48 protein-coding genes (1 of these 48 running past the window's edge) are annotated in these 57,671 nt (G+C 68.3%); 14 read left to right on the plus strand and 34 right to left on the minus strand.

All coding sequences use genetic code 11. The features are described from left to right. Together ID574_RS63085 and ID574_RS42095 are read right to left on the minus strand one after the other, a co-directional pair. Positions 1 to 104: transposase (locus ID574_RS63085; protein WP_188194642.1), on the minus strand; the 104-nt coding region annotated here is incomplete at its 3' end. A 155-nt stretch (positions 105 to 259) separates the two neighbouring features. Next, on the minus strand, positions 260 to 673 hold the full coding sequence (locus ID574_RS42095) for a hypothetical protein (protein WP_188194643.1): 414 nt from the start codon (positions 671 to 673) through the stop codon (positions 260 to 262). A gap of 139 nt (positions 674 to 812) precedes the next feature. Between ID574_RS42095 and ID574_RS42100 the strand changes: the two genes are divergently transcribed. The 5 genes from ID574_RS42100 (at position 813) to ID574_RS42120 (ending at position 4,802) form a co-directional block, all read left to right on the plus strand. Further along, a complete protein-coding gene (locus ID574_RS42100) occupies positions 813 to 1,979 on the plus strand; it encodes an NsdA family TPR-like regulatory protein (RefSeq protein ID WP_223167638.1) in 1,167 nt (388 codons plus the stop codon). 727 nt (positions 1,980 to 2,706) lie between these two features. Beyond that, positions 2,707 to 2,991, plus strand: coding sequence for a hypothetical protein (locus ID574_RS42105; protein ID WP_188194907.1), 285 nt, complete (start codon positions 2,707 to 2,709; stop codon positions 2,989 to 2,991). A gap of 168 nt (positions 2,992 to 3,159) precedes the next feature. Next, positions 3,160 to 3,384 (plus strand): ArsR/SmtB family transcription factor, encoded by a 225-nt coding sequence (locus ID574_RS63090; protein WP_442939392.1) that lies wholly within the window; start codon positions 3,160 to 3,162, stop codon positions 3,382 to 3,384. 177 nt (positions 3,385 to 3,561) lie between these two features. Next, complete coding sequence (locus ID574_RS42115) at positions 3,562 to 4,206, plus strand: SRPBCC domain-containing protein (RefSeq protein ID WP_188194645.1); 645 nt, start codon at positions 3,562 to 3,564, stop codon at positions 4,204 to 4,206. Between the two features lie 104 nt (positions 4,207 to 4,310). Further along, complete coding sequence (locus ID574_RS42120) at positions 4,311 to 4,802, plus strand: SRPBCC family protein (protein ID WP_188194646.1); 492 nt, start codon at positions 4,311 to 4,313, stop codon at positions 4,800 to 4,802. 410 nt (positions 4,803 to 5,212) lie between these two features. Here the strand turns inward: ID574_RS42120 and ID574_RS42125 are convergent, their stop codons facing one another. The 3 genes from ID574_RS42125 to ID574_RS63095 form a co-directional block, all read right to left on the minus strand. Next, complete coding sequence (locus ID574_RS42125) at positions 5,213 to 5,377, minus strand: hypothetical protein (protein WP_188194647.1); 165 nt, start codon at positions 5,375 to 5,377, stop codon at positions 5,213 to 5,215. Between the two features lie 676 nt (positions 5,378 to 6,053). After that, a complete protein-coding gene (locus tag ID574_RS42130) occupies positions 6,054 to 6,881 on the minus strand; it encodes a hypothetical protein (RefSeq protein ID WP_188194648.1) in 828 nt (275 codons plus the stop codon). A 453-nt stretch (positions 6,882 to 7,334) separates the two neighbouring features. Next, positions 7,335 to 7,967, minus strand: a complete 633-nt coding sequence (locus ID574_RS63095) for a tyrosine-type recombinase/integrase (RefSeq protein WP_442939393.1) — start codon at positions 7,965 to 7,967, stop codon at positions 7,335 to 7,337. Between ID574_RS63095 and ID574_RS42140 the strand changes: the two genes are divergently transcribed. Beyond that, on the plus strand, positions 7,894 to 8,877 hold the full coding sequence (locus ID574_RS42140) for a tetratricopeptide repeat protein (RefSeq protein WP_223167640.1): 984 nt from the start codon (positions 7,894 to 7,896) through the stop codon (positions 8,875 to 8,877). The two genes, ID574_RS63095 and ID574_RS42140, sit on opposite strands and share 74 nt — an antisense overlap. A gap of 235 nt (positions 8,878 to 9,112) precedes the next feature. On the opposite strand, the gene ID574_RS42145 is transcribed toward ID574_RS42140, so the two are convergent. The 11 genes from ID574_RS42145 to ID574_RS42195 form a co-directional block, all read right to left on the minus strand. Next, positions 9,113 to 11,860: a heparinase II/III family protein gene (locus tag ID574_RS42145; RefSeq protein WP_188194650.1), complete on the minus strand. Its 2,748-nt coding sequence runs from the start codon at positions 11,858 to 11,860 to the stop codon at positions 9,113 to 9,115. 531 nt (positions 11,861 to 12,391) lie between these two features. Further along, on the minus strand, positions 12,392 to 14,041 hold the full coding sequence (locus ID574_RS42150) for an ABC transporter ATP-binding protein (protein ID WP_188194651.1): 1,650 nt from the start codon (positions 14,039 to 14,041) through the stop codon (positions 12,392 to 12,394). 59 nt (positions 14,042 to 14,100) lie between these two features. Beyond that, on the minus strand, positions 14,101 to 15,987 hold the full coding sequence (locus ID574_RS42155) for a TOMM precursor leader peptide-binding protein (RefSeq protein ID WP_188194652.1): 1,887 nt from the start codon (positions 15,985 to 15,987) through the stop codon (positions 14,101 to 14,103). A 32-nt stretch (positions 15,988 to 16,019) separates the two neighbouring features. Continuing rightward, positions 16,020 to 17,729 (minus strand): YcaO-like family protein, encoded by a 1,710-nt coding sequence (locus tag ID574_RS42160; RefSeq protein ID WP_188194653.1) that lies wholly within the window; start codon positions 17,727 to 17,729, stop codon positions 16,020 to 16,022. Further along, positions 17,726 to 19,021: a SagB/ThcOx family dehydrogenase gene (locus ID574_RS42165; protein WP_188194654.1), complete on the minus strand. Its 1,296-nt coding sequence runs from the start codon at positions 19,019 to 19,021 to the stop codon at positions 17,726 to 17,728. The genes ID574_RS42160 and ID574_RS42165 overlap by 4 nt, the downstream gene beginning before the upstream one ends. A gap of 38 nt (positions 19,022 to 19,059) precedes the next feature. Next, positions 19,060 to 19,929, minus strand: coding sequence for a thiopeptide-type bacteriocin biosynthesis protein (locus tag ID574_RS42170; RefSeq protein ID WP_188194655.1), 870 nt, complete (start codon positions 19,927 to 19,929; stop codon positions 19,060 to 19,062). A 1-nt stretch (position 19,930) separates the two neighbouring features. Next, entirely contained in the window at positions 19,931 to 22,483 is a 2,553-nt protein-coding gene (locus tag ID574_RS42175; RefSeq protein ID WP_188194656.1) for a lantibiotic dehydratase, read from the minus strand. A gap of 68 nt (positions 22,484 to 22,551) precedes the next feature. Further along, entirely contained in the window at positions 22,552 to 22,785 is a 234-nt protein-coding gene (locus ID574_RS42180) for a thiomuracin/GE37468 family thiazolyl RiPP peptide (protein ID WP_188194657.1), read from the minus strand. 81 nt (positions 22,786 to 22,866) lie between these two features. Next, the gene (locus ID574_RS42185) at positions 22,867 to 23,751 is read right to left on the minus strand and encodes a hypothetical protein (RefSeq protein WP_188194658.1); all 885 of its coding nucleotides are present in this window, start codon (positions 23,749 to 23,751) and stop codon (positions 22,867 to 22,869) included. Further along, positions 23,748 to 24,368, minus strand: coding sequence for a hypothetical protein (locus tag ID574_RS42190; protein ID WP_188194659.1), 621 nt, complete (start codon positions 24,366 to 24,368; stop codon positions 23,748 to 23,750). Before ID574_RS42190 ends, ID574_RS42185 begins: the two co-directional genes overlap by 4 nt. An 8-nt stretch (positions 24,369 to 24,376) precedes the next feature. Next, positions 24,377 to 25,672 (minus strand): YcaO-like family protein, encoded by a 1,296-nt coding sequence (locus ID574_RS42195; protein WP_188194660.1) that lies wholly within the window; start codon positions 25,670 to 25,672, stop codon positions 24,377 to 24,379. Between the two features lie 198 nt (positions 25,673 to 25,870). Between ID574_RS42195 and ID574_RS60680 the strand changes: the two genes are divergently transcribed. Then, positions 25,871 to 26,326, plus strand: coding sequence for a magnesium chelatase subunit ChlI family protein (locus ID574_RS60680; protein WP_223167680.1), 456 nt, complete (start codon positions 25,871 to 25,873; stop codon positions 26,324 to 26,326). 480 nt (positions 26,327 to 26,806) lie between these two features. Here ID574_RS60680 and ID574_RS42205 read toward each other — a convergent pair whose 3' ends face one another. The 9 genes from ID574_RS42205 to ID574_RS42245 all read right to left on the minus strand — a co-directional run bounded on the left by ID574_RS42205 (position 26,807) and on the right by ID574_RS42245 (position 39,832). Further along, positions 26,807 to 28,312: an RICIN domain-containing protein gene (locus ID574_RS42205; RefSeq protein ID WP_188194661.1), complete on the minus strand. Its 1,506-nt coding sequence runs from the start codon at positions 28,310 to 28,312 to the stop codon at positions 26,807 to 26,809. Between the two features lie 212 nt (positions 28,313 to 28,524). After that, a complete protein-coding gene (locus tag ID574_RS42210) occupies positions 28,525 to 29,925 on the minus strand; it encodes a family 43 glycosylhydrolase (RefSeq protein WP_188194662.1) in 1,401 nt (466 codons plus the stop codon). Between the two features lie 179 nt (positions 29,926 to 30,104). After that, the gene (locus tag ID574_RS42215; RefSeq protein ID WP_188194663.1) at positions 30,105 to 31,628 is read right to left on the minus strand and encodes an RICIN domain-containing protein; all 1,524 of its coding nucleotides are present in this window, start codon (positions 31,626 to 31,628) and stop codon (positions 30,105 to 30,107) included. 93 nt (positions 31,629 to 31,721) lie between these two features. Further along, on the minus strand, positions 31,722 to 33,035 hold the full coding sequence (locus ID574_RS42220) for an RICIN domain-containing protein (protein ID WP_188194664.1): 1,314 nt from the start codon (positions 33,033 to 33,035) through the stop codon (positions 31,722 to 31,724). 203 nt (positions 33,036 to 33,238) lie between these two features. Next, positions 33,239 to 35,374: a family 43 glycosylhydrolase gene (locus tag ID574_RS42225; protein WP_223167641.1), complete on the minus strand. Its 2,136-nt coding sequence runs from the start codon at positions 35,372 to 35,374 to the stop codon at positions 33,239 to 33,241. 35 nt (positions 35,375 to 35,409) lie between these two features. Beyond that, a complete protein-coding gene (locus ID574_RS60685) occupies positions 35,410 to 35,610 on the minus strand; it encodes a hypothetical protein (protein WP_223167642.1) in 201 nt (66 codons plus the stop codon). A gap of 184 nt (positions 35,611 to 35,794) precedes the next feature. Beyond that, a complete protein-coding gene (locus ID574_RS42235; protein WP_188194665.1) occupies positions 35,795 to 38,035 on the minus strand; it encodes a rhamnogalacturonan lyase family protein in 2,241 nt (746 codons plus the stop codon). A gap of 31 nt (positions 38,036 to 38,066) precedes the next feature. After that, complete coding sequence (locus ID574_RS42240) at positions 38,067 to 38,621, minus strand: discoidin domain-containing protein (RefSeq protein ID WP_188194666.1); 555 nt, start codon at positions 38,619 to 38,621, stop codon at positions 38,067 to 38,069. A 116-nt stretch (positions 38,622 to 38,737) separates the two neighbouring features. Then, positions 38,738 to 39,832: a glycoside hydrolase family 53 protein gene (locus ID574_RS42245; RefSeq protein WP_188194667.1), complete on the minus strand. Its 1,095-nt coding sequence runs from the start codon at positions 39,830 to 39,832 to the stop codon at positions 38,738 to 38,740. A gap of 1,050 nt (positions 39,833 to 40,882) precedes the next feature. Here ID574_RS42245 and ID574_RS42250 point away from each other — a divergent pair. Together ID574_RS42250 and ID574_RS42255 are read left to right on the plus strand one after the other, a co-directional pair. Beyond that, positions 40,883 to 41,248 (plus strand): rhamnogalacturonan endolyase family protein, encoded by a 366-nt coding sequence (locus tag ID574_RS42250; RefSeq protein ID WP_188194668.1) that lies wholly within the window; start codon positions 40,883 to 40,885, stop codon positions 41,246 to 41,248. A 304-nt stretch (positions 41,249 to 41,552) separates the two neighbouring features. After that, positions 41,553 to 43,451 (plus strand): glycosyl hydrolase 53 family protein, encoded by a 1,899-nt coding sequence (locus tag ID574_RS42255; protein ID WP_188194669.1) that lies wholly within the window; start codon positions 41,553 to 41,555, stop codon positions 43,449 to 43,451. Positions 43,452 to 43,453: 2 nt separating this feature from the next. Here ID574_RS42255 and ID574_RS42260 read toward each other — a convergent pair whose 3' ends face one another. The 3 genes from ID574_RS42260 to ID574_RS42270 form a co-directional block, all read right to left on the minus strand. Continuing rightward, a complete protein-coding gene (locus ID574_RS42260; RefSeq protein ID WP_188194670.1) occupies positions 43,454 to 43,735 on the minus strand; it encodes a hypothetical protein in 282 nt (93 codons plus the stop codon). Positions 43,736 to 44,140: 405 nt separating this feature from the next. Then, positions 44,141 to 44,341: a hypothetical protein gene (locus tag ID574_RS42265; RefSeq protein WP_188194908.1), complete on the minus strand. Its 201-nt coding sequence runs from the start codon at positions 44,339 to 44,341 to the stop codon at positions 44,141 to 44,143. Next, positions 44,311 to 44,808, minus strand: a complete 498-nt coding sequence (locus ID574_RS42270; RefSeq protein WP_188194671.1) for a DUF418 domain-containing protein — start codon at positions 44,806 to 44,808, stop codon at positions 44,311 to 44,313. The genes ID574_RS42265 and ID574_RS42270 overlap by 31 nt, the downstream gene beginning before the upstream one ends. A gap of 210 nt (positions 44,809 to 45,018) precedes the next feature. On the opposite strand from ID574_RS42270, the gene ID574_RS42275 reads away from it, so the two are divergent. Then, a complete protein-coding gene (locus ID574_RS42275; protein WP_188194672.1) occupies positions 45,019 to 45,477 on the plus strand; it encodes a hypothetical protein in 459 nt (152 codons plus the stop codon). A 136-nt stretch (positions 45,478 to 45,613) separates the two neighbouring features. Here ID574_RS42275 and ID574_RS42280 read toward each other — a convergent pair whose 3' ends face one another. Next, positions 45,614 to 46,504 carry a diacylglycerol/lipid kinase family protein gene (locus tag ID574_RS42280; protein ID WP_188194673.1) on the minus strand — a complete coding sequence of 297 codons (891 nt, stop codon included), beginning with the start codon at positions 46,502 to 46,504 and terminating at the stop codon, positions 45,614 to 45,616. 74 nt (positions 46,505 to 46,578) lie between these two features. On the opposite strand from ID574_RS42280, the gene ID574_RS42285 reads away from it, so the two are divergent. Both ID574_RS42285 and ID574_RS42290 read left to right on the plus strand, forming a co-directional pair. Next, positions 46,579 to 47,322 (plus strand): phosphatase PAP2 family protein, encoded by a 744-nt coding sequence (locus ID574_RS42285; RefSeq protein WP_188194674.1) that lies wholly within the window; start codon positions 46,579 to 46,581, stop codon positions 47,320 to 47,322. Positions 47,323 to 47,359: 37 nt separating this feature from the next. Beyond that, positions 47,360 to 47,983 (plus strand): phosphatase PAP2 family protein, encoded by a 624-nt coding sequence (locus ID574_RS42290; protein ID WP_188194675.1) that lies wholly within the window; start codon positions 47,360 to 47,362, stop codon positions 47,981 to 47,983. Here ID574_RS42290 and ID574_RS42295 read toward each other — a convergent pair. The 3 genes from ID574_RS42295 to ID574_RS42305 form a co-directional block, all read right to left on the minus strand. Continuing rightward, on the minus strand, positions 47,960 to 49,516 hold the full coding sequence (locus ID574_RS42295) for a phospholipase D family protein (RefSeq protein ID WP_188194676.1): 1,557 nt from the start codon (positions 49,514 to 49,516) through the stop codon (positions 47,960 to 47,962). The genes ID574_RS42290 and ID574_RS42295 overlap by 24 nt on opposite strands. Beyond that, positions 49,513 to 50,310: a DUF1206 domain-containing protein gene (locus ID574_RS42300; protein ID WP_188194677.1), complete on the minus strand. Its 798-nt coding sequence runs from the start codon at positions 50,308 to 50,310 to the stop codon at positions 49,513 to 49,515. Before ID574_RS42300 ends, ID574_RS42295 begins: the two co-directional genes overlap by 4 nt. Positions 50,311 to 51,116: 806 nt before the next feature. After that, complete coding sequence (locus ID574_RS42305; protein ID WP_188194678.1) at positions 51,117 to 54,851, minus strand: nSTAND1 domain-containing NTPase; 3,735 nt, start codon at positions 54,849 to 54,851, stop codon at positions 51,117 to 51,119. A gap of 52 nt (positions 54,852 to 54,903) precedes the next feature. Between ID574_RS42305 and ID574_RS42310 the strand changes: the two genes are divergently transcribed. Beyond that, positions 54,904 to 55,662 carry an AfsR/SARP family transcriptional regulator gene (locus ID574_RS42310; RefSeq protein ID WP_188194679.1) on the plus strand — a complete coding sequence of 253 codons (759 nt, stop codon included), beginning with the start codon at positions 54,904 to 54,906 and terminating at the stop codon, positions 55,660 to 55,662. Between the two features lie 430 nt (positions 55,663 to 56,092). On the opposite strand, the gene ID574_RS42315 is transcribed toward ID574_RS42310, so the two are convergent. Beyond that, positions 56,093 to 56,401: a hypothetical protein gene (locus ID574_RS42315; RefSeq protein ID WP_188194680.1), complete on the minus strand. Its 309-nt coding sequence runs from the start codon at positions 56,399 to 56,401 to the stop codon at positions 56,093 to 56,095. Between the two features lie 268 nt (positions 56,402 to 56,669). Here ID574_RS42315 and ID574_RS42320 point away from each other — a divergent pair, with 268 nt between their 5' ends. Continuing rightward, complete coding sequence (locus ID574_RS42320) at positions 56,670 to 56,882, plus strand: phospholipase A2 family protein (protein WP_188194681.1); 213 nt, start codon at positions 56,670 to 56,672, stop codon at positions 56,880 to 56,882. 116 nt (positions 56,883 to 56,998) lie between these two features. On the opposite strand, the gene ID574_RS42325 is transcribed toward ID574_RS42320, so the two are convergent. After that, positions 56,999 to 57,671, minus strand: partial view of an AfsR/SARP family transcriptional regulator gene (locus ID574_RS42325; RefSeq protein WP_188194682.1) — the final stretch only. Its footprint extends 2,126 nt past the window's final position; only the last 673 of its 2,799 coding nucleotides appear in the window; the start codon falls outside the window, past its right edge; the stop codon is at positions 56,999 to 57,001.

Here is a 57,671-nt window from a genome sequence, read left to right on the forward strand (position 1 = left end):
CCGAGTTCCTTGGCCACATGCGCCACCGGCCGCGGGCCGTCCAGCACCATGCGGACCGCTTCGTCCTTGAACTCCTGGCTGAATCGTCGGTTACGCCCCGCCACAGCCTTCCCTTCCGGTTCTCCCTGAACCTTAGTTGGGGACCTGTCCGGAAGATCCGGGGCACCTCAGAGCCAAGAGGCGAAAGCCCGTGTCCTGGCCGGACTATGGAGCATGTCCACGATCTTGACGCGACTGCCGGTGGTGCTCCCAGCCGTTGTCATGGGAGGTTTCCTGCTGGTGAAGCGCTGGCGGCGGATGCCATGTCGCTGATCGTCGGGGAGAGCGGGTGACTGGCACGTAGATCGGCATACCGGAAGGCGACGCGACGGGCGGCTCGCCCAGGTTCGATGGCCGGATGCCAGGCGTAGACAGCGCGCTTGCGCTCGGGGTCCCAGCCGGTCCGCCACCAGAACCGGTAGCCGTCGCACCACACCACCGGCCCCACCCAGACCGACACCAACGCGAGCCCGTAACCGTCGTGAACGTCTGCGGCGATGCCCTCCTGCGCGAGAGCCTGTCGCAGCAACTCGGCGTGAAGCCGTTGCGTGGTGTCCTCTGCTGGATCGGTGCGCGTCGAAACTCGTGAAGGATTCATCACGTCAAGCAAAGCGGCCCCGCTCTTGCCGGGCACGATGACAATAGGAGACAGCCGAGGACACGGCGTATCCGCGAATATCCGGAGGTGAACGATGGGCACCCCAGGAACACCGCCCCCGTGGGCCGTACGGCTCCGGGCCGAGCGCAAGGCCAAGGTCGGCACCGTCGCGGACATGGCCAGACGGCTCAAGGCAGTGGCAGACGGCCCGCTGCCCACCGCGGGAGATCTGACACGGATGATCCGAGGGTGGGAGCGAGGCGACCACTACCCCAGCGAGCGCTACCGCCTCCTGTACGCTCGCGCGCTGAAGGCGACAGAGGCCGATCTGTTCGACCTGGATGAGCGGCCCAATGTTCCTGTTCCCGCCTTGCCTCTGGAGAGCGTCGCCCCTGACCTGGATCTCTATGAGCGCATTACCCGTACGCTTCAAGATCCTCGCCGTGTTGACCAGGGCACCGTGGACTGGCTCGCCACCTGCCTGGCCGAACATCGCAAGGTCGAGGACACCATCGGCTCGCGTCCCCTCTTGGGCATCGTTCGACAGCAACTCGGCATCGTGGTCGAGCTGGCGCAGAGTGCGCGAGGCAGCATCGCTGACACCGTGGTGGATCTGGCCGCGCAGTACGCCCAGTTCGTCGCGTGGATGTCACTCGACATCGACGACCAGGCCGCCGCACTTGCCTGGTACGACCGAGCCCACGACTGGGCGCTGGAGATCGGCGACGTCAACATGGCCACCACCACGCTCAGCATGAAGGCCCACCAGGCGTGGAGCGCTGGCAACGCCCGCAGGACCGTCCGACTAGCTGAAGCCGCGCGCTGGCACGACGGACGGGTGACTCCCGGAGTGCGCGGCATGGCCACCCAGATGGCCGCGCGAGGGCACGCTTTGGCAGGGGAGGCCCGTCCGGCCCGCACGCTTCTGGACGAGGCCGAAGCCCTCATCCGTCGAGCCGCCGAGCACGCCGACGACGAACCGGCGTGGATGTACTTCTATGACGAGACGTGGTTCCGACTCCAGCGCGGCATGACGGAGCTGCATCTTTCGAACTGGCCCAAGGCCGTCGACTTGCTGACGGCCGGGCTGGCGAGCCTACCTGCCTCCTACAAGCGCGACCGCGCGTGGTACGGATCATGCCTGGCCAAGGCACACGCGGAGACGGGGGACGCGCGGGCATCCCTCGATGTAGGGCTCCCGATCGTGGGAGATGCGGTCAAGCTGAACCGCCATGCCCACAAGGAACTCGTCAACGTGCAGACACTCCTTCGAGAACGCCGCTCGCCGCACGCGGAGACTCTGGCGGAGGCACTCACGGCCGCGCGCCAAACGGCAGGCTGAGCAGCCAGAACGTCCTTTCCGCTGAGTGACCAACTGAGTGACAACGACGATGGATCGAGCCGTACGCCGGTGGACGGGAGCGGACTGTTAGCCCAGGTCGGGGCGGGAATCGTCTATGATCCCGCCCCTCCGTGATGTGCCTGGGGGTCAAGGGGTCGCAGGTTCAAATCCTGTCGTCCCGACTTGCTTCGCAGCAGGTCAAAGGCCGTGTCCGAGATAATCGGGCGCGGCCTGTTTGACTTTGGGGGCCAAGATCGCCTCGTGCCTCTCCTCGACCGCTGGTCAAGCGAGGATTGCCGCCACTCTGATGTGGCGAGCTGTACGGCCCTGGGGTGGGGCTGGCCCTCGACGCGCTGCAGACCTGTCGTCTCCAGGCCGCGCGGCAGGTGGCGTCTTCGCAGGAGATGGAGCGTCCCTGCGCCGTCTGATTCGACGCACGGCTGTCTCGTTCTCCTGGCTGAACGGGGCTGGTTGCTGTGGACCCACGACGTCATCCCCGCCATCCGGCTGCTGACGTGTACGGCACAGCGCCACCTGTCGCCCGGTCCTCACCAACGGTCCCGGGGGTTCTGGAACGATTTCCTGACGGGGCAGGGCGCGGGCCCGCCCTGCCCGGGCCGCTACTCCACACCTCGAACGCCGATCCCTGGGAATCAGCGGGGCTACCATGGGGACGCGTAGGGCCAAGTCATCGCCGACGACCTGCCACCGCCGCGAGATCACGGTCATGTTCCGCGAGCTGCTCACCCGCCTGCCCCAGATCAGCGGTGGCAAGCCCGACCGGCTGCACTCCAGCTTCATCAACGGCTCAAGCACATGGAATGCACCTTCCGATCAGCTCGCCTCACGCAACGCACGCACCACGGTGAGCGACTCCTCGTCGCCCAGCTCGATGAAGACCGCCTCGGCCCTGGCCAGAGCGGAGGCGGACTCCTCTGCTCTGCCCGCCAGCCTCAGCGGCGGGCAGCTCGGCCAATATTGGCAGCTGCGGCTGACAGAACCTGCGGAATGAGTCAGGTTGTTCTTATCGGGGTGAACGGGACCAGCATCTGGCGCCTGGCGCCGACATGGGGGCAGCCTGTAGCAGGAGGACGTGATGCGCGTCGGCTTGTGTGAACGCCAGCGCGGCGCTAAGAATCAGCGATGGATTATATAAGCGAAGACCGGTATAGTCGCTGTCGTGCACGCCTTCGACATACTCGGTGACCCCGTGCGCCGACGCATTCTGGAGCTGCTCGCCGACGGTGAGCAGACCTCCGGGGCAATCACGGAGATCATCCGGGCGGAGTTCGCCATCTCCCAGCCGGCTGTCTCCCAGCATCTGCGCTGCTGCGTGACAGCGGGTTCGCGTCGGTGCGGGCTGAGGGTACGCGCCGGTTCTACGCCGTCGAGCCCGAGCCGCTGAGCGAGGTCGACGCGTGGCTGGACCGGTTTCGCCGGTTCTGGGAACAGCGCCTCGACGCCCTGGGAACCGAGCTGGCCCGGGGTAGGCGTGCACGCCACCTGGCCGTGGGGAACCCATCCGAGCTGCGGGGTCCGGCGCCGACGGGCAAGACCGATGCACCACCGAAGGAGACATGACATGAAAGATGTTCTTGACGAGCTGGCTGCCGTGCGCCGGGCGATGGGCACTGGCAGCGTGCCCGCCGGCGAGGCGTACACCATCGAGCTGCGGCGTCGATACGACGCGGAGATTGATGACGTCTGGGACGCCATCACCAACCCCGAGCGGCTGCAGCGCTGGTTCAAGCCGGTCACCGGGGACCTTCGGCTTGGCGGACAGTTCGCTTTGGACGGTGGAGAGCACGGCGAGATCCTCCGGTGCGAGCCGCCGCGTCTGCTGAAGGTGTCTTGGCTCTACGGGCCGGACGCCGACGCTTGGCCCGGCACCAGCGAGGTGGAGGTGCGCCTGGCCGCGGGCCCGGCCGGCGACACCGAGTTCGAGCTGATCCACGCAGCGGTCGTCGGGGAGCCCTTGTTCCCTATCTACGGCCCCGGCGCCGGAGGCGTCGGCTGGGACCTGGCTCTCCTCGCCCTGGGACGGCTCCTGGTCGGCGGCGTGATCACCGGTCACGAGGAGTTCGAGAAGTCGCCCGAAGGGCGCGAGTTCGGCCGCCGTAGCGCCGCAGCCTGGGGTCAGGCTCACCTGGCCGCCGGTGGCGAACCGGAGCACGTCGCGGCCGCAGTCGAGGCCACCACCAAGTTCTACGTACCCGACCCGACCTGACACTCCTGCTGCGGTGGACTGACCGGCTTCCTCGGCGCCCACGACGCGTAAGACAAGCAGGACTGCAGCAAGTTTTCCCACACCACAAGAAAGAGCGATACCCCATGAAGTACACCGTCTCGACCGAGATCGCTCTGCCGCGGGAGACAGTGGTCCAGCTCCTAGCCGACCCGGCACACCTGCCGAAGTGGCTGCGGGGCCTGGTGCTGCACGAGCCGCTGAACGGGAAGCACGGGCAGCTCGGCACCAAGTCGCGCGTCGTGATGCAGATGGGGAAGCGGAAGATCGAGTGCACCGAGACCATCACCCGCCGGGAACCGGCAGACCTGCACGAGATCCCGAAAGGCAGCGTCGTTCACTTCGACCGCGAGATCGTCAGCAAGGGCACGTGGAGCGCCGTGCGCGAGCGGCTGACCGAAGCCGGTCCGGAGACGACACTCTGGGAAAGCGAGAGCGAATACCGGTTCAGCAGCGTGATGATGCGGCTGGTGGCACTTCTGATGCCCGGCGCCTTCCGCAAGCAGTCGGAACAGCACATGCAGGACTTCAAGCGTTTCGCCGAGCAAGGCAAGGACGTCCGAGAAGAGACGGACTGATCTGCCGTCACGTTCGGCGATGGCCATGTAGGCGGGTTCTGTGCGGTGGACGATGAGGACATGATCTTCGAGGAAGAGGCTATCGAGACGTCGACTTGGCGGGGACGGTTGCGGCGTATCGGGCCCAGTGGCCGCCTTCCTGGGTCCAGGCGGTGGCGGTCTCGGGGCTGATTCCCAAGAGCTCCGTGAGAACCACAGTGGGCAGTTGTGTGGAGAGTCCCATCAGGGCGGAAGCCCGGCCCGGACGTGAGTAGATGCCCAGCCGTTTCAACCGTGTTCCGAGACGGTGGCTGCTGAGTGGCTGACCCGCGAAGGCGCCGGGGAAGAGCCAGGGGGAGTCCGCCGAGGTGCCGATCGTGGTGTGACCGCGTCGTCGGGCGACGAGCCGCCGGGCGAGCTTGTCAACGGGATCAGGCAGTAGCAGGGGGGGTGTCGCCCAGCATCAGCGACGTCTGCGGACCATCCGTGATCACTGCTGTGGCCGGCAGTTGCGAGACTGTCGTGAGGGGCTGGGCATAGATCAGGACGAGGAGCCCGGCGAACCGGTCCTCGATCGCGAGGTCGTCGTCGTGCATCAGGCGACGGCTGACCGCCCAGCGTTCGTCTTCGAATCCACTGTTCCAGGGCCGCGAACCGTTCGTCGCGTGCGGGCAGGACACCGGCGGTGACCAGGGCGGCCCGCAGGAAGGCCACGGACTTGTTCGGCAGGAGCGCGTCCAGGCCCTCGTGGGTGGGCGGGCAGGTGCCATCCGCGAGCGCGTCGAGGATCGTGCGGGCACTGGGCCGTTCCAGCCGGCTCAGTCCGGCCTTTGCCCCGCCGGCGACGAGGACGTCGTGGACCGGCTGGAGGCCGGGGCGCATGGCACCGTCGCGGGAGAGCGCTTGGCGGGCCTGCTGGTCATGGACACAAGAGTGGCAGCGGCCGTAGCTGTGCAGACACTCGACCGTCCCGCAGAGCCGGCAGGGGTTGAAGGAGATCGGGTTCTTCTGCCAGCAGGTCTCGCAGAGGTGACCGTCCTCGGTCCGGGCCGCGGCGTGCTTGTTCTTGCCTCAGCCCAGGCAGGTCCGGCGGGCGCGTGAGCAGGTGTCGCAGCGGGGCATCCCGGTCGCGGCCCGGTAGCAGCGTCGCGGCCCTTTGCCGCAGAACGAGCAGATCCGCAGGGTCGGCCGGAAGCAAGCGCGACAGAGGGGACCGTCCTTGGTCCGTCGCCCGATGGGACGGACCGGTCGCAGAGAACGCAGCTGGGCCCCTCAGCACACTGGCTTTTGATATCGGGAGAGGCGTAGTTCGAAGCCGGTGTCTCGGCCGGAGGCCGTGAGGGCGATGCCGCCGCTGGTCGTGGCGCTCCAGAGCCAGGGCTGTACGTGGCGCAGTGGGGACTGTTCCGGGCTGGTGCAGATGGCGTGCCGCAGTGCCAGGCGAAGACGTTGTAGTTGGTCCAGGTCCGTCGCCGGATGATCCACGGCTCGCTGCAGGCCGTCACGCCCGGTGGCCTCGGCCAGGGCCATCGCCGTTTCTTCGACCGCCGGAGGTTCATCTCTTCTTGCAGCGACCCGCTGCGCCCGCCAGTGGGACCAGTTCGATCCGATGCTGTCCAGCGCCGCCAGCAACATCGTGAGGATATGCCGTTCCTCGTCCGTACCCTCGCCCCAGACCTCGTCCAACAGCGGGAGGATCTGTGTCCAGGTGACGTGTGCGAATTTGGTGCCATCCCGGCCGGCCGGCGGCGTGAAGGTGAGCGGTGGCGTCAGATAGGTGAGGTCCACGGCAAGGCCGGGATGATGATGGCCGGCGAGCGCGTAGTACCCGGCGAGTTGGTCTGGCCGGTGACTCGCACTCTCGGTCTTCAGTTCGATCATCCAGAGCCGTTCGTTCCACAGCAGTGCGTAGTCGGGTGCCCCGCCCTGCTCGTCGTCGTGCCGTGGGGGCAACTCGAACTCGTCCACGAACAGCGGCTGTCCGCTCCATTCACTGCGGCCGAACGATAGCTCATCCAGCGACCGCAGGAACCGAGCGCCTTGGGGTGACGGCGGGGTGCGGCTGTTCCATGGGGGATAGGGGCCGCCCACGATCAGCATGGTCAGGAGGCGCTGGCAGTATTCCTCCCTGCCCAGTCGTAGGCGTCCTAGCAAGTGGAGGGGATTTTCCATCGTCACACTCATCACGGTTCCAGGCGGATGCCCGCTCTGCACGAGTTCGTCGGCGGTGATGACGGTTCGTGATGGCGGACTTGAATTTGCGACAGTGTGGAACGCGGTCGCCGATGCCCAACGCCATCGTGTTCCGGTAGGAGCAGGTGCCTCGCTGGAGATGTGGTTCGGTTCCCGGCGACGCGGGCGTTGACTGCGTTTCGCCTCAATTGGGGACTCGGACATGTAGTGACGGCTCCATGGCCTGAGCGCTGATTGGCTGGGGACCACTTGGGGACCACACGCAGTGCGCAGGTCCGGACGACGTGCCGGTGGGATCACCCAACGCGCGTGCAGAAGCGCGTTTGACGTGCGGAAACGCCTGAGGCCATGTCCTGGCGGTCAAGGGGTCGCAGGTTCAAATCCTGTCGTCCCGACGGTGGGACGAGGCCGGTCGCCTTGGGTGAAAGCCCAGGTAGACCGGCCTTTCTGTCTTTTCTGACGATCATGCTGATCATCTAGACCGCCTTCAGTTTGGGACCAGCCCGTGGTGAGGTGGGCGCTCAGGGCGGTGCTCGCCGCCACGAGGGAGTCGTGGTCCGGGTGGAGATAGCGCTGGGTGGTGGTCAGTGAACCGTGGCCGGCGATCCTCCGGAGCACGTGGATGGGGACGCCGGCGTCGGCCATCCAGGTGAGCCCGGTGTGGCGAAGATCGTGCCGACGGAGGTGCTCGTAGCCGAGCCTCGCCACGACCTCGTCCCAGTGCGTCGCATTCCGCAGGACCGCCGTGGTGATGCGGCCGCCCCGCGGACCCGTGAACAGCCGGGCGGATGGATCAATTCCTGCGGCGTTGAGACGCCGCAGGACCAGCTTTCGAACCTCTGCGATGATCGGGACCTTTCTGGCTCCTTGCCCTTGGTGCCTTTGTCTGCGAGACCTCCGGGGGCCCGGCCGCCACCGCATGCACGATCTGCTCCGCCTCCACGCCCGCGAGCAGGCGGAGCAGATCGACCAGGCGGTGCAAACCGGGGCCATGCGCCGCGCGCTCCTCCACTGTGTGGCCGCCGCGGATGCCGCGTGCGTGCTGATCGACTCGAGCCTGCACTCGCTCCGGGAGTCGATGGACCTTCCGGAGGTAGCTGTAGCGACGCTGAGGGAGGCCAACGACTGGCTCTCCGCGGAGCGCGACAACCTGCTGCAGCCGGCCTGGCAGGCCGTGAACTCGCAACACCCCGAGGTCGCGCTGGAGCTCGCCGTGCGCCGCGGAGACCTGCCCGGCCAGGCACGGCTCCTCACCGACCTGGGCTACATCCTCGCGGAGCAGGGCCGCCATACCGAGTCCGTTGAGCACCTGGAGCGCGCGCTGAACTGCTGGGACAAGGCCGACCTGCCGCTGAAGAAGGCGGGGACGTACAACGACCTCGGCATCACCTACACGATGATGGGCCGCTACGACGAAGCCCTGTCGGCGCTGGCCGCCGGCCAGTCCATCTCCCAGCAGACCGGTCTCCGGGAGAAGGAGGCCGTCGTGATCAACAACCGTGTGCATGTCTACTACCGGCAGGGCCGCTTCGAGGAGGCGATCGAGGAGGCCCGCATAGCGCTGGACATGTGCCCCGACCCCACCGGCCCGGGTGCGGCGACGTCCCACGACACGCTCGCCGACGCCTACCGGGCCGCAGGCCGGCTCGCCGAGGCGGAAAACGCCTACCGGACGGCCATCGAGCTTCAGGGCGAGGCCGAATTCGACTTCGGTACGGCGCTGTCGCACTGGTGGCTCGGCCGCACCCTGCATGACCTAGGGCGGCGGACCGAGGCTCGGCTGCACTGGCGGCGGTCACCGGACCTGCTGTTGGAGGCCGGGCTCAGCACCCCTGAGGAAGCTGGGCAGTTGCTTGAGGACGAGGATCCCGCTCCGCCCTTCGCGGTCAAGAACCACATCTAACGCCACTGGCCAAGTGGTTGCTGCTCAAGCCCCTTATTCGCGACGCCGGTCGACGGGGCGATCGTGCAGACGTTGCCGCAGACCGTGGCCCTGGCCGCGCTGCGTGTGCCACCTTCCGCGCCCCTGCCGGCGCCTCCCGGGATCGCGGAGCAGGGCGGTGGGTTGGCCGAGGCCGGCGCGCCGGCGGACGCCTACCGCAGGTCGGGCAGCTCGACGAACCGGGCCGGAGTCTGCTTCAGGCGGCCGCGTAGATGAGCGCGCCCGCGCGTTCGAAGGGAACGACCGCGCCGTTGAGGACCACCTTGGCGGCATCCGGCGCCGCGATCGCGATGGCCTTGGCCGGGTCGGTGCTGGCGGTCAGCCCGCTGCCGTCGATGCGTACGGTGCCGTCCCAGTCGAAGGTCACGGCCAGGTCCTTGACCGCGGCCGGCGCCTTGACCAGGGTCGTGCCGGCACGTTCGACCGACGAGCCGTCGACCATCACGATCGATCCGGCGTCGGCGTAGAGCAGCTTGCCGTCGAAGATGTAGGACCCGAACGCGCGCGGCGCCTTCGTGGTCCAGGATTTGTAGTAGACCCCCGCGCCGCCGTTCAGGCTCAGGGCCGTCGCCGCGTACGACGGGATGGTGCCAACGGGGAGCCGTTCCACCGTCACGGACGTCTTGGCCGCGCCCTTGGACGGCAGCAGGAGGGTGTCGAAGGTCGTCCGGCCGGTGGCCGTCTTGACGTAGGAGGCGTACTTCGCGTTCTCCACCGAGTAGAAGCGCGGCGCATAGTAGCCGTCGCGCAGGTCGGAGTCGACCTCGGCCGGGTCGGCGGGGACGATCGTGAGGTTCGGGCCCGTGGCGAAGGCGGTGGTCGTGGCCTCCGTCCCGGTGCGGATCGAGGGATCGGCGTCCGCGGCGAAGTGCCAGTTCTGCTCGTAGCGGTGCGTGGCGGTGTCCACCGGCTTGAGCCGGTCGGAGACCACCCATAGGCCCGAGTGCAGCGACAGAACGGATCGTTCGTGGACGGCGCCGGCGGAGCTCTCGGTGTTCGCACCGATCAGGTCGAAGGCGGGGTTGGTGATCAGATGCGAGATCCCGCCGGCCGCGGCCGAGGTCTGCGGCTGCTCGTCGATCTCGATCGTGTTGTGCGCCTCGGTGGTAAGCCGCAGCCACTTCGCGCGGGCGTCCGTGCTGTAGGTGAAGGTTCCCATGTCGGGCAGGAGCGGCCGGCCGTACGCGTAAGCGGTGATCGCCAGCTCGTCAGGGTGGCTGTGGTTGCCGCGGTCGGCGTTGATCCGGAGGTGGGAGTCGTCGGTGGTCCAGCCGGAGCGGGAGACCGCGACCCGGGTGTCCGGGTAGAGCGCAGAAGTGTGCGCCGGCTTCTCGCCCGACTTGCCGGAGGTGCCGACGTAGAGGAGTTCGGGGTCGTTGAGCAGCTCGCCCAGGCTCCTGAGGGTGCTGCGCAGGTCTTGGGAGTCGCTGTCGCCGTAGGCCGGGCCGTACCCGTTGGGATAGCTCTGGTCCATGAGGAAGCGGCCCAACTGCCGCAGCTTGGCGGTGGCGGTGAACGTGATGCCGTTGCGCCGCATGAAGGCGACGACGTCCACGTACTGTCTGAGGTAGCCCCGCAGGTAGGCGTCCGTGGACTCCTTGTAGCCGCCGTCGGCGTAGGTGGAGTCGTTGAGCTGCGCCGAGAGGAAGTCGGCGGCGTTGGTCCGCCACGCGGGCGCGACGCGGAACTCCGGGAAGTAGACGGAGGCGTGCAGCAGCGTGATCTTCTGCGACTGCATCTTGTTCGGCGTGGCGTTGACGTTCTGCTGCAGGTGCAGGCCGGCCCGGTTCATCGTCTTGAGGATCGCGGTGTTGGCCTCGGGGGTCAGCGACGGGCTCTTGCGCAGGATCTCGTAGACCGCGATCCAGTTGTGCAGGCGCCGCGCGGCGTGCAGGTTGCCCGGGTAGGAACCGGCGCCCTGGTCGGCGTCGTAGGCGTCGGCGTCCTTGATGAAGTCGGTCATAAGGCCGATGAGCGTGCGGGCGTACTGCTCGTTGCCGGTCTTCTGGTACTCCAGGGCCAGCGGGCCGGCGAAGTAGAAGCGGGGAAGTTGGTAGAGATACTCGTTGTCGGCACCGGCGGGGAGCTTCCAGTCGAAGCCGCCGGGGTCGCCCTCCCAGGAGAACGTGTTCTGCACGGTGTTGGACCAGGTGCGGGTGGCCTCGTCGAAGGTCTCGGCGTTGCCGTACAGCATGATGTCCTTCGCGGTGTCGGCCGTACCGGTCAGCGTCAGCTCCGCTTTCTTCACGCCCGTGACGCCGCCGAGGTCGAACCGCAGGTACGCCTTGCGTGTCTCGCCGGTGAACGGCCCCATGCCCTGGTCGCTGACCTGCATGTAGTACTTGGTGCCGTACACGTTGCCCGGGTGGGCCGCCCAGATGTAGGTGTCATGCGTGGGGTGAAGGGTCTTCATCGAGCCGTCGGCCAGGGTCAGGCGGAGGGTGGGCTTGCCCGACCCCTTGCTCCTGCTGTTGATGAGGGCGATGACCGCGTCCTTGTAGCGGCTCATCAGGAAGAATCCGGGCTTGCCGCTGTTGATGCTGCTGGTGACGTCGGCCGTGACCGTCTTTTCCCCCGGGCCGAAGGTCAGCGTCTTGATGTAGACCTCGCCCGATCCCAGCGTCCAGATGTGGCTGGGGGTCAGCTCGAGTGCGCCCGGCCAGGTCGTGTGCGAGAAGCCGCCCGCCTCGATGGCCGGGCGCGCGCGGTAGTAATCCAGCAGTCGCTGCTTGGCCAGCACGTAGTCGCCCGCCTTCACCGCGCTCTCCACGGGCTTCAGGCCCGCGTGCGCGTAGTTCAGTCGCGGCCCCACCGTCCAGGCACTGGTGCTCCACCTGCCGAAGAAGCCCGCGTCGGACAATGCGGCCGCGGCGGCCGGAGAGGCCGGCACCAGGAACGCGGCGACCAGAATCAGGACGGCGAGCCGCCGCAACGAGGGAGACATGCACGCCAAGGTAGGGGTGCGCGGTATGTCCGCGGTATGTCGGGCGCAGGAGGCGAGGTGATACGCCCCAGGCGGGGCGGCAGGTGCCAGGTGAAGATCGCCTCCACGCTCACGGCGTCGAGCGTCCGCTCCGATCCCACGTTCACATCTCGCCGCCTTCGCTGAGCACCGTACTACTCTCCTGAGCACGGCGGAGCACCGGAACTTGCCTGACATCCATCCGCTTGGCACATCTCACCCGGGACATGCAGAACTGCCCCGGCAGAGTTCAGGAAGCGATCACTTCTCATGCGGGGAGCGATCGAGGCAGTGTCCCCTCCGCCGCAGGCGCCGCTTATACGTGAATCAGGTCAGGTCCGCGCGGGCTACAGCCGGGCTCCTGAATGGATGCCTCCACCGCCTCTCTTGCGAGGACGGGGCTCGAACCTCCTCTCACCGACGGCTGGCCTCCAAGTCGGTCACGACTCGCTGCCGGTAGCCGTACAAGTGGATGAGCTGTACAGATGACATTGTCGGCAGGAGCAGTAGAGCTCAGGTGCCCCGACCTTGATCCTGTTCGGCGGCCGGAAGAACGACATCCGAAGTACGGCGACCATGGCTCTCAAGGATGCGTCCATGCGCCATCTCCACGACGCGATCCGTGTTTCGCACGCGCGGAAGCCGATGCGCGATGATCACCAGCGTTCTCCCCTGGCAGTACGTCCGGAGGGCGTCGTAGACCTCGTCCGAAGTGACGCCGTCGAGTGCGCTGGTGACCTCGTCGACCACGAGCACCTGCCATTTGGCAAGCAGCGCCCTGGCCACGGCCAGGCGCTGACGCTCGCCACCTGACAGCTGATGCCCTTCCTGGCCGATGGGGGTGTCGATGCCGTGCGGCAGCTTGGCCACCAGATCGTCCAGTCGGACAGCGGCGATGACCCGGAGGATGTCCTCCTCGGTCACGTCGTCGCGGGCGTACATCAGGTTCTCGCGGATCGACGCGTCGAAGAGGGTGGTGTGCTGTGGGACGATCGTGGCCACGTCCCGCAGCTTCGCGCCATCCGCGCCGTCGACATGGACGACTCCCTCGGCCGGGCGCAGAAGGCCGGCTACGATCAACCCCAGGGTGGTCTTGCCCGACCCCGTGCGTCCGCGCACGATGGTCACCGATCCCGAGGGCAACTCCAAGTCGATCCCGTTGAGGATGGTCCGCTTCCCCGCACCGTAGTGATGGCCCACGCCACGCAGGGTCACGCTGACTCCGGCGCTCGACGTCGGGGCCGGCCCGCCGTCGGCCGCCCAGGGGGCCGGCAGGTCAAGGTATTCGATGACCCGCTCGAACTTGGCCAGCGCGACGTGGAGGCCGCTGGACAGCTGCAGTAGCGACTGGATGGGAGTGGACAGCTGCATTTGCAGCATCACGATGACGATCACCGTCCCGATGCTGAGCCCGGAGACCGCCGTGCCGGACAGCCAGAACACCAGGGGCGGGACGCAGGCGAACGACGCTCCGATGATCACGTGGGCGACGGCGCCCACAACCCGCTGCCGAACGGTGACCTCGCGCAGTTGCCGGCACACGTCGATGAACCGTTCGAGCTGCCAGCCCGTCCGGTGCAGCGTCCTGCCCAGAATGACCCCGCCCAGGCTGAGGTCCTCGGCGGCGAAGCGCAGCACCGAGGTGAGGTGCAGTTGCCGCTCCCGGGCCAGGTCCTTGCGCTTCTTGGCGAAGCGGTGATTGAGCAGGGCCAGCAGGTACGCCATGGCGAAGGAGAGCAGCGCCAGTGGCCAGCTGAGCACCAGCATCGCGATGCCCGCGGCCGCCAGCGCGGTCGAGGCGGCCAGCGCCTGCTGCACGGTGTTGGTGACGAACCTGTCGACTCCGTCGATGTCGCTGACCAGCCGCATCTGGACCTCGGAGGTGTTTTCCTCGGTGTAGAAGTCCAGCTCCTGCGCTTGGACGCGACCGTAGACGGCGGCGCGTAGCGTGGCCGTCACCTGCTGGCCGATGCTGTTGGTGAGCGCCACGTTGCCGACGGCCAGCGCGCTGTTCACGATTCCGAGCACGATCATGAGCCCGCACAGCAGCGTCAGCAGCGTGATGTCACCCTGGAGCAACCCTCGATCGACGACCATGCGGGTCAGCAGCGGGTTGACCACCCCGATGGGCACGGAGATCACCACGATGAGCAGAGAAACCATGAGGCGCCACCGATGTGGTCGAAACCACGTGAGCATGCGCCGGACCACCGCGCCAGCCATCATGGGAAGGGGTGCGGGTCGAGGTTGAGCTCACCGGGCGTCAGATCCCGGTAACCGAGCAGCCGGGGCACGGTCAGCAGCCGCGGCAGCCCGTCCACCCGGCGGTTGTCGTGCCCGAAGGTCATCGACAGCGTGCCGGGAATAAGCACCTTCACGCAGGACAACCCACCTGCCCGGTGCTCGGAGCCGCTCTGATCGATCACGATCACATCGAGCCCGGTATCCAGGTAGCGCCCGACCGTTTCGGTGAGCACGCCGGTCAGATCCGTACCGGCGAAGGCCCCTGGGATTCCCATGTCAGCCGGCTTGCGGACATCAGAGCCTTCGGTCAGGAAGCTGAGCCGCCGTGCCGCGGCCGGGTGTGCGTAGAGCAGGGAATGGTCTTCCATCTCCTTGACGAGGCGAGGATCAGCCACCATTCGCTCTGCCCGGTCGGCTTCCCTGGCGTATCGAGTGGCCATGGGAGCGATGTCGGGTGCGAGTTCTCCCAGGGCGTTGGCGATGGCCCGTTCGGGATCGGGGCTGGATCCGGCCGCGCAGATCACAGCGGGTCTGCCATCGTCACGAGGGTTCACAGCCATGGCCCACACGCAGGGAATCCGCTGCTCGACGCTGATGTCGAAGAGCATCACGTCATACCCGGTCTCCGCCTCCAGCGCCGCGTGCCACAGGGGCAACCGGCGATCGGCGGCCGCGCGCACCTCGATGCGCGGAGCGGGCAGCCGGCAATACCAGGTCAGGAGGAAGGCATCGCGCTCAGCCACCTCGAGGATGCCGTGCAAGATCGCCTCTTCCAGGGAGCCGCCGAGCGCGCATCCGTTGGAGATCTCGTGAACCAGCCCGTGACCATGCTGGTAGTAGGCGCAGCTCTCCGGCACCAGGATCGGCTCTTGCCGGGCGAAGGAGTACCCCCAGACCCAGGCGTAGGGCGTGTTCACGTCGAACGGCCGGTAGCGGAAATCCGGTAGCCGGTACCGTTCCGGAGGGTAGAGGCCGAGAGTACGCGGATCGAGTGCGCGATCGGCGACCTCGCTGAAGGGGGCGTTCACGGTCGTCCTGCGAGCGCCCGGGGCTCCGCCATACCGTTCGATCCCCTCCAGCACGGCGATGAGCCGGCTGGCCGTGCGGGTGTCCGCCCGCCCGTAGCCGACTACGTCGCCCCCACCTCGCGCGCCCACCGTCGCCGACGTGACGCACAGCCCGGCCGCCGTCCACTCGGAGAGCGTGCCGATCAACCCGCACTCCGGGTCGACGTACAGCTTTTCCAGGTCTGCGAAGATCTCTCGCGTCCGGAAGCTTCCCTCGCGATACATCGGCCGGGGCTCCAGGATCAGGTCAGCCGACTCGGCCGTGTCAGGGGGCGCGTCGCCGCAGGTGCCACAGAATGCGTCAGGCAGGAAGGCGTGCAAGCTGACGTCGAGCCTTTCCAGGTTCATGAGGAAGAAGGCCTGGTGCGTGTGGGGCGAGCCGCCGTCGAACAGCAGCGCCGCCTCGGCTGCGACGATCTCCCCCACCAGGGCGGCGCCCAGCCGCGTGAGCCACGTAGACGGGCGCTCACGCAGGACCTCGCGATGTCGCTGCCAAATGGCCCGGTGCCCGTCCTGGTCAGGGCGGATGCGGCGGCGGCGCCGCTCGGCGCAGGACACGCATCCCGCCCGGCCCGGACTCTCCATCGGACCGATCACCACCCGATCCAGCTCCGCGCGGACGCGCAGCCAGGGCATCGCCAGAGCGGTGGCAACCGCCCGCACCTCTCGGGTGCGCGCGGTGTTCCAGCTGTCGTCGGACGCGATGAGCAGGCAAGGATCCCCGGATACCTGTGACGCCGTTTCGTAAGATCTGACGAGCCAGCCCTCCGCGAGTTCTTCGGCGATCGCGTCGCGCACCATTCCACGACCGATCAGCGCCACCTCACGCATCACACCACCACCCGGGCCAGATAAGGCATGATCTCGGCCACCGCCGGATCATGATCAAGAGGTACGGCTGTAGCCACCCGGCCTCGGGCGCGCAGCCGTGACGCCACCGTTGTCACGTCGACCGCCGAGGCCGAGAACTGTCGCCATGAGCCGCGCAGCCGATCGGGCAGAGGGTCTGCCGGGCCGTAGCCGGATTGCAGGCGCAGCAGCGCGGCCCTCAGCCCCTCCTCCAGGGCCTCGGCCGGGTCCAGGGCGGCAAAGTAGCCGATCGTGTCCGCGCCGGAGCAGCAGGCGAGGACTGTGACCCCGAGTGGACCGGTGAGGTCGTACACCTCGGGTAACTCATCGAGCCGGGCGAGGATCTCCCGGCTTCTCGTGTCGCGCAATGCGACGGTTGTGAGGTCGACCCGGGGATACGGCTCGGAGCGCGACGGTATCTCGGCCAGGGTTATCCGCAGACATTGATCGGCCAGGCCTCGGCCGACGGCATGCTCCCAGTCATGACCGGTGGCGAGACCGGCGCCCTCCGCCGTGAACACGTCGGCTACCGGCACCAGGCGAGCCGTCTCACGGTCGTCGATCTCGTACCCCCAGACACGACCGTGCTCGGACGGATCGACACGCGGATCCGTCAGCGGGCGCCCGTCGGCCCCCGCCAGCCGCCGTGGGTCCACCATGCGGGCCCCGTAGGCGGCCAGCGCTTTACGTGCGGCATCGCAGCGTGCCGCGTTGTAGTCGAATCCGGTACCGATCGTGAACCTCCCATCCGGCAGTACGGCGCGGCAGAGGTTCAGCGGGCTCTGCGGACCCGGGGCCTCGGTGAGGGTGAACAGACCCACGTACTCGTCGTGACAGGGCGCGATCCTGTGCAGGAAGGACTCGCCGTCGAGCGGCTCACCTGCCCGCAGATCGCGCACCCGCTGGAGGAACTCCTCCCGTGAGCGGACGGACGCCGTTGCGGCGAAGGGATGGGGCAGGCACGAGTGCCACGTGCTAGTCCATGAGCCGTGCTCCATCCGAACCATGCGGCCACGCTCGGCGGGCGGCATGGCACCCGTCAGCGCGCGGATGGTGGCCTGGACCAGGCGCGCGGTGGCTCCCGTCGGCGGTGTGCCGACATGCGCCCCCGTGGTGCCCATGCGGCGCCGGGCGTCGTCCCACATCGCGGTCCCGGGCGGAAGGAGCCACGTGGCATCGTCGGTACGCACCATCAAGGCGAGCGGGATGCCGAGATGGGCGCACGCGCGCTCCAGCGGCAGTGCCGTCGGCCCGTCGCCGGCGTAGAGCACCACGCCGGTTTCGTCGGGCAGGTCGATGGTGTGTTTCCGCGGGAGCAGGTCCAGCCGCATCACCGTGATGTTGCGCAACTCGGAGGCCCGCGCCGCCCGTACCAAGGGCGTCAGCATCGGCTCGACACCCGCGATAACCGTGACGCGGTCGTCAGGGATGTCCTGCTGTTGCGGCACCAACTGGACGGCGTCGCATTCCACCAGGAGCTCGATGACCCGCTTCACCGATCTGGCAGGACCGGGGGGCAAGCTGGCGGTTAGTTCCTCGAGCGTGTGCTCTCCGCCGAGAAACGGGGTGAGCCGATCGAGCCACTCCGCGATCGCGGTCCCGTCGATCCTGGCCAGCCCGCGATGCGTGAGGATGCGAACGCCGTCGTCTGTCGCGGCTATGTAGACGTCGTCGCGCAGCCGCAGCCTCATCGTCCCGTCTCCGGGGGGAGGGAGCCGAGCGAGAACTCGCCCACCGTGCCTTCTTCCAGCGGGTCCAAGCCGGTGGCCTCGGCGAACGCGGCGTGGTCACCGCCGCCCAGCGCGCAGGGTGCCAGCCCCATCGCGGTGGCCACCAGGTACATCGTCTGGAATAGGACACCGACATGCTTCATGATCAGGGAATAGGCCATCGACCGGTATTGCCACATGACACGCCCAAACCGCGCCGTGATCAAGAGGAGCACCTGCGGCTCGGAAGCGGCCGCCGACATCGCACCGGCGCGCAGGAGCCGCCGCACCTGGAGAGTGGTCTCGGTGATCCGTTCCAGCCGATGGTGCTGGGAATCGTAGTGATACAACCCCGGCTGGAGCCCGGATACCTTCCTGACCACCGTGTAGATCTCGAGTTCGTGCATGGCCCCTCCGGAGGGGAAGGGCCGGTTCACGTGATCGACACCGTTGACACGGTGGATGCCCCGGTCTCGCGCGCATCGGTAGAGGAAGTCGCCGAGTTGGGCGACGCTCAACGGATTGGCGTCGTCGTGCCTGCGGACCGACCGCCGATCCTCCAGCACGGCGGTCAGGCTGGGGTCATTGTCACGCGCGCGGCCCAGATCGGGCGGGGCAAAGGAGACGACCTCGCCGCCGAGGGGCGCGCGGCGCGCCGCCGGCGCATCGAACGTGCCGGCCGCCCAGTCGCTCTTGCCGTGCGGGGTCCCGGGCCACCGGGTGCGGCTGCGGTGATGAAACCACAGCTCGTGCGGCTGCCATTGGCATGTCGACAACTGAGCGTCCTCCTCGTCGGGCTGGGAGACCGCCAGGCCGGCGCCCCACAGATCGCGGCGGAGCCTGCGCAGGGCAGGAACGTCGTCGTCGGCCAGCCGCGAAGGCCCCAGCCAGGCCAGGGCCTGGGAGGTATGGAGCCGCACGCGGCACCATGAGCGTGGGGATTCCAGGACTACCTCGGTTCCGTCTCTGCGCGCGATCGCGAATCGCGACAGCGCCAGGTCCGGAGGCATCTCATCGGTGCGGGGGACCTCGGGCCCTTCCGGCTCCACGGTGTAGAGGTCCCGGCCGTCGCAGGTCACGGTGACGTGCAGCCATCCGCCCGCCCGCAACAGATCCAGGTGGGCCTCGAAATCCCGCAGCTCTTTCACGGGAATGGCTTCCCGTCCCAGCCGGTGCAGCAGGGCCTGCTGCTCGACGCTCAAGCGGCCCATGGACATGCTGTGGGGCCAGCTGAGCAGATAATAGGACGCGTCAGGAGCGGCGATCCCGGCCACGTCCGGCCTGAACCGGACGGTCTCCTCGATCTGCGACGTCATTGCGGCTGTCCTTCTTCGTGCAGTTCCAGGACGGTTTGTGAAGCCAAGGCGGAGGCATACCGCTCGGAGAGCGGATCGATTCCCAGGCGGTTCGCCGCGAGGTGGGCGCACGTGACCATCACCGTGGGCAGCCGGTGAGGATCTTCCTCCAGTGCCTTCCGCAGCCTTCCCGTCGTCTGCGACCAGCCCGCCAGGCCGTCGTCACGTTCCATCCGATCCGCGTGGTCGACGAGGGCGCGCATGCGTCGGCCCAGAGGAAGCAGGACATCGCGTTGAACCGCGAAGTGCTCGGCATATTCCGCGTCCGGCTGCGCCATCTCGGCTGTTCCGCTGAGCCGTAACCACACGATGAGGTACATCGCGACACCGATGGTGATCCGCTGTTTGGCGGTGGCCCCTTTCGAGAGCATGGACAGGACGATCCTGCTGGAATCCACGAAATGCTCTTCGACCGCCCGCATCGCCACTCGCCCGTACCGCCGATACTCTCTGCGGTACGGGATGAACGACACGGAGTTGTTCGGTGCCAGTTCTCGAGTGAAATCCGGCATCCCCTCACCGTGGGCCAGCAGCGCGGCTGACTTCTCGTATTCTTCCTGGCGCATTCCGTGGGCGGACGGACAGGCGCGGAAGAACGCGCGGCACCTCTCCTCGATGACGCGGCGGACCCGGTCATGGTCGCGGGGCTCGGCGCGCACCCGCAGGCGCACGTGTGGGCCCGCGTCCCAGTAGCGGAGAAAGAAGAAGTCCGGGTCGGGCCCGCCGTCCGCCAGTTCCTCCACGATCAGCTGAATCAGGTAGACGATGACGGGATCCTGATCGCCGTGGTAGAAGATGTGCGCGCTCACCCACTGGTCGTCACTCACGTCAATGGGTCCATGCCGAGACATCTATCACCATCTCCATGACGTGGCCTCCGCCATAGTTCTCCTGCGACGCCATCGGGTCGGGTAACGCCTCCTCGAACACGACCGCGTCGTGCGGGCGTCGCAGAAATTCGGTGAAGGCCTGCAGCAGGAACGGGTTCGCGAAATCCATGTAGAGCGGCTTGTGCTCGCTCCGCCGAGCGAGGGAACGCCTCTTGGAGAGCCCTTTCACGAAGCAGGTCTCCGGAATTCCCGCCTCCTGCCGCCATCCGGCGAGCCGTACGAGGTAGCAGGACTCCCGCTCGCCCGACCGCGGCGCGGGGACACTCGACGGAGCCAGCTGCCAGCTCGCCCGGCGGACCACCACGCGCCCCACCCGCGCCCGCGGGACCATCCACATCTCCGGCAGCCGCGCCCAGTGCCCTCTGGGCGCGATTCTCGCGATCGGCAAGGGGGGTTCCTCCCCGAACGCCCTGACGAGCAGCTGCGCCGCCCGCGGCAGTGTCCACGGGGCGCTCATGCCGAGGTGCAGCGGCCATACTTCCCGGTCGAGGCTGCCGGATCGCAACCGCAGCAGCCCGCGGGCGTGATCTCGCTCCACCCACAGGTCACGGAGCTCGATCCGGCCGACACCTGGCCGTGCGTCCCCATGCCACGGATAGACGATCTCGTACGGCTCGCAGGGCTCCCGGACGTTCAACGACGTCCCCAGTGACCCGCCGAGAGCAGCGAACACCGGGTAACCGCCAGGGAGTTCCGCCCGCGGGCCCGTGCGGTCGCCCAGCAGGTGGTCGACGCGGCGGAGGCCCTTCCTGTATCCGGTGAAGACCTCGTTCACCACGAAACACGGCCCTGTCTCGCCCGCCAGCGGCTGCCCGTACATCCCCAGTGAATACAGATCGTCCACCCACCGGGGGAACGCGGCGACCGCGTCGGTCAGCTCCCCGGGATCGATGTTGACCACCCCGCCGGGCTCGGCGTCGCGCCAGAGTAAGCGGGCCGCGTCATCGCGGAGGGTGTGCAGCTCGTTGACGCGAGCGAACACACTCTCACGCCGGCCCCTGGCTGAATGCCAGAGTCGGCCGATCTCCTTCCCCGCAGGGGAGCCACCGGCGACCTCCTTCATGACCTCGTGGTAGAAGTCCATGAAGGAGATCCGGCCGTCCGCGCCGGGGTGCCCACTCCACCAGGCGTCCAGAGCGTTCTTCAGTTCCTGGCCGGGGCTGAACAGCGTGAGCCATCGGCGGATGACCTGCAGGTCGGCCAGCACCGGCTGCCACGCACGCTTGCCGCACTCGGCCAGGGTCCAGTCGGTCACGGCCGTGTCGAAGGTGACCTGGTCGTCGTCCAGCGCGACCGGCTTTTCGAGGACGTTGGCGAGGTTCGCCAGCCCACGGCGTACCGTACCCAGCCGCCGCCGATGCCGCTCGAGCTCCTCGATCGGTACGGCGGCGCACACGGCCTCGCTGACCGCCTGAAGGAGCGAGCTCTCTTCCGCGAACTCCTCGCCGAACGACCCCAGCCAACGTGCCACCTCGCCCGGCGTGGTGATCTGCCCGCCGGGCTGCGGCGCGAGCTGCAGTAGATCGATCTTGACGAGGTGATCGACGAGTGCGCCGGCCTGGGACGGCTGAGCGTTTCCCACCGCTGCCAAGCGTGTAGCGAGGTCACCAAAGGTGGTCGCGGGCCCGTTGAGAAGCAGCTCCAGACAGGCGTGGATCGCCGGTGTGCCATCGATTGTGATCATCGGCTCCTGCGGGGGCTGCCCCAGAAAGCGCAGCCTGTCACCGATGGCGACCACGCTGGGGTTGACGCGAACGATCATGCCGTGTCGTGTGCGTTCGCTGCTCACCAGCGCGGCGTGCAGGTCAGACCGCGCGACATGACCGAGATCCAGCACACCTCGCGCGCTACGCAGCCCCTGGACACACTGGCGGACCGCGACATCGTCCTCGGTCCACGCGCCACGCCCCGTCACCATGAAGGCGCTGAAGGGGCTGGTCTTGGCCGCTGCCCGGGTCACATACCTGGTCAGGGCCGACGCCAGCCGCCGGGTGCCGCGGCTCGGGTCCGCCAGCCATTTGTCAAGGTCCGCGGACAGATCGGGGCTGGCGTGCAGCAGCGCTCGCCGGAAGGCGGGGGCCGCGGCGATATCCCGGAGCCGGGTCATCCTGGCCGCAGTCTGTGATCTGATCAGATCATCGAGGACCTGGGCACCCCCTCGCCACTGCTCGTGCGTCACTATCCACCGGTTCATCCGATCAGCGAGCTCGTGGCCGAGCAACTGCCGCGTTCTTGGGCTCCACTCGCGCGGGGTGGGCTTGCGGAGCTGGTAGAGGGCACGGCGCAGTCCGACAAGGAGGGGTCTCGAGTGCTCCTCGGTCAGGGCACCGATCACCTTGTACAGTTCCTCGCTCAGTGCCTCGCCTTCGGCTCTAAGCCACCGCCATGACTCAAGCCGGTCCTCCACCACCCGGCCGACCTCAGGGAACCGCAGTTCACGCAGGACCTCCGACGGCATTCCGGCCAGGCGGATCAACGGAGGGACGTCCACTTTCACCTCGCTAGACAAAGCCACGGGCCGTGTGTGCGGGCCGTCCTCTGGACGGCCCGCACACACGCTTACTCGTCTTCGTCTTCGTCGAGATCGGGGGCAAGCGGCGCGGGGTGGTCGGTGCACGAGCTACAGCCGGTCGTGCCGGAACAGGGGTAGCAACGGGTGGAAAGGCAGGACGCCACCACGTCCAAGCCGCGGCCTAGGGTGAGGGTCTGCACCTCCAACCCACTGATGGTGAGGTCGAACACGTCCATCGGAAGATCCTGGACATCGAAGTCGAGAGTCTGGTCGGTCGGCATCGGAACCCCTTTCGGTGTGCGAATGCACCATCGAGTAGGGCCGATGCTAGGCAGGGGCGGTATGCGCCCGGTATGTCGCCGCTATGCGGCAGTTCCACAGCGGTCGCAGTCGGCTCGCCGTACGACGGCGTCCTGGCGCAACGACCACGCGCGCAGGCCGAAGGTGGCGACCGTGTCCGCCGCGAGTGGCGTCCCCACCCTGGCGCGCTGATGGAAGACCTCGCCCGCGACGATCGCCCAGGCCAACTCGGCCAGAGCGGCATCGGGTGGACCCTCCGCAGGGGTGCCCACGGCGGCGTGGAAGCAGGCCAGGCAGGGCGTGAAGCGACGGTCGAAGCACGGCCCGAGCTGGAGCACATCTCCCGCAAGCCGCGCTCGCAGCCATATCGCACCGCGGTCGAAGCAGGCCGCGTCGAGCTGTTCGAGCACGTCGGCGTCCGCCTCGCCCGCTGACGCGACGACGACGAACTCACCGGCCGCCGGCACATGGTCGGGTGCAAGCAGCGTGACGCGGTCGCCCGACGCCGCCAGCAGTTCGGCGACCCGCTCGGCGGGTGCTCCTGTGTCCGCTATCAGGACGGGCGAGGCGTGCAGCGCCTGGAAGGCAGCCTCCACGTTGGGCCAGGTCATGGTGGTGCCCAGCATCCTCCCCACGGCCTGCGCGACGCCCGGCGGTACGCCGGCGGGCAGCGCCGGATCACCGTCACCTTCCTGCAGGTGGCCGGTGGTGTGGAGGAGGCGAAGGGTGGCAGCGATGGCCTCAGCCATGTGATGGCCCAGTTCGCCGGCGAGATCCTCCCGCGTCCGGGTGCCGTCCAGCAGGGGCAGGAGCCGGGGCAGGAACGTCCGCGCCGCCGGCCCACCGAAGACCTTCTGCTCCGCCGTACCTTCGACGAGGAGTCCGCGCTCATAGGGCAGCACACTCAGACCGGGGTGAAGCTTCGGCTTGCGCGGCAGCTCTGTCATTCGGCATTCATTCCTTCCACGACGCTCATCAGACGAGCGACGCTGCGTTGCCGGGGCGCCTGCGCGTCGGCCGGTGCGCACACGCCGCAGCCGTGCACGGGCACGAGCCTGCTCACCGCCGGTGTGTTCGACAGTAGGTCCACATGACGGACACGCACGCTGTCCGCCAGGTCGGCTTGCCTGGCGAGCCCGGCCGCCAATGCGGGCCAGTGCGCCGGGAACCCGCGCTCGGCGGCCTCCGGATCGCGTCGGAAGTGCTCCTCCAGCGCGTCTTGGGCGAGCAGGTCGACCGCGTGCTGCCGAATCCTGTGGCGATAGCAGGAGGAGCATCCTCGAGATCCGGCACGGGACACCGGGCCGACGCGAAGCCGCGGATGTTCCAGCACGATGGGAAGGAAATCGACGCTCTGGCTGTGCGCCACTTCCGAAAGTCGCAGCTCCACGTGAGGCGCGGGCACCGAGGTGGCCAGCAGCAGAGTCGTGACCTCCGGAGGGATGGAGATTCCGCCACCGGCGACCGGCATGTGGATGACGTGGGTAGCGGGCGACAGCGAGCGGGCGACAGCGACACCGAACGCGCCAACGGCGATGATGAGATCGGGCGAGTGCATGGTCATCCTCAGGATCACGCGAACGGCTGGGGCCAGGGATTGAGGTCAGGCTCGGCGTGAGCTGTGTATCCCATGGCGGTGGGCGCCTCGTACAGCCGCGGCGTCCCCCGGAATTGCGCGGTGCCCACGAAGGACAGCGGCATCAGTGCGGGGACGATGACGCGGACGACCCACATTCCCGCGGCACGCGCCTCCTCGCAGGTCAGATCGACTGCGTACGCCTCCATCCCGAGCGCCTGCAGCCGTTGCAGCAACCACCGCAGGGCCGGTCGGCCATGTGCGACCTCGGGGGCGGCAAGCTCGGACAGCCTGCGCCGGTGGGGCGAGTTCAGCAGGAAGTCGAAGGCGTGCGCCCGTTCGGGGGACGCCATGTACAGGGCGCCGTCGAAGACGTCGTGAAAGGTCTTGGGGTCGGTTCGCTCGGGCTTGCGGTGCCGCAGGGCGATGCGGCACGCCACCGCATCGCGAAGGACCTTCTCGACCGCCGCACGCGGGTCGAGGTCTGTGGCGCACGTCACCAGGGTCCGCGTCGTCGGATGGTGCGGCGCGACCTCCACTGCGTACACGGTGGGCACGCCAAGGTCGGTCGTCGCGTCGAACAGGTGGGTGACGCACTGTTCGGAGCCGGGGAGTTGCTCCGGCACGTCGTCAACCTCCAGCCGGGGCAGCGGCAGCCGCTGCAACCAGGTCAAGGCGATCGCGTCCCGTTCGATCACCTCGCACAGCGCCTTGGCGAGCGCGGTGTGCACGTCGGTGTGGGCCGCGCAACCGGTGGAAATCGGCGCGGTCAGCCGCTCTGCTCGAGAGGCGAGGCGAAGATACAGGTAGACGTAGGGGACCGGGATCCACGTAGGCTTTGCGGTCATCAAGGAAAGGCCCAAGACCCAGCGCATGGGGGCATGCTTGTCCGGCTGGACCAGGGTGCAGGCGGGATCGGCTGCCTCGGCGTCGGAGATCCTTGGCACCTGATCGAGATCGAGCGCCTCCTCCCCCAACTCGGCAGCGGTCGCCCGGATGAACTGGTCCTCGCTGTAGACGGAACTGGAGTAGCGCTCAAGCGCTTCGGCGATGGCCAGCCAGCGCGCCTCCCTCTCATCGGAGGAGACGCCGACACCGTCGATGGACCCGGTCGTGGAGTGTCCGCGCCTGGCCCTGGCCACCGACGGGAGCACCTGGGTGAGGTCACCGACCGTGGCCATGTAGACGGGGAGATGCGGGTCTTCCTCAGGGGCCCGCAGCCGGATGGTCGAACCGACGAGTCCGCCGAGTGGCGACACCATCGCCTCGAGTCGATCAGCCACCATATCCATCAGGTCACCGTAATGCACCCCGTAACAGAAGGCTCCTCAGCGGCTTCGCCACCCGGCCAGCTCATCACGATGCACGGGCCCCAGCTGACGATGGTGTCAGCCGCAGCGTGCATGACCATGGCCTGAACCCGAGATCAGGCCCGGCTCCCACGACTGCCCAGATGCCGGCCACCAGCACCACCGACAAGGTGGTCGTCCATCGAATCCACGCATCAGCAGAAGAGGACGAGAGAAACCGCGCTCTCATTCGGCCTTGGGGAACATCTGCGCACCTGCTATCGCCTCCAGCCCGACGCCCTCGACCCGCTGGAAAACCAGCTCCGCGCCGGAGCGATCACTCCCAGCACCTTGACGTGCCTCATACGCCTGTCCTGGACGCTGGCCGACCTGCGCGCCGCCGCGCGCCCCAGCAGGGACGACACGCAGCGCGCCCTGCATCTCTGGGAAATCTTCATGTCCCGCGAGAGCCTGACCTGGCTGAACCGGAACACCCTGATCGGCTTTACCACCAAGCGCGGCACCGCCTGGCACTCCCGCGCCAGACACCAGGGCGACGAGCCCAACCACTACCCCGGCCCCATCCCTGTCTCCGACGTCAAGCGCCGCCTGTTCGGCTGGGAGCCCGTGAGGGCACCCTTGAGGCGACGTACGTGACCGGTGAGGGCGTCACCCGGTTGACCGATCCCACCCGCAAGACGATCATCCCCGGCCGGCCTGCTCAAGGGCGGCGCGGTGGCATGGGTTCAGATCGAGCTGCCCGACACCTGCACCGTCCCGGAGGGGCGCCGTCGTGGGACCCGGAGGTTGCGGGTGGCCGGGACCGGGGCGAGCAACACCATCTCGGCATAATCACAGTCCGTTGAGGAACTCCATGATCTGGTCGCTGGGTTGGTAGCGGCCCGGGGTTGCGTTGATCGGGGTGGTGCGGGCCAGGGCCGTCCCTTGAGCGCGAGGTCGGCGTGGACGTAGACCTTGGTGGTAGCGACGCTTTCGTGGCCGAGCCTGCCGCTGGTATTGCCGACCGCTTGCTCGTTTCCCGATCCGTCCGGCTCCCCGGCACCGAGCACACAGCACGAGCTCGGCACCGGGGTGTGAGGGCTGTACCGCGGATCCGCGGTCACGTCGAGACGACCGTTAGACGGCCGTGCGCGACCACTGCTGGTTGGTGCCGGTGTTGCACGGATACTGCTTGAGGATCACGCCGTCCGCGGTCGATGCGGCCGGTACGTCCACGCATTTGCCGCTGTGTCGTGCCCGGAGCTGGAAGTAGCTGCCGTTGGCGACCATCTGGAACTGCTGGTTGGTGCCGGTGCCACAGGTGTACTGGATGAGCTCGGCACCGTCGGCGGTTGAAGCGCTCACCACATCGAGGCACTTTCCGCTGTGGCGGCTGATGATGCGCCAGTAGCCGCTGCCGGCGTCCTGGAACTGCCACTGCTGCCACGCGTTGCCGCCGTACGTGTACTGGCCGACGCGCGCACCGTTGTCGGTGTTCGGTTGTTGGACGTCCATGGCCTTGCCGCTGTGGCGCACGTTGATCCTGTAGGTGGTGTCGCCGCCGCCGATGGTGTCGCCCCAGGCATACCGGATCCGGTCAGCGCCGGAGGTGTTGCGGACGGTCAAGTTGAGATCGGTGCCGCTGCCGCTCAGGGCGTACATCGAGTACCAGTCGTAGCCGATGTCGCCCGGCTTGCCGCCGAGGGCGGGCCAGTAGGTGCCGCCCATTTGGTTGTCACGCATGACCTGGGCCATGGCGCGGATGTGGCGCACGAAGTTGTCGGTGCTGTTCGCGTCGCCGTAGTTGAGGCCGGTGGACATCGGCGCGCCGAACTCGGTGGCGACCGCGCGGGAGGCGCAGTTGCCCAGACGCGTCTGAATGTGGCTTCGGAAGGCGTCGTAGGTCATCGCGCTGTAGAAGAAGGCGTAGTGGTGGAAGGACAGCAGCGTCGAGTTGAAGCGGCTGTCGTTGCAGATGTCCCGCAGGTCCTGGCTGTAGCCGGTGCCGCCGATGAGCACCCGGCCGGGCACTGCCGAGGTGTGATAGCTGAGCCAGTTCGCCGCGACGTTGCGCCATTCCGCCGATGTGTAGCCGTGCGGCTCGTTCATCGGTTCGAAGTAGACGTTGCTGTTCGAGCCGTACGTGTTGGTCACGCTGGACCACATCGTGTTCCATGCGGCGAGGTTCGTGATCCTGCCGCCGGAGGCGGCGCCGTCCTCCCAATAGGCGAGGATGACCTTGAATCCACGGGCGGTGGCGGCGTCGATGGCGCCGCGGTAGGCGTTCCACCAGGTCGTGTTGGCCACGGTGTGCGTGTTGATAGGCAGCCGGACGGTGTTGACCCCCATGGTGGCGGCCATGTCGTCGTAGAGGGCGTTGGCCTTGGCGCGTACTGTCGCGTTGCTGTCGGACTGGCTCAGGCCGTGCAGGACGAGCGTGCCGGTGCTGAAGTTGTCACCCAGCACGGCCCAGTTCATGCCTCGGAATTGGCGGGTGGCGGCATCGGCCGGCGGCGCGGAGACGACGAGGCTTGTCACTGCGGTGAGCGCGGTCACCACGAGGGTGATCAGTAACCGGCGCGACGACCGGGTGCTCCGCGACGGTCCTGATGAGTGGCCATCAGACGCCGTGATCAGTGTCATGAAATGTCCAATCACTAGAGCTAAATTCCTGGGTCTAACCTCACTTGCAGACATCATGGTGATGACGCACCTCCGGGCCGCGCGCATCGTGCTGCTCCAACAGCAGGACCGGCGGCTGTGGGACATTGCTACGTACGTAGGGACGGCGGCGGTGACTGAGGCCGGCCGTGTTCGCCGAAGCCTTCGACGCCGTGCTGGTCGATGCCGCAGGCTCAGAGGGTCGGCACGATCGGACGGATCGTTCCGTCTGCGGCGAACTCCATTCGGTCGACGGCCACCTCCCTGTTGGTCCCGTTCCCCGCTGGCACGGCGAACCGGTGGTAGGCGATGTACCACGTGTCGGTGCCGGGCATGCGGACGACCGAATGGTGCCCGGTGCCCTTGATTCCGGCCTCCAGCCGCTTCTGCAGCACCACGCCGCGCTTGGACCACGGTCCCAGCGGGCTCGACCCGGTCGCATACGCCACTCGATAGTCCTCGCTGCGGGTGTCGTTCTCCGACCACATGAGGTAGTAGATCCCGCCGCGTTTGAACACGAAAGGCGCTTCGTTGTAGCCCGGTGGGGTGATCGTCCGTACTTGCGCTGGGTTGAAGGAGGTCATGTCGCCGTTCAGCGGCACGACGCGGGCGACGCCCTGCCCCCAGTAGAGGTATGAGCGGCCGTCGTCGTCGGTGAAGACCATCGGATCGATCGCCTGGCCGGAGTACTGGCCGGCGGCGATGAGCGGCCGTCCGAGCGCGTCCCGGAACGGGCCCGTCGGCGAGTCGGAGACCGCGACGCCTAGCTGCTTGGCGGTGTTTCCGGTGGCGGCGCCGCCGCTGAAGTACAGGTAGTAGCGGCCATTGGTGGCCGCGACCGCCGGGGCCCAGGCCGAGTCGTCTGCCCAGGACACGTCCGGGCCGTGATCCAGGACAACGCCGTGGTCCGTCCAGGTCACCAGGTCGGCGGAGGAAAACGCCTTGTAGTACGTCCCGCGCCAGCTCGCGTAGCCGTCGGTCGTCGCGTACAGGTAGTAGCGGCCGTTGATCGCGGTGATGTGCGGGTCGGCGAACAGGCCGGGGATCACTGGGTTCCGGTTCGTCTTGGGTGCCCACGGCGCGGCGATCCGGAACGAGCTGTCCGCGCGGAAGGTCGCGGTGTCCTGGTAGGGGTCCAGCCAGAGCTCGAAGTCGCGGTGCCTGATCCGCCGGTTCGGATGGTTGTAGGAGGTCAGCGACGTCGATGCGGCGACGGAACCGTCGACGGCGCAGAACGTGGCGTCAGCCCGGAACGTCGCGTCGCCGGTGTTGGCGTCCACACGCAGCCGCCAGTCGCGGTGCCGCAGAAATCGGCCGTCCTTGGTCTGGAATGAGTAGCAGGAGGGCATGGCCAGGCCGTTGACGATGGTGAAGGTCGCGTCGAGCTTGGTTTGGGTCGCGGCGGCCGAGGTGACCGGGTCGATACGGCCGAGCGCGGCGGCGTGCCGGACGTACCGGCCGGGGTAGTTGACCGACTCCAAGGACCGGGCGCCGGTCGGCAGCGTCGCGGCGAGCGCCGGAGCGGCCGTGGTCACTAGGTCAAAGCAGGCCAGAACGAGCGCGGCCGTGGCGGCCGTCCATCTGCTCACCGTCATGCGTGCCTCTTTCCGAGCGCCATCGACGTCAGCGCTATCAGTCTTGGGTGGAGAGTCGATTAATCATCCGGCCAGGTCAGGCGCCGTCATAGGGATCGGCGACCGTGCCGCCGCGCGGGTCGAGCCGTTGACGGGTGATCACACGGGCGGGGCGCTCGGCGTGTCGAGCGGCTGAGTGCTCAGCCCCACCGTTGCAGTAGCCGGTCGTACTCGGCCTGGGTGATCGGCAGGACGGTGCCGTGGCGCGGCCGGCCGGGCATGGTGTAGCCGGAGACGGGTGACCATTGCCGGGTGTTCAGGTCGGTGGTCGTGAACGGTACGTAGCCCCGGCCTCCGTACTCGTCGATGAACATGTACCAGCGCTCGTCGGTGTTCGATTTGAAGACCAACGGACCCTCGCCCTGACTGATCGCGTTGTCCCCGAGGCAGTCTGCGACGAACGAGTAGGTGCGGTTGAGCACGGTCGCCGACTTCTCCGCGAGGATGAACTTGCCGCACGGGGCCTGCGACGAGCTCCGCTCGTCCTTCGTGAAGCGGTAGTAGGTACCGTTGTGCTTGATGAGCGTCGAATCGATCGTCGAGTAGCCCTTGTCGACCCAGACCTGCGCGGCGCTGAAGGTCCGGAAGTCGGATGTCGTGGCGTACATCATCCGGTTGTAGGTGTTGCCGGTGTGATTCGGGTCGCCGGCGGAGTACAGCTTCGACGCCCAGAACACCACGTACTGGCCGAGTCCCTCGTCGTAGTACGCCTCCGGGGCCCACGTGTTGCCGGCCGTGTCCGGTGAGATGCGTGCCAGGCGCGGTGCGCTCCAGTTCACCAGGTCGGCCGACTCCCAGACCACTATGGACTTGCTGCCCGTCCGCTGGACCTGGTCCCAGTTGCCGTTGCCGTACATCCGCAGGTCGGTGGCGATCTGGTAGAACTTGTCGCCCTGCGGGGAACGGATGATGAACGGGTCGCGCACGCCGCCGGTCCCCACGGTCGAGGTCAACACGGGCCGTCCACCGTTGAGCTGGCGCCACCGGGTCGGGTCGTTGCCCTGGCTGAGCGCGAAGTAGACCTGCTCGCCGGCGGAGGTGTTCTCGCCGGTGAAGTACGTGAACAGATAGCCGGCGTACTTCGGGGCCGGTGGCGCGTCGGCCCGGATCAGTTGCCACTGTTGGTTGGCGCCGCCCGTGTCGGTGTACTGGGAGATCCGCGCGCCGTCGGCGGTGGACTGCTCCCAGACGTCGAGGGGCTTGCCGCTGTTGCGGTTGATGAGCTTGACATATCCGCTGTCGGTGTCCACGACTCGGAATTGCTGGTTGGTGCCGCCGTTATCGGTCCACTGGACGACGTTCGCACCGTTCGCCGTGGACGCCGAGGCGACATCCAGCACCTTGCCGCTGTGCCGGGCTCGGAGTTTGTAGTGGCCGCTGCCGGCGTCGACGAACTGGAACTGCTGGCCGGCCTGGTCGGCGCGGGTCCGTTGCTGGACGGCGGCGCCGTCGGCGGTCGATTGGTCGGCGATGGCGACGGCTTTGCCGCTGTGCCGCGACACGATCTGGTAGTACGCCGTCGGGTCGATCACGGCTGCGTTCGCCGGCGGTCCCGTGAGCAGCGCGGCGGCGCAGCTCGCGATCAGTGCGCCGACGAGGACGAATGTGATGCGACGTCTGTGCGGAGGTCGCGGTGAGGTCGGATCGTGGAGAGGCTGTGTCATTGAACCCGTCCAGTGTGATGGCGAAGGGGGATCGGCGCTATGCCGGGGCACCGCCCGCCCCCGTTGCCGAGCGGTGCTCCGTCGGGTCTCGTGTCAGACGCGGCGGCGGGTGAAGCGCTGGTTGGGGTTGCCGTTGTAGGTGTATAGGGTGATGCGGGCGCCGTCGGCGGTGGAGTACTGCCAGACGTCCATGGCCAGGCCGGACTCCCGGTTGACGAGGCTGATCACGTCACCGCCGTGGTCGACCACGCGCCACTGCTGGCCGACGGCACCGGTGCCGGCCTGTTGGACGACGTCCGCGCCGTTCGCGGTGCCCGTGGGCTGGAGGAACAGGCCACTGTGCCGGGCCTTGAGGCGGACGTGGCCGTCGCCCGAGTCCACGAACTCGAACTGCTGGTTGGGGCGGCTGTTGGCGGTGTATTGGATGAGCCGTGCGCCGGCGGCGGTGGAGGCCTCGTTGATGTCGGCGGCCTTGCCGCTGTGCTGGGCCACCAGGGTGTAGGCGGCCGGGCCGCCGGGCGAGTCACCCAGCTGGGCTTCCCACCTGGTGTTGGACCCGGCCGCGTCCGCCGGGAGGCGGTCGCGGGCGGCGGTGTCGCCGTACATGGTCCAGCGGGCCCAGTCGACGACGGTGTTCGGGAAGCGGTTGTCGCTCCAGAAGCTGGTGTGGCTGCCGCCGACGAAGGTGAGGAACGCCTTGGGCCAGGTCATCTCCGTGTACGCCTGCCGGGCCGAGGAGTACGACGTGGTCGAGTCGCGGTCACCGTGGACGAACAGGACCTTGGCCGAGACCGAGGCGGCGGGGTCGCCCATGTCTACGCAGGACTGCGGGTTGGCGGAGATGATCCGGCTGTCGGGCCAGGAGGTCAGCAGGCCGTGGGTGGTCATGCCGCCCAGGGAGTGGCCTGACACTCCGACGCCGATGCCGGTGTTGATGTGCCCGGCCAGCGGTCCGCTCGTGTTGAGGGCGAGGGTCTGGGTGAGGATCTGCGAGACGTCCTTGGAGGTGTTGCCGTTTCTGACGTCGTCGAAGTTGTGGTTGAAGTGCGGGGCGGGGACGATGAAGCCGGCCGCGGCCAGGGCCCGGATGATGAACAGGGAGTTCTGCGGGCTGCTGCCGTAGCCGTGGGTGAAGTTGTAGACGGGGAAGACGCCGTTGGCGGCCGGGGCGTTCGTCACCGGGTTGCCGCCGGGGGTGCCGGTGGCGGGGTAGTAGACGTAGGTGGTGCACGGGCGGCTGCCGCGGGTCCAGTCATGCCGGCGCACGCCGACCGCGAACGGCGTGGTCGGCGCCGTGTCCAGCGGCCCGAGGGCGGCGAGCGCCTGCCCCGCGCCGAGCAGGGACAAGCCGAGGCCTGCTGCTCCAGCTGCGCTCACGCTGAGGAATGTCCGCCGTTGCATGGTCATGGATGACTCCTTGGGTGCGGGGGTGGCTGTAGCGAGGAGTTCGGTTGGGTCCGTTGCCGGAGTTGTCTATGTCGGCCGGGTTCCAGCCGTTGCCCTGTACGGCGTGCTAGGCGGGCCCGCGGCAGGGACCTCGATGGCTCCCGCGTTGTGAGCCCGCACACCGCGGCGCCGCGGACATCCTCCTGACCGCACGTAGTGAGTAGTCAGCCGGCCGTGGCGCCGACGTCGAGGTAGTCGATGTTGGGCAGTCCGGCTGTGGTGGTCGGATCCACTCGGATGGTGTTGCCGCCGGCGTTCAGCGGGACCGTTACGGTCTTGGTGGCCCACGTCGTCCAGACGCCGGTGGATTCGAACGACACCGTCGCCACCGTGGAGGCGGTCTCCGCCTCATACCGCTGCCCCGGCGGCGTGTCCCCGGACGTCCTGACGAGTCCGAGGTCGTCGACGAACAGGTATCCGTTGCCGGAAGCCGCCCGGATCGTGATGGTGGCCGTGCCGGCGGACACCGGGATCTCCGCGAGCTCGCGCCGGGTCCAGCCGCTTGATGCCGGAATGTTGAGCGTGCGGGAGCTACCACCGGCGTCCGTGATCGTCACCTGCGCGGCGCTGAGCGAACCGGTGGTCCTGGCGAACGCGGACAGTCTGTAGACGCCGGCCGGCACAGTGATCTGTTGCCGCACGCCACCCGCGTAGGACTGCGTGGCCCCGATCCGCAGCGCGAAGCGAGACCCGTTCGCGCCGCCGTCGACGTTGGTCACGAGGGATGTCGGCCCCGACTCGCGGAAGTTGGTCCATCCCTGAACTTGGGAGACGATGATCCGGTCGGCCTGGAAATTGGGGTTGAGAGCGTAGTTGTTGGCCGGCCCGACACGCCACTCTCCGGTCGTGGCGTTGAACTGCCATTGGCTCACGGAGTGGAACTGGGGCCGGGCGCCAGTCTTGGTCACCGGCATCCACTGGTTGTAGCCGATGCCGTTCCAGGCGAAGTCGGCCCAGCGGTCGCCGGCGTAAATGACGGTGTTCTGCTTGGTTCCCTTGACGGTCACGAAGAATCCGGTCTGGGTCACGTGGCTGTAGTCCATCTCGGTGCCGGCGAGGGTGTACTCACCGGTGTAGGCCCCCTGGATGTTGCTGGTGGTCGACTCGATGACATGGGTGACCGAGGTGTTCCAGCCATGCAGGTCAGAGGCCGCGTGGTAGTACTTGCCGTCGAGCTTGAACATGGCGTTGCCCTCGCGCCCGGCGGAGTTGTAGCCGATCTGCACGGCGGGCTCCACCCGCAGCGAGTCGGACTCTCTCAGCTTGGCGACAAAGGCACGAGAGCGCCCTTCCCGGTTGGAGAAGATCAGGTAGTCCTTCCCGTCCTCGTCGGTGAAGACGGTCTGATCTCCGGTGCCCGTCGTCGGAGAGTTGACCACCTGGGTCTGGAAGTAGGCGTAGTCGAAGGTGTCGGTGGGAGAGTCGCCCCGGAGGAACAGAACCCCGTCGCCACCCATCGCCGGCAGATACGCCTGCACGACCAGCACGTACTTGCCGGTGTTCTCGTTGTACGAGACCCCAAGACGTCCAACCCAGCCCGCCTGGCCGAGGGTGGCTCCGCTGGCGAGGCTCGTGGAGCGCGTGGCGACACGGTTCTCGAATTTCCAGTTCACCAGATCCTTCGACGAGTACACGGGGATCGAGACGAACGTGACGTCGCCGTCGTACTTTCTCGTCGGATTGGCCCGATAGAGTTCGGCGCCCGTGTAGTGCACGCCGTACCAGTAGTAGGTGTCGCCGAACTTGAAGACACCGCCGCCTTGCGAATAGATGGGGTTGCCGCTCGTGTCGTTCCAGAAGACATCGTTCGTGATGGTCTGGAACGTCCCCTCGTCGGCAGCCACCAGGTTGCCCGCGGCGGTCGTCAGCGCCGTCTTCGCGGCGGCGACTTCCGACGCGGTTGCCGAGGCGTCGGCGGCGACGCCGTCCGCGTTGGCCAACGCCTTGGCGAAGGGCACCCAGGAGTCGCTCGTGTACTTGCCGGCGGGGCGGGTTTTGTAGTCCGCGACCAAACTCTTCAGGCCACGAACCATGACCAGACCATCAGCGGCCCTCTGGAGTTTCTCGCGGGTGGTGGCGTCGTCGCCTCCTCGTTGGGTGAGCGAGTCCCTGGCCGAGGAGAAGGCCGCCCACGAGCTGGCGGTGTAGTCCGCGGCAGAGTAGCGGGAGACGTTGTCGTAGAGACCGGCCAGGGGTTCAGCCGCCGCGGCCATACCACCGGGTGCCGCCACCGACATGAACAGCAATGCCGCGGCGACCATCCCTCCCCGCTCCAGCGTTTTACGCAGGGTACCGATCATGGTGCTGCCCTTCGTTCATCGTGGCGCCGGCGCTCTCACCCGCTGACGTCGAGGTGTCGACGTTGGGCGGTCCGGTCGCAGTGGTCGGGTCCCATCGAATGGCCAAGAGAAATAGCTGAGGTATCGGCCGCCTCGCAGTGGGTGTGGTCGTCGGCGAAGAACGCGCCGACGGGGCCGGAGGTGTAGTCGCCGTTGAACGGGCAGAAGCTCAGGCCGTCGTAGAGGGTGTAGCTCACTTTGTGGAGGTCGATGACCGGGGCGCCGGTGGCCCTGCCGGCGTCGGAGGTCTCGGTCAGGAATCCCGATCGGGCGTCTCCGTGCTTCCGCCCGGCTGGCTACCGGGACCGCACGGCCACGAACCGAAGGCGGTCGTATCGGTCCCCGGCGCCGGAGGGGCCGGGGAGCCGGTCAGCTATGTGTTCAGCGGACGTAGATGTCGGGTTGCGGTGGGGTGCTCATGCCGTTGCCGAGGAAGAAGCTCGGGTGCGGGGGCTGGTTGTAGGCGGTGTTCTGCCAGGCGATGGCGACCCGGTACTGGGCGTCGTGCATCAGCGTGTGGATCCGCCGGTCGGTCTGGCTGGTGGTGGCGTAGATGCGCAGCGCGGCGTTGTCGTCGCGGGGCAGGATGATCTCCTCGCGCCAGTCGCCGAACAGGTCGCCGGACAGGGACGGCGTGGCCTTGGTGCCGTTGATCGAGTGCGCTCCGGAGGCGGTGAGCAGGCGGGTGTCGCCGCCGGTGCCGTATTTGTCGACGTGGTTGCCGTCCAGCAGCTCGCGCACCGGGTCGCCGTCCCACCAGGCCAGGAAGTTGTAGCTGCTGGGGTTGCGCCCGACGCTGCCGCCGGAGGCGTTGAAGAGGCTGCCGAGGCCGGTGCCGGACCCCCAGAACTCGCCGCCGGCGTTGCCGGCGTGGATGTCGCCGGCCACGCCGCGCGCCGGGCCCTCGCAGTTGCAGGTGTTGTTCTTCTGCATGATGATCGAGCCGTTGCCGGCGTCGCGCAGCGTGGCGGAGGCGCCGGAGCTCTGCTCGTGGATCATCCAGATCTCCTTGCCGGCACGGCCGGGCACGAAGTCTCCGACGTGCAGGGCGTCGCCGTGGGCGTAAAAGCTCGTGGTGTAGCGGCCGGTGCCGTTGGCATTGATGGTCATGCCGCCGTAGATCACTTCGTCGGTGCCGTCGCCGTCGACGTCGGCGATGGACAGCGAGTGCGCGCCGCGGCCGGTCCACTGGTTGCCGGCGCTGCTGGAGTCGAACTTCCAGCGCCGGGTGAGCTGGCCGTCGCGGAAGTCCCAGGCGGCGATCGCGCTCTTGGCGTAGTAGCCGCGGCCCATGATGAGGCTGGGGCGCTGGCCGTCCAGGTAGGCGGTTCCGGCCAGGAAGCGGTCGCCGCGGTTGCCGTAGTTGTCGCCCCAGTCGTTGATGTTGCCGCGGGCAGGCTCGAAGTTCACCGTGGACATAGCCGCGCCGGTGAGCCCGTTGAACATGGTCAGGTACTCGGGACCGGTGATGATGTAGCCGGAGGAGTTGCGGTGCAGGGCGCTGCCGTTGCCGATCACCTGCCCAGTGCCTGAGACGGTGCCGTCACCGGTCTTGACCGCGAGCTCGGCCCGGCCGTCGCCGTCGTAGTCGTAGACCTGGAACTGGGTGTAGTGCGCGCCGGCCCGGATGTTGCGGCCCAGGTCGATGCGCCACAGCCGCTGGCCGTTCAGCCGGTAGGCGTCGATGTAGACGTTGCTGGTGATGCCGGACTGGGAGTTGTCCTTCTGGTCGTTGGGGTCCCACTTGAGGAAGATCTCGTACTGGCCGTCGCCGTCGGCGTCGCCGACGCTTGCGTCTCCGGCGGTGTAGGTGCTTCCCGGCCGGGAGATCGGCACGTCCAGGTAGTTGCCGCCGGTGAAGCGCAACGACGGCTCGGACGCGCCCTGCTCCTCCCCGTTCACGACCGCGCGGACGGTGTAGGAGGCGTCGGCCGGCGCGCCGTTGTCCAGGTAGTTGGTGGCGCCGGTGAGAGGTGAGGCGTTCAGCTTGGTCGAGCCCCGGTAGAGGTTGAAGCCGGTGCTCATGCTCTCGGTGCCCAGCAGCCTCCAGGACACCAGGTTGCCGCTGCCCGAGCGCACGCTGATCAGGCCGCGGTTGAGATCCTCCATCTGGCGGCCGGTCGGGTTCGGGTTCGGGCCGCCCTGGTCGGTCTCGAGGTAGTCGAGGTTGGCCAGGCCGTCGGCTGTGGTCGGGCTCAATCGGATGATGTTGTCGCCCGCGTTCAGCGATACGGTCAGCGTCTTGGTGACCCACGTCGTCCAGGCGCCGGTGGGGTCGAACGCGCTGGCCGCGTGCGCGACCGCGCCGTTGACCAGCACGTCGGCGGGACGGTTGGCGGTGGCGCCGTTGGCGTAGCGGACGGCGATGGTGGCCGTGCCGGCCGCGGACGCGGTCACCGTGAACTGCGCCGCCGCCCCGGCGGCGTTGGTGCCGTTGCAGAATCCGCTGCCGGAGAAGCCGGCGTGGTTGGACTCGATGACGCCGTCGCACGTGGCCGGTGCGCTCTCCGCCTCGTAGCGGGTCGCCGCGGAGGCTTCCGCGGCCATGACGAGGCCTGCGGCGGCCATCGTCAACGCGACGCCGGCGGACAACAGCGCGGTGCGTGGTCTACGTAAGGACATGAGGGAACTCCAACAGGTAGGTCGGGGGTGGTTATCGCAGGTACGGCACCGGCGACAGGTTCATCTCGCGCATGCGCCGCAGGACGAGCTTGGCCATCTCGTTCGCTCCGTAGGAGGAGAAGTGCGTGTTGTCGGTCACCCCGTCGGTCGCCTGCGTCAGGTAGAGCGCGGCCGAGCCGTTCGGGCCGAGCCCCTCCACCAGCGCCTCGCTCGCAGCGGTCAGGTCGACGGGATCGGGCTGGCCCCGGCGAGCGGGCCGTTGGGTGCGGGCGAACTCCCACCGCACCTCGGAGCCACTCAGCGTCGCCGCCCTTCCGAGGTCGACCTGCCACCGGCGGCCGGTCCTGCCGTCGGCGGCGCACCAGCCGGTGGCGGTGTCGCCGTCGTTGGCCAGGGACGGTCCGCGACCGGACTGGCTGGAGTCGGCACTCGCGGCCTTGCCCAGCGCCAGATCCGTCACCGCCCCGGCCGGCGTCGCGAGCGGTACGGCCAGCAGGCCGACTAGGAGGGTGAGGAAGGCGAGAACGACGAGCCTCGAAGAGCCCGACAGGTCGGGCACGCGGCCGGCTGACCGAGAGGAACCCATGGTGATTCCGCGCTTTCTCGTGAAGGTCTGCAGTGGCACCCTGGTGTCCCAGGTGCAACGGGCCCTGGCCTGCCAGGAGCGGGCGGGGTGCTCGGCAGGCACGGTTGCCCTCGGGCTTACGGCGTCCACCTGACGTGGGGATTGAGGTGGCCGCTCCAGTTGAAGACGGCCATGTTGTCCCACTCGTTACCGCTGCTTGCGATATTCGCCGGGTCCCAGCCGTTGCCGGGCACCGCGTACCAGGTCGGCTCCCAGTAGAAGACCCCGATCGCACCGGCGTTACGCGCTGTGCTTTGCACCGCCGCGAACTGCGCGCCCTGCCCCTGCCAGGTCATCCGGTACCCCGAGCAGCCCGAGGTGACCACGTTGCGGGTGGAGTCGGCGTTGTCGGCGGTGAAGGGGTAGGCGGTCTCGGCGATGACCACGTCCTTGCCGTACCGGGCCCGCATGTCGGCGATGACCGTGGAGAGGTTGGACGTCGTGCCGTGCCACATGCAGTAGTACGACAGGGCGGTGATGTCCCAGGACACGCCCTTGGCCTGGATCCCGTCGTAGAACCTGCGGGCAGAGGACAGGCTCTCCGCCAATGCCGTGTGGATGATCACACGCGTATCGGGGTTGCACGCCTTGGTCGCGTTGTAACCGGCCTTGAGCAGGAGGCTCAGGTTCGTGAAGTCGTTGTTGGTCACCCTGCCGTCGTTCCACAGCATGCCGGTGTTGATCTCGTTGCCGATCTGGACGCTGTCCGGGACGGTGCCCTGTGCCTTGAGGCTGGTGCAGACGTCGTAGGTGTAGTTGTAGACGTCGGTCTGCAGCTGGCTGATGCCGTGGCCGGCCCAGGCGGCCGGCTTGTACTGCTTGCCGGGGTCGGCCCAGGTGTCGGAGTAGTGGAAGTCGACCATCAGCTTCAGCCCTTTGGCCTTGACCGCCCTGGCCTGCTGCAGCACCTTGGCCTTGTTGTTGTAGCCGCTGATCGGGTTGTTCCAGATCCGCAGGCGGGCGTAGTTGACGCCGACCTCCTTGAGGATGTCCAGCGGATCTCGCTGCACGCCACCGGCGTCGTAGTACTTCGCGCCCAGATCCAGCGCTCGTTGCAAGGAGGAGACGTCTGCGCCGAGCATGCTGAGCGAAGCGGCGGCGGCGTGGGCCGGTTGCCCGGCGGGGACAGTCGCGGCGGCGCATAACGCCAACGCCACCAGGATCCTTTTCATGGGTCCTCCGGCGGTCGGAACAGGGATCGAAAAGCAGGGATCACCCCAGCACGCGCCCATGTAGATGGCGTGGCCGACCGCGCACGGCCGGCGGTGTCGCCGGCTGCGGACACGGTGGACCGGCCCAGTGGCGCCCACGTCCTGGGACGCGGGTGGGCGGACAGTTCACATGAGCGGGCTGGTGTCGACGGTCGCAGTTAGGCGGATGTCGTTTCACCGCATGTTTCTGCGGCAGCGGGCGATGGCGGGGATCGGGCGCGAAGTCGCGAGTGGGGTGGGGGATGCGACCACATGTCCTCCTCACAGACTGGATGAGGCTCTGTGAACGTGCACAGTAATGCAGAGCATGGCGTACTGAAAGGGCCTGTTTGAAATCCGAGGTAAGGGCGCTGTCAGCAAGCAGGCCACTGCAATCGTCGGCGAAAAGGCCATCTTCCTCTCTGTGTACGTTCCCAGAGGCTGCGATCTCCGGAGTGTGGACGTGAAAGTTTCATGCGCCCCCTCCACCGGGCGCATGTAGAAGCCGGCCGACCGCGCGGGCGTGGCACAGCCAACCGGATGACGTCAGGAGTCTTGTCGGGGACGATCGGTGCTCTGTTGTGACCGGTTCGGCCGGCCATGCCGCTGGAGTCCGCTGCGGCGGCCGTCGACCGTCCCGGCAACCCCATCCCGCCACGTCGGCGGCGAGCCGCTTGCTCGGAAACCGCATGCTCACAGCCGCCTCACCATGCGGACTGCCTGCTGAAGACCGCCACCGCGCCTGCTCGTTCGCCACGCCATCTCTTGCCCTTTTGGGGGAAGAGCCGTCGATGTCGGGCTCGGGTCGAAACGCAAGGCGGCGCCAATGTTTGGTGCAGCAGAGAGTCCCCGTCGCGGAAGCCGTCCACGTCGACAGAGCACTTGTGCCGCGAAGGACGGGGTGCCGAGTCGAAGACGCCGGAGAGCATCTCGAGGGCTGAGAGAAACGGATGCCTTGACGAGTTGATGTCAACGCTCCTACGCTTGCGCCGTTATATCGATTTAACTGCTCCGACCCCCCTAGGAGCTCCCATGCGCCCCACTCGATCAGCCCTCACGATCGAGGCCGCCCTCGTGTGTGCGCGTGCTCCCGGCCACGCCTGCCGACGGCCGGACCATGCACGGGATGGAACGCCTCGGTCCTGTTCGGCCGCCACGACGACACCTGGTGGCATATCTCTGAGCTGGCCTTTCCCGGGTATCAAGGTGACCGGAGCCGGAACGGGCGGCAGAGTGGGTGCCGGCTTCAGCGTCTACCGCGAGGGCCGGCCGATCGCCATGGTCACAGACGGCACCAACTACCTGGAGCCCGCTGGCACGCCTGCCTTCACGTACGCCATCGCCCCGATCGCGAGGGGCAAGGAGGGCGGAAGCCCTCCTGTCCGCGCTTTGGAATGAATCGTTTCATGCCGTCCAGCTCCTGTGCTCGCTGATGGCTGTGGCCTGGCTCGGCCCGTTGGGGCACGCCCCTCCGCCCGGGTATCTCGCGAGGTTCCCGTTTTCTGTGAACGTGCACAGAAAAAATCTCGTGAATTTCGTACACGAACGTACATGTTTTTTCCAACGGGAGCGCTCCCTTACTGGATGGCAGCCGTCCACACCAAGATGCCGCGCCCGGAAGGCGGGCGCCATTCGCGCAGCGTTCATGCTGAGCGTCACCGACTGTTTGGCCAACGCGTAGCCGCACACCTCGAGAGGAAACATGATCAATAGATATGGGACGCGCGTCACCGCAGCACTCACTGTGCTCGTGACCGCGCTGGTGGCGGGGATGTTCACAGCGCCCGCGCCGGCGCACGCCACCTTTGGCACCGCGGACATCAAGCCGATCGAGAGCAACATCGCCGCCAAGTTCTGGGCCTCCGCCACGGCAAGCAGCGGCTTACCCACCGCCCGACTGGCCATTGACGGAGACCCGACGACGTCCTGGTACGCGGACGGCCCCAGCGCCCGACAGCGGCTGACCGTCGACCTTGGCGGCGCCTACGACAACCTGCGGAAGGTCAAGGTGATCTTCGCTGACCCTGGCGTGGTGTACCGGTACGTCATCGAGGCCTCGTCCGACGGTCGCAGGTGGACCAAGATCGCCGACAAATTTCGCAACCGAGCCGCGTCACGGGGAGCAGTGCACTTGTTCACCCGGCCGGGAACACGCTTCGTCCGGCTCACGGTCACCGGCGCGTCAGGCCATCCCAAGGTCGGGGTGAGCGAGATCCAGATCTTCAACTACCTGCGCGACGACCTCATTCTCGGCGCCGACCTGTCCTGGGTGGACGACGTCCAGACCCGGGAATACTGGGTCAACCCCTTGGCCGCCGACCGGGGTGCCGGACCGCACCTACTCGATGTGGCCAAGGACCGCGGCATGGAGTACGTCCGGCTGCGGATCTTCAATGAGCCGAGGGACGAAAGCACCGGCGAACCGACACCGATCCCACGCCAGGGGCCGGAACGCTCGCTGCAGTCGGCACGGTGGATCAAGGACCGGAGCATGGGGCTCGGCATCGACTTCCACTACGCGGACTCCTGGGCGGACCCCGCGAAGCAACCGAAACCGCGTGCCTGGGCCGAGTTGGAGTTCGACGATCTGACGCAGGCGGTGTACGACTTCACCGGCGGCTACCTTCGTCGGCTGATCAAGCAGGGCACCACGCCTGACAAGGTGGCCGTCGGAAATGAGATCATCAACGGCTTCCTGTACGGCAGCGAGGCGGCCCTCATCGGCACGACCAATCCGCCGTACTTCGTCAACCAGGCCGACATCTACCAGTCGAAGCCCGGCGGCGGCCTGCTGTGGCGCTACTGGCAGTCGGCCGACCCGGTCGAGCAGCGGCTCTACCACGAGGCGTGGGACCGGTTCACCACGTTGGCCGCGGCCGGGATCAAGGCCGTCCGCGATACGTCGCCGAAGACCAAGGTGGAGATCCATGTGATCGTCGACGCCGGGCGGCTCGCCAAGACCATGGAGTTCTGGAGCCAGTTCCTCACCCGGGTCAAGGCCAAGGGCCAGAACCCTGACGTGCTCGCGATCTCGTACTATCCGGAGTGGCACGGTTCGCCAGACGCACTGGATGTCAACCTGCACACGATCGCGACGACCTACCCCGACTACGAAATCGACATCGCCGAGACCGCCTACCCCGCGTCCGGCGGCGACGGCTCGCCATTGCCCAACTCGCCCTTCCCCCGCACCGTCCAGGGGCAGGCAGACGCTGTCCAGCGGGTCTTCCAGGCCGCCAACGACGTGGTCGACAACCAGGGCACCGGTGTGCTGGTCTGGGAGCCGGCGGGCTACCAGCCGATGTTCCGGGCCGTGCCCGAGTTGCCCAACACCTGGGAGCCGCACGCGTCGATCAACGTGTTCAACGCGAGCCAGGCCAAGCACATCCTTGAAGACACCGTCTACGTCACCACCAAGGTAGGTAGGCCTCCGGCCCTCCCCTCCTCCATCCGCAAGCTCACCACTGCGAACAACGCCATCACCACAATCCCCGTTCACTGGCAGGCGCTGCCGGACGGGGCGACCGACACGCCCGGTGAGGTCGTCATCGTCGGGACGACGGCGCTGGGCCAGGTCACCGCAGTCATCGACGTCATCTAGCGTCATCTAGCGACATCTAGCGACGCGGTCGACGTGATAAGTTCCTGCTCTCCGACGAGGTGCAGGTCGAGGTCTATGGCAAGGCACTCAACCTCGGTGCGTCCGTCGGCGGGCTGGAATTGCCGCAGGTAGCGGCGGACTGCTTGGGCCTCACCGGTGAAGCCCCGGGCGCGGAGTTCGGCATGCGGGGCGGCGGCGTTGTCGATGCCGTCGCGCCGGCGCTGATTCAGACACGGCTTGTAGGGGTCGAGGATGCTGGCCCGGCTGATGGCCTTGGCCAGCACCTCCTCGATGCAGGTGGCTCGGCGAAGCGGCGGACGGTGTCGCGCCCGATGCCGAGGCGGCGTGCGATTTCGCCGAGTGAGCAGCCCTGGCCGAGCAGTTCCTGCACGGCGGCGTGGCGCTCGCGGTGCCGGGTGACCAGGCGGCGGTCCTTGCCGTTGGCATCCCGGTATCCGTCCGGTTCGGGGACGGGCGGCTTTGCTGACGGGGTCGTCTGCTCGATCACGGTCACGGGCACGCTCTCAGTCGCGGCGTCTGCGCCTGCCGAAAATTACATCCGCCGCAACGCTTCCTGAGGCGGAAAGCCCTCAGCCGCCCATCCCCGGACCATGGTGCTCCCCCCGGCTAGGTGGTCGCTGACCGTGTAGGAGTTTCTGTGGGTTTTGAACCGAGGTCAGGCAGCGGGGTCAGGCGGGCACCAGCAGGGTGGTGAGCAGGTCGTCGAGGCTGACGATGCCCGCGACGGTGTCGTCCTCGGCGCGAACGAGGGCGATCTGGCTGCGGGCGGCGCGCAAGGCCCACACCCCGATGAGCAGCACAGGCACCACCGGATCCAGGCCCAGGATGAACAGCGGCGTCAAGGGGTACTCGGCGGCCCTGGTGAGCACCGATTCCAGGTAGCCGCCCGCGCCGGCCCCGGGCGGCTGACCGCCGATCGAGCCGCTGGCGTGCGCGACGGTCCACAGCCCCGCCAGCAGGACCCCTGGAGCGCGGTGATCAGCGCGATGGACCGGTTCAAGCGCCGGTCGTCGCTCAGCATCAGGCCGGCCAGCAGCACGGCCGCCGGCCCGTACGTCCCCAGAATCTCCCCGGAGAAGACCAGCGCGCCGTGGAGGAACCCGAACAGCAGCAGCCGGCCGCGGCGGCGCGGCAGCCTGAGACTCTGCCGCCGGTCATGGCCGGACCGGGACAGCTTGCCGGCGATCAGCACCATGCCGTAGCCGAACAGCGCCGTGAACATGGTGTAGGAGCGTTCGTGCACGAACACGATCCGCAGGAAGTTCGCGATCTGGTCCGGCAGCGATCCGCCGGCGGCCGGCGCCACCCCGGGCATCACAGCTCTGATCACACCCATTGCCGGGCGGGTGTGAACAGGTCGGCCCGCAGTCGCCGCACGCGGCGGTTGAGATTGGCACGCAGCGGATCTGGAAGGCATCGTCGCCGAGCAAGCGCTTGCCCAGTCGCGCGACTTCGACACCGGTGGTTGCCCGTCCCGTCCCGGCCCGGTAGCGCGTCTCCTCTGGCCGTATGGGGGACGCACGTCGGTGATGGTGTACGCCCTCATGTGGCCACCGGTGATGGTGATTCCGTGGTGCCGGCCGAGCAGACCGACGAATGGGCCGAAGCCCGCCGCTACATGGGTCTGGACATCGTGCAGAAACAGGAACACGCGAAGATCGATTCGTACACCGCGTCCGTGGACGTGGCCCTCGCCGATGCGCGCCGCCGTAGACGCCCGAGCGGGCGACGGCGGTTTCGGGCGGTCTTCGCCGGCCGACGGGTCCGCTGGGTCGACCGTGGGTGCGGTGATCCGACGGTCAGTGCAGACGATCATGCCTCTGGCGGCGTTGCTGGCAGCCGGCAGCTCACCTCCGAGCCGGCACTCTGGTCGAGCAGGGAGAGTCGAGCAGGGAGATCCGAACACGGCACTGCTGGAGTTCTCACGCATCTGGTCGAGGAGAAACCCCTGTGTGTCAAGAACCGGTTGATGTCCCCGAGCAGGCGCGCGCTACCAGCGGCCTGACACCATTACCGCCCTCCGCCACAGCCACCACACGAGCCAGAGCCGGCCCATCCAACGGCCTCAAGACCCCGGAAACACGAAATCCCGCGCGACGCGCCGCACGATGGCGGAGCCGAGATGCGGGGAGGTTCCGTTCTCATAGCCGCTTGTCCGGCGGCAGGCAGACCGTGAGCGCGCCGGCCGCCGCCTCGGCTTTGATCCGGTTGGTGGGCTCGCGTTCCCCGCCGTCGAGCTCGTACGTCAGCGGGAACCCGAACCGGGCCGACACCTTCTTGGCCCGCGTGATCCGCACGAACGGTGAATCGTCGGAGCGTCCTGCGGCCATCCTGCCGATCACCCGCGCCCATTGGAGCGGCCCTTTGGCGGTGGAGACGCCCACCTCCAGCCAGCCGTCGTCCGGCCGCGCGTCGTCGAACGCCTTGACGCCGCCGGCGATGGTGCTCACGTTGCCCAGCAGCAGGCAGCTCGCCCGGCCGTCGAACCAGGTCGTCCCATCGATCTTGATCTTCATCGGCACGAGCGGTCCGCCGAGGTGCCGGACGGCCGCCTTGACGTAGCTCAACTTGCCGAGCCGCTTCTTGGCCCGCCCACCGGCGTCGGCGATCATTTCGGCCTCGAAGCCTGCCCCCGCCATCACCGCGAAGTGCTCGCCGTTGAGCACCCCCAGGTCCAGCTTCTCCCGCCGTCCGTGGAAGCCGATGCGCACCGCGTCGTCGAGGTCGGCGGGGATGTCAAGGTTGGCGGCGAACAGGTTCGCCGTCCCCGCGGGCAGAACGGCCATCGGCACGCCGGAGTCGGCCATCACGTCGGCGCAGCGCTGCACCATGCCGTCGCCGCCCCAGACGAACACCAGCTCGGCGCCCTGGTCGAGGGCTTGGCGGACCTTCTTGGGCGCCTTCTTGCTCTTGGGTACCTCGTACCAGAGGAGCTCGCCGACGCCCTCTTCGGTGATGAGCATGCGCAGTCTGTCCAGGCCTGCGCCGAGGATCTTCTTGCGGTGCGCGACGACAGCCACGGTGGGGGACATGCGTTCCGGACTACCCTGGGCGCCGGATTTCAGGCGGAGGAATCCATTCCCCCTGCCTGGGTAGCCGTGTACGAATGCGTATCGGGAAAGGGCGTCAAGGGCACGGCGACTTCGGACTGGGGTTGCGGCTGACGGTCGCCGGCTTCGCGGCGGCGCTGGTCATGATCCCGTTCAGCCTGCTGCTCGTCGTTGCCAAGATGCCGCTCAACGAACTGGACGCGGGCGTCGCCAGGGAACTGCACGAGTACGCGCTCGCCAATCCCGACGTGACCGGGTTCCTCATTGTGTGGACCGATCTGTTCGGGCCATGGCCGTGGCGCATCGCCGTCATCGCGTACGCCGCCTGGCTGCTCTACAAGGGCGCACCGAGGCTGGCCGCCTGGGCGGTCACCACCATGATCGTGGGAGGGCTGCTCGGCCTGGCACTCAAGATCATCGTGGCTCGGGCCAGGCCGCACCTGCCGGACCCCGTCGCGCTGGCGCCGGGCGACTCCTTCCCGTCGGGTCACACGGTCACCGTGACGCTCGGCGCGGGAGTGATCGTCCTTCTTGTCCTGCCCATGCTGCCTCGGTGGGGGCGGGTTGTGGCCTGGGCCATCGCCTGCTTCCTGGTGTTGTCGGTGGGCTACACGAGAATCGCGCTCGGCGTGCACTGGGTGAGCGACGTGGCCGCCGGGATCGTGCTGGGCGCGGCCGTGATCGCCGCGACTGCGGCGGCATTCGAGACGTGGCGGCGCGAGCAGGGGCGCAGGCCCGCCTCGCCGCCGGTCGAGGGAGTGGAACCCGAGTTGGTGAAGGCGGCCGATGCGCGGAACTGAGCATGTGAAGCACTACGCGTTATCGATCTTGTTGCCGATGCTTCTGATGGCCGGAGTGACGTACGGCGTGGGCCAGGCGATCCTCCTCTGGCCCACCGGGGAGGCGTCGCTGAGCCGGAGCCTGGCCGCCGACCGGACCTCGCTGTGGAACAGGATTACCGACTTCGGCAGCAGCCTGTCGGACACCCCGTACATCGTGGCCCTCACAGCGATCGCCGCGATCGTCTTCAGGCTCGTGTACAAGCGCTGGCTCGAATCGATCTTCCTCATCGTGGCCGTCTGGAGCCAATCCCTCATCTTCCTGGCCACCACCGAACACGTCGGCCGGCACCGGCCGCCCGTGCAGCACATCGACCCTGCCCCACCCACCTCCAGCTTCCCGTCGGGGCACGTCAGCGCCGCCGTCGCGTTCTACTGCGGGATGGCGCTCGTCCTGACCACGCACGTCCGCAACAGGGCGCTCCAGGTGCTCATCTGGGCGCTCGGGATCATCGCCCCGCTCGCCGTCGGCTTCTCACGGCTGTACCGCGGCATGCACTTCCTCACCGATGTGCTCTGGGGCGTGCTGCTCGGCGCCGGCTGCGTCGTCATGGCCGCCCGGGCGATCCTGTACTCGCGCGAGCGGCGGCGGCAGCGCTCAGAACTCGTTCGATCTGCGTAGATGCGGGGGCCGTCCGTCGGGGTCCACGACGATCCGGTACAGCGGCATGGCGAGCGCCCGGCGGACGCGGCCGAGGCCGGGCCGCGGATGCGGGCGCAGCCGGCCCGGCGGGCGGGGCCCACGGCAGCCGCCCTGGTGCCAGGCCTCGAGCCGCGCGGCAGACTCGGCGAACGCCTCGAACGCGCTCTCCGGGTCGCACAGATCGTCCATGCCGCCGGGGTCGCGGTCCAGGTGCTCGGCCGCGAGCGTGAGCCGGAGGTCCCTGGCGAACCTGCGGGCCCCCGAAGGCGGGCGCGGATCGGGCTCCGCGTCGAGTACGGCGCAGCTCAGTTCGGAGTCGAACGTCCACGAGCGCAGGTTCACGTTGTCGGAGCCGACGCTCGCCCACACGTCGTCGACCACGCAGACCTTGGCATGCACGTACACCGGCGTGCCCCGGTGGTTCTCCAGATCGTAGATCGCGACCCGGCCGTCACCCGCGCGCATCAGCCTGGACAGCGCCTCCGATCTGCCGATCAAGCTGGCCGGGCCGGCCAGCCAGCCATCCTGGTCGGGATGGCGCGGCACCACGATGATCATGTGTAGGCCCGGCTCCCGCTCCAGCGCCTCGGCGAACGGCTCGATCACCTCCGTGGACCACAGGTACTGGTCCTCCAGGTAGACCAGCGATCTCGCCCGCGTCAGCACCTTGTGGTACGCCCTGGCCACGCTGCGCTCGCCCTCCGGCGCGAACGGGTAGGCACGGGGCAGGTGGGGATAGGTCCTCAGGAGTTGCACGGCATGCGTCCCGGCCGGCCTGGGCGGTGGGCCGGGCTCCGGCAACGGCGGCACGTCGGCCATCCGGGCCATGCGGTCGCGCAGCCGCCTGAGCGGCTGGCGGGTCTCGGGCGCCGGGTCCTCCCAGCGCTCGCAGAAGACCTTCTCCACCTCGGCCACGGCCGGGCCGCTGATCGCCACCTGGACGTCGTGCCACGGCGGGCGCTCGCCGTACACGCCCGGCATCGGCGCCGTCTGCGGGTCGCCCAGGTGCCCGGCGTGGTCACGGCGGCTGTGGCACAGGTCGATGCCGCCGACGAACGCCACGTCCCTGTCCGGGCCGCGGTCATGGCGCAGGACGACGAACTTCTGGTGGTGCGAGCCGCCGTGCCGCACCCGGGTGTCGAGCAGCGCCTGCCCGCCGGCCGCCTCGATGGCCTCGCCGAGGTGCCGGTTCTCGGCCGAGCTGAAGCGCAGGAAGTCCAGGTGCGAGCGCCAGATCAGTCCTCTGACCAGGGCTCCCTTCTCGGCCGCCCGCGCCATCGCGGCCGCCACCTCGGGGCCGTCCGGTGTGAGCCGCTCGTCGGGGTCGCCGCGCCAGTCGGCGAACAGCAGCAGGTCGTCCTTGCCGAGGCCCGCCAGGCGCGCGGCGAGTTCGGCGAAGTAGGTGGCGCCGTGCACGAGCGGGCGCACCAGGTTGCCCTCCGTCCAGGGCACCAGCCTGGTCGCGTCGTTCCCACGTTCGGGGCCGGTGAGGAACCAGTCGTCCAGCCTCATGTACGCCGCCAGCGGGCCTCTCCGAAGCAGTATCCGGCGAACAGCAGCAGCCCGAGGGCCACCACCGCCAGCAGCCAGAGCCCCGCCGGAGTATCGGCCAACGCCCTGAGCGTGGCGTCGATGCCCCCGGCCTTGTCCGGGTCGAACGTGACGGCCGACTGGATTACGAAGACGCCGGCCAGCCCGGCGATCACCCCGCGCGCGAGATAGCCGGCGAGCCCGAGCCGGTCCATCACCGAGCCGGCCCGCGTCGGCATCGGCCTGAGCTGCTTACGGAACTCCTTCTTGACGCCGTACCGCAGCCAGTAGACGCCGAGCGCGATGACGCCGAGCCCGAGCGCGCCCACGATGACCTGCCCGGCGGGCAGCTCGAGGAGCTTGCCCGTCAAATCCTGGGTCCGCTGGTCGTCGGAGCCGGTCTTGTGCGTCAGCAGCATGGTCACCAGCGCGGCGCACACGACCGTGTAGACCACGACCCGGCCGACCGACTCGACCCGGTCCTTGAGCCGGTGGGCGCCGAAGATCGCCTCTGACGCCTGCCACACGGTCAGTGCGGCGAACCCCACGACCATGACCCATAAGATCACGGCCCCGAACGGCAGCCCCGCGACCGCGCTGATCGCCCCGCTCTTGTCGGCCTCACGCCGGTCGCTCCCGAACGCGACCTGCACCGCCAGCACCCCGATCAGCCCGTACAGCAAGCCGCGGCAAACCAGCCCGACTCGCGCCAGCTTGTCCATGGCCGGGCTGTCCGCCGCCTGTCGCGCCACGGCTTTGGTATCGGCTTCAGTCATGACTTCTCCAAAGAGTTCACCAAAACCGGCGAACTGCCCTGGATTCCGCGCCCTAGACCTTCACCCGACGGGACCGGCGGCGGGGGCCGCCATTGGTTGCTGATTTGCCTCGGGACCACACGATGTACGCGTGCCCGAACAGTGCGCAGGTCGAGTCACACGACGCAGTCGCCAGGAGTTGCTTTTGATCTGCGAAAACGCCTGAGCCCATGTCGTGGGGGCAAGGGGTCGCAGGTTCAAATCCTGTCGTCCCGACGGTCACGCAAGGCCGGTCGACTTGGGTGAAAGCCCAGGTGGACCGGCCTTTTTCGTTGCGGCATTCGCGGGGTTGCCGTCTCTAGGCGATCTTCAGCTGGGGACCATTCGGGTACCGGCCGTTGGTGAGATGGTTGCTGAGCGCAGCCCCCGCAGCGGCGATGGACCGAGCATCGGGGTGCAGGTATCTCTGAGTGGTGCTCAGGGATCCGTGGCCGGCGATCTTGCGAGTACGTGCACCGGCACGCCCGCGTCGGCCATCCAGATCAGGCCGGTGTGGCGTAGATCATGGCGGCGGAGGTGCTCGAAGCCGAGGCTTGTGACGACATCGTCCCCATGCGTGGCGTCCCTCAGAATGGCCGTGGTGATCCGGCCACCACGCGGACCGGTGAACAGCCTGGCCGGCTCCTGGTCGACACGGCGTCGCCGGGGCGACGCTGCCACCGCTGCGCGAGCGGCGCGGTGGTCTGGCGCCGTACGGTCCACGTCCACTTCGTCGTATGCGACGGACCGCCACGCTGGACTCGCGCGGCCCGGGGCAACGATGAAGGTCAGGAGTTCGGGCCGAGATGGCTGCGGCGTTCTTCCGCGGTCAGCTCGCGGGTACGGCGCGATCTGGCCAGTTCGAGCACCGTTCCGGCCGGCCCGCACACCTCGCAGGCGCGGGTCCGGACGAGGCTGCCGCCCAGACCGGTCACCAGCGCGCGACCGAGGAAGATCTGCGGGCTCAACCCCCTGACGATCCGCGTACCGTCGGGGCTGAACGCCGCGAGACCGCCGGTCGCGCCCCAGCCGGTCAACTCCAGCGGTTCGCCGCCGCCTGTCGCCCGCCAGAGCCGCAGGTGGCCCGCGGGTTCGTTGGTGACCAGCCAGGTGCCGTCAGGGCTGAACCTCACCTTACGGACGGTGTTCTCGGCGCCGTGCAGCACGGCCGCGGGCTCGCCCTGGCCGCCGATGTCCCAGAGCCGGATGGCGCCGTCCGCGGCCGCGGCGGCCAGCCGCAGCCCGTCTGGGCTGAAGGCGAGGCCCGTGATGTCCTCCACATGGCCGCGAAGAATCTTCGGCTCGCTCTTGTCGGTCAGGTCCCACACGACGACGGTGTGGTCGTCACGGGCGTCGGCCAGCTTCATGCCGTCCGGGCTGAGTGCCACGTCGCCGTCGGCGCGGCCCGTGGGCCGGGCCTGCCAGCCGGTGACCGCTGTCAGCCCGCCGGACGGGGAGATCTGCCACACCTGCGGTTCGGTGTCGAAGGCGCCCGCCACGATCCGCTTTCCGTCGGCGCTGAACGCTAGGCCGGCTGGGAGGCCGCGGAAGGGCGCGGGTGTGGTGACTGGCGCGCCGGCGGTGGTGAGGTCCCACAGGCTCAGGGTCCCGGCCCGGCCGATGCCCGCCATCCGCCGGCCGTCCGGGCTCAGCGCGACGAGGTAGCCGGCATCACGCGGGCCGCGCACCTCGGCCGGGGTCGTGCCGCGCCATATCTTGATGCGGACGTCCCGCGGGCTGATGAGTGAATCCGGCCCCGCGCTGACCGCCACCGTGCTCGTGTCAGCGCTGAGCGCCACGGGCCTGCCCTCGCTCGGTGACGGGTCGCCCGCCGTGATGTCCCACGTCCGCAGGGAGCCGTCCGCATCGACGCTGACCAATGACTTCCCGTCCGGGGTGAACGCCGCCCCGCGCGGGTTCCCCTTCGGGCTGCGCAACACCAGCGGGTCGGCGTCGCTGCCCGTCGTCCAGACGCGGATCACGCCGTCGGCGCCGTAGGTCGCCATGCGATCCCCGGCCGCTGTGAACACCAGGCCGTTCAGCTTCGGGGCGTGGCCGGCCAGCTCGATCTGCGGGATCCAGTCGCCAGCCGGCTCCTCCGTCGCGTCCCAGACACGGGGAACGTCGCCTTCGACGGTCGCGACCCATGGTCCGCGCGGGCTGACGGCCACCTGCTCCGGCTCGCCGCGCGCGGCCGCGCGCTGCAGAACGGGCCGGTCCCGGGTCATGTCCCACAGTCGCAGCGGCGATCCGTTGCCCCCGGTGGCGAGCAGCCGGCCGCTGGGGCTGAACGAGACGCTCCTGACCGCGCGGCCGGGGACACTGAGTTTGACGGGCTCGGAGCGTCCCGGCTTCCAGATGCGCACGCCGTCGCTGTGCGCGCTCGCCACCCTACCGTCCCGGCTGACGCTGACGCCGTGGACGCCACCGTCAACGGTCCCCAGAACCACGGGCGGACCGCTTGACGCCAGGTCCCACAGCACCAGTTCTCCTCCGGAGTCTCCGGTGACCAGCTGCCGGCCGTCTTCGCTGAACGCGGCGCTCTGGATGCCGTCCGTCCGATCCGCCTGGAGCGCATGGCCGGCCCGGCGCGGCGCGGTACCGTCCAGGCTCCAGATCTCCAGGCCCGCCGGGCCCGACCCGGCGCCCCAGATCGCGATCTTCCGGCCATCCGGAGTGGCCGTCGTTCCTGTGACCCTGCGCAGGCCAACCGGGGTGGAGCCTCGCAGCCGGGAGTCCGCGCTGGCCTGGCGGAGCACGAGGTCGGCCTCCGGGGTGGGCTCCACCTCGTACGCTTCGATCGCCAACAGCAACGCCAGTTCCGGATCTTGCTGGAGCTGGCGGCGCGCTTCGGCGGCCAGCCGTACCGAGGCGGCACGGTCGCGCTCGACGTCCCTGTTGCCTACCTGGACCAGGACGAGCGCGGCCAGCACGATGACCGCGGCGGCGGCGACCGGCAGCCCGCCGAAGGCGAGACGGGTCCGGCGGCGGGCACGGTCGCGCTCGGCCGCGCTCGAGCGGCAGGCCGCCAGGAAGGTCCGCTCCAGCTCGTTCAGCGGTACGAAGCTCGCCTCGCCGTCCCAGAGGGCGAGGCGAGTGCCGCGGTACAGGTAGTCCTCGCCGCGCCCGTTGCGGTCCCACTCGGCCGCGTCAGACGTGAGCCGCTGGTGCCGCAGAAGGGTCTCGCGGTCGGCGGTGAGCCATTCCCGCAGCCGGGGCCAGCCGGTGAGGAGCGCTTCATGCGCGATGTCGACCAGGTTCTGGTCCACGACGATGAGCCTGGCGGCGGCGAGCCGGTCGAGGACCGCGTCCAGTTCGCCGGCGGGTCCGATGCCGGCGAGCTCGTCCCGGTCGAGACCGCGGCGGGTGTCGGAGCTGCCCGAGCCCAGGGCGACGAGCCGCAGCAGCACGGCGCGGAGCAACTGCTGCTGGTCGGCTTCCAGATCGGCGTACAGGTGCTCAGCGGTCCGCGCGATCGCGCCGGACACGCCACCCGCAGCCCGGTAGTCCGCCAGCGTCAGCGTGTCTCCCTGCTGCCTGCTCCACGTTTCGCGCAGCGCGTGCGCGACCATCGGGAGCGCCCCCGTCTGCTCGGCGGCCTCGGCCACCACGGTGACCACCAGATCCGGGTCCACGCTCAGCCCCGCCCGGCCGGCGGGTTCGGTGATGATGGCGCGCAGGTCCTGCTCGGACATGGGCCCGACGGGCAGGTGAACGCTGTCGAGGAGGGCTGCGGTCAGACCGGGATGCGACATGCAGCGCTCGTAGAAGTCGGTGCGGATCCCGATCACCAGCGCCGGGCCGTCCTGACCGCGGACGAGCTCGCTCAGTGCGTCCAGGAAACCGGCGCGTTCCCGCTCGTCGGCGCAGAGCGTGAACGTCTCCTCGAACTGATCGACGATCACCACGTCGCAGCCGTCAGCGTCGGCGGCGTGCAACCGGGACAGCGGGTGCGCACCCGGAGTGAGCAGCGTGACGGTGGTTCCGTCGGCGGTCAGCCGCGCCGCCAGCCCGGCCCGCAGCAACGAGGATTTGCCGCTGCCGCTGGCCCCGCGGACCACCGTCAGCGGTCCCTGCTGCACGGCCTTCAGCAGGACCTCGAGAAGGTCGTCCCGGCCGAAGAACAGGTCGGCGGCGTCGACGTCCAGCGGAAGCAGGCCGGGGTAAGGGCAACGGCGCTGCGACCGTTCGAGTTCGGCCGCGGCCAGATGCCACTTCCGCTCCCATTCGGCGCGGTCGCCACCGCAGGCGACGGCGTACGCCAGTGTCGCCTCAAGAGTGGGCAGCCGCGTCCCGGTGGCCGCCTCGGCGAGGGTGCTCCGCGAGAAATGCGCGCGCTGCTCGAGTACGCGGTAGCTCGGCCGCCCGGCCTCGTCCCTGAGCCGGCGCAATTCCCAGGCGAGTCTTTCGACGGGACCGGCCAGCGGATCCACCGGCTGCTCGGGCCGCCCCAATGTGCACCTCTTGTTGTCCGGAGTCTTCGCCGCGTTGTCCTGAACCCACGGACGGCTGCTTTCGGACATCCCTGGGCCGCCTTAGACCTTAGATCTCCGGCACGACAAGAGGGGGCAGATCATGAGATTTCACGTACTGGGACGCTTGGAGATCCACACGGGGGATGGAGCCCTTCCGCTGCCGCCCAAGATTCGCGATCTGCTGGCGGTGCTGCTCTGCAACCCCAACCAGACCGTCTCGGCCGACCGGCTGATCGACGCGCTGTGGCCGTGCACGCCGCCGCGCACGGCCACCAAGACGTTGCAGGGCTACGTCCACCATCTGCGCAAGGCGCTGGGAGCCGCCAGGCTGGAGTCCCGGCGACCCGGTTACGTCCTTTCCGTGGGCCCTGGCGAGCTCGACGCCGAATCCTTCACTTCCCGGGCCGAGTCAGGGCGCGCGGCTATTGCCGCCGGCCTGGCTGAAGAGGGGACGGCGGCCATCCGCGCGGCACTGGCGATGTGGCGGGGCGTCCCGTACGAAGGCCAGGAGCACCTCGGGCCGACACAGGCGGAGGCCTTCCGGCTCACCGAGCTCCGGCTCACGGCCGCCGAGGAATGGGCCGACGCCGAGCTGGCCAGGGGGCGGCCCGCCTCGATCGTCGGCGAGTTGCACGGGATCGTCGCCGACCATCCGTTCCGGGAACGGCTCCGGGCCGGGCTCATGCGCGCGCTGTATGCGATGGGCCGGAGCGTCGAGGCACTCGAGGTCGGCCGAGAGGGACGCAGGGTGCTCGCCGACGAGCTCGGCCTCGACCCGAGCCCCACCCTCCGGCGCCTCGAACACGCCATCCTGACCCACGACCCGGCCCTCGGCGGCCAGGTCTGGGCGAGTACATAAGAGGCCGCCCCCAGGAGCTTATGCCTGGGGGCGGCTCCTGGTGTCGCGTCAGCGGGTCGAGTGCAAGCAGGCGGCTTGAAATGGGGGCTTGATCGGCCCCGGAGCGGGGTTGACATGCTTCTACCCGTTCTCGCCGTAGTCCGCGCTGCGGTAGGAGGTCCCGGGTCTGCGACGTGCCCCTCATGTGGTGGTGAGGACCTCCGAAAGAGAGCCGTCGGGCCACGGACAGGCGTGTGCGCAGGCCGAGGCGGCGTCCGGCGAGGGCGTGGAAGCCCTCATGGATGAACAGCGCGGGGATCTGACCGAAGAACAGGGTCAGGGCGGCTAGCGTGTGGTAGTCGGTGAACGGAAGGTTTTGGTAGCGGGGTACAAGGTCGAGGGGGCGCGCCATCACGCCGACCCAAAGCACCAACAGCAGCGCATGGCCCAATCATGCGAACGGCGAGCACACCGCCCGGCCCAGGCCCTGGCGACGGACCGGGTGCCGCGCCTGAGTCGGGTCCCCGGGGCGGTCGAGGAAATCGGACATGTCGACGTCCGTGCCATACGTCGTTCCGTACCATTTCGCCGTCTGGAAGGGCGTGGCGCCGGCGGCCAGCTCGCGGATGAGCTCCGCGCCTTCCGCTGGAAAGGCCGTGTAAGAATCGACGTGGGTTCGGTTGATCGTCTCTTCTCCACGCTCGGAGTGGTAAGCGAGGGAGTGAACGGCAACGGGCCTGGGCATGGTGATGTTCTTCATCGCGTTACCCCTTTCAAGGTGTGGACCAAATGGTGCATTTGCCTGCGCAAACCTTGCGGGCCGTATCGTCACCCGGAGGTGGTCCTCCCTCCGCTTGGTTGCGAATGACACCAAGCTTGGCCAAATGAGGCTGGAAATTGGTTGGGGATCGGAAGGGGTGCGGGTCGGGCGCTTCGGAGGGCGTTTGATTTGTGCAGATTGCGCCTTATGCCCGGATGTGGCTCCTGGCCCGCGCCGAGGTGGCGCCTGGCAGGTCGGCGGGGAGCGCATGCACCTCGCCGTGACGGAAGCAGATAAACCGGCCGCCGGGCGGCACCTGCGCGGCGATCGAGCGACCGGCGACCGACCGTTGCGCACCACGCGCAAGGCCTGCAAATTCGACTGGAGTCCCAACGGCTGCTCGGTGCCCAGGGAAATAAAGAACGCCGACTCCTGGAAGCTCATCTTCATGAGTCCGTGCAGCCGGCACGACTTCGGTTAAAGAAACGTCAAGAGACTCTCGGGCGCGAGCAGCCGGAAGACGTTCAAGAAGGGTGTGGAGCGGCCTGCAAGACCGTGGCGTACGAGTTTTACGCCGCGGTCATGCTGTTCGGATAGTCACAGCTGATTCCTGATCGGTTCCGGCGTGTCCGGGACCGGTTGTGCGAGGTAGCGCGCCACCTCGACGGGGGCGAGGAGACGGGCTTCGCGCAGGAGTTCCAGCGACTCCCGCCAGGACTCCCTGGCCTGCTCGTGCCGACCCAGGTCGTGCAGGGCGTGGCCGAGCCACCAATGGGACACAGCGGTGCCCATGGTGAATCCGGCCTCGCGCCCGAGTTTGATCGCTTGCTTGTACTCCTCGACTGCCTCCTGGAGCAGGCCGTGGGCCCGCAAGGCGTCGGCGAGGGTGTCGTGGAAGAGGCCGAGGACGCCGGCGTCGCCGTGCTCCTCCACCATCGCCAGAGCACGACGTGCCTCCTCCACGGCTTCTCCGCATCTCCCCTGGCGGTAATAGACCTGCGCCCGGTTGTTGCGAATGTAGGCCCCATGGTCCCTGCGCCCCGTCCGTTCGGTGATGACGAGGGCACTTTCCAGAGCGGTGAGCGCGTCGTCATAGCGGTTCATCACGGTGTACGTGACGCCGAAGTCGTTGAGGATCCCCGCCTTCCGGTCTGGCAGCCCTGCCCGGTCCCAGCAGTCCAGGCCGTCCTCCATGCAGGACACCGACTCCTGAAAGCGCCCGAGCTGCTGGTGGACGTGGGCGAGCCCCTGCAGCAGGAGGGCCTGGGTC

The sequence above is a fragment of the Nonomuraea sp. SYSU D8015 genome (genome assembly GCF_008065375.1).
Taxonomy (GTDB): Bacteria; Actinomycetota; Actinomycetes; order Streptosporangiales; family Streptosporangiaceae; genus Nonomuraea.

Bases quoted from the DNA above. Each gene is read 5' to 3' on its own strand.
- ID574_RS42315 (WP_188194680.1), bottom strand. From the start codon at position 56,401: ATGAAGAACATCACCATGCCCAGGCCCGTTGCCGTTCACTCCCTCGCT.
- ID574_RS42285 (WP_188194674.1), top strand. From the start codon at position 46,579: ATGCGTATCGGGAAAGGGCGTCAAGGGCACGGCGACTTCGGACTGGGG.
- ID574_RS42320 (WP_188194681.1), top strand. From the start codon at position 56,670: ATGCACCTCGCCGTGACGGAAGCAGATAAACCGGCCGCCGGGCGGCAC.
- ID574_RS42160 (WP_188194653.1), bottom strand. From the start codon at position 17,729: ATGAGGCTGCGGCTGCGCGACGACGTCTACATAGCCGCGACAGACGAC.
- ID574_RS42120 (WP_188194646.1), top strand. From the start codon at position 4,311: ATGAAGTACACCGTCTCGACCGAGATCGCTCTGCCGCGGGAGACAGTG.
- ID574_RS42245 (WP_188194667.1), bottom strand. From the start codon at position 39,832: ATGAAAAGGATCCTGGTGGCGTTGGCGTTATGCGCCGCCGCGACTGTC.
- ID574_RS42205 (WP_188194661.1), bottom strand. From the start codon at position 28,312: ATGACACTGATCACGGCGTCTGATGGCCACTCATCAGGACCGTCGCGG.
- ID574_RS42115 (WP_188194645.1), top strand. From the start codon at position 3,562: ATGAAAGATGTTCTTGACGAGCTGGCTGCCGTGCGCCGGGCGATGGGC.
- ID574_RS42215 (WP_188194663.1), bottom strand. From the start codon at position 31,628: ATGACACAGCCTCTCCACGATCCGACCTCACCGCGACCTCCGCACAGA.
- ID574_RS42195 (WP_188194660.1), bottom strand. From the start codon at position 25,672: ATGGATATGGTGGCTGATCGACTCGAGGCGATGGTGTCGCCACTCGGC.
- ID574_RS42305 (WP_188194678.1), bottom strand. From the start codon at position 54,851: ATGTCCGAAAGCAGCCGTCCGTGGGTTCAGGACAACGCGGCGAAGACT.
- ID574_RS42125 (WP_188194647.1), bottom strand. From the start codon at position 5,377: ATGCACGACGACGACCTCGCGATCGAGGACCGGTTCGCCGGGCTCCTC.
- ID574_RS42185 (WP_188194658.1), bottom strand. From the start codon at position 23,751: ATGACAGAGCTGCCGCGCAAGCCGAAGCTTCACCCCGGTCTGAGTGTG.
- ID574_RS63095 (WP_442939393.1), bottom strand. From the start codon at position 7,967: ATGGCCCCGGTTTGCACCGCCTGGTCGATCTGCTCCGCCTGCTCGCGG.
- ID574_RS42210 (WP_188194662.1), bottom strand. From the start codon at position 29,925: ATGACGGTGAGCAGATGGACGGCCGCCACGGCCGCGCTCGTTCTGGCC.
- ID574_RS42300 (WP_188194677.1), bottom strand. From the start codon at position 50,310: ATGACTGAAGCCGATACCAAAGCCGTGGCGCGACAGGCGGCGGACAGC.
- ID574_RS42295 (WP_188194676.1), bottom strand. From the start codon at position 49,516: ATGAGGCTGGACGACTGGTTCCTCACCGGCCCCGAACGTGGGAACGAC.
- ID574_RS42310 (WP_188194679.1), top strand. From the start codon at position 54,904: ATGAGATTTCACGTACTGGGACGCTTGGAGATCCACACGGGGGATGGA.
- ID574_RS42130 (WP_188194648.1), bottom strand. From the start codon at position 6,881: ATGCTGATCGTGGGCGGCCCCTATCCCCCATGGAACAGCCGCACCCCG.
- ID574_RS42290 (WP_188194675.1), top strand. From the start codon at position 47,360: ATGCTTCTGATGGCCGGAGTGACGTACGGCGTGGGCCAGGCGATCCTC.
- ID574_RS42140 (WP_223167640.1), top strand. From the start codon at position 7,894: ATGCACGATCTGCTCCGCCTCCACGCCCGCGAGCAGGCGGAGCAGATC.
- ID574_RS42145 (WP_188194650.1), bottom strand. From the start codon at position 11,860: ATGTCTCCCTCGTTGCGGCGGCTCGCCGTCCTGATTCTGGTCGCCGCG.
- ID574_RS42225 (WP_223167641.1), bottom strand. From the start codon at position 35,374: ATGATCGGTACCCTGCGTAAAACGCTGGAGCGGGGAGGGATGGTCGCC.
- ID574_RS42280 (WP_188194673.1), bottom strand. From the start codon at position 46,504: ATGTCCCCCACCGTGGCTGTCGTCGCGCACCGCAAGAAGATCCTCGGC.
- ID574_RS42235 (WP_188194665.1), bottom strand. From the start codon at position 38,035: ATGTCCTTACGTAGACCACGCACCGCGCTGTTGTCCGCCGGCGTCGCG.
- ID574_RS42190 (WP_188194659.1), bottom strand. From the start codon at position 24,368: ATGACCATGCACTCGCCCGATCTCATCATCGCCGTTGGCGCGTTCGGT.
- ID574_RS42100 (WP_223167638.1), top strand. From the start codon at position 813: ATGGCCAGACGGCTCAAGGCAGTGGCAGACGGCCCGCTGCCCACCGCG.
- ID574_RS42270 (WP_188194671.1), bottom strand. From the start codon at position 44,808: ATGGGTGTGATCAGAGCTGTGATGCCCGGGGTGGCGCCGGCCGCCGGC.
- ID574_RS42150 (WP_188194651.1), bottom strand. From the start codon at position 14,041: ATGGTTTCTCTGCTCATCGTGGTGATCTCCGTGCCCATCGGGGTGGTC.
- ID574_RS42255 (WP_188194669.1), top strand. From the start codon at position 41,553: ATGATCAATAGATATGGGACGCGCGTCACCGCAGCACTCACTGTGCTC.
- ID574_RS42105 (WP_188194907.1), top strand. From the start codon at position 2,707: ATGTTCCGCGAGCTGCTCACCCGCCTGCCCCAGATCAGCGGTGGCAAG.
- ID574_RS42180 (WP_188194657.1), bottom strand. From the start codon at position 22,785: ATGCCGACCGACCAGACTCTCGACTTCGATGTCCAGGATCTTCCGATG.
- ID574_RS42220 (WP_188194664.1), bottom strand. From the start codon at position 33,035: ATGACCATGCAACGGCGGACATTCCTCAGCGTGAGCGCAGCTGGAGCA.
- ID574_RS42250 (WP_188194668.1), top strand. From the start codon at position 40,883: ATGCGCCCCACTCGATCAGCCCTCACGATCGAGGCCGCCCTCGTGTGT.
- ID574_RS42240 (WP_188194666.1), bottom strand. From the start codon at position 38,621: ATGGGTTCCTCTCGGTCAGCCGGCCGCGTGCCCGACCTGTCGGGCTCT.